The sequence below is a fragment of the Alteromonas sp. ABH4_456 genome (assembly GCF_056160645.1).
In genome coordinates this window covers 1-57671 of record NZ_JBSWXO010000013.1, presented here as the reverse complement: position 1 = coordinate 57671, position 57671 = coordinate 1, and the positions used below count along the sequence as shown (strand labels likewise).

The 57671-nt window shown below is 48.8% G+C and carries 61 protein-coding genes, 1 rRNA gene and 1 other annotated feature (1 of these 63 running past the window's edge); of the genes, 26 read left to right on the top strand and 36 right to left on the bottom strand.

The genetic code is table 11. The features are described from left to right. Positions 1–185 carry the beginning of a DUF445 domain-containing protein gene (locus tag ACXAG2_RS17595; protein WP_474852758.1) on the bottom strand. It extends 1024 nt beyond the left edge of the window, so only the first 185 of its 1209 coding nucleotides appear in the window; the start codon lies at positions 183–185; its stop codon lies beyond the left edge, outside the window. Positions 186–380: 195 nt separating this feature from the next. Between ACXAG2_RS17595 and ACXAG2_RS17590 the strand changes: the two genes are divergently transcribed. Then, entirely contained in the window at positions 381–1832 is a 1452-nt protein-coding gene (locus ACXAG2_RS17590) for a DUF3336 domain-containing protein (protein WP_474869228.1), read from the top strand. A 49-nt stretch (positions 1833–1881) separates the two neighbouring features. Beyond that, a complete protein-coding gene (locus tag ACXAG2_RS17585; RefSeq protein WP_474869128.1) occupies positions 1882–3267 on the top strand; it encodes a hypothetical protein in 1386 nt (461 codons plus the stop codon). A 95-nt stretch (positions 3268–3362) separates the two neighbouring features. Here ACXAG2_RS17585 and ACXAG2_RS17580 read toward each other — a convergent pair whose 3' ends face one another. The 4 genes from ACXAG2_RS17580 to fadR form a co-directional block, all read right to left on the bottom strand. Further along, positions 3363–3944: a hypothetical protein gene (locus ACXAG2_RS17580; RefSeq protein WP_474869126.1), complete on the bottom strand. Its 582-nt coding sequence runs from the start codon at positions 3942–3944 to the stop codon at positions 3363–3365. A gap of 79 nt (positions 3945–4023) precedes the next feature. Further along, positions 4024–4383, bottom strand: coding sequence for a phasin-related domain-containing protein (locus ACXAG2_RS17575; protein WP_119501850.1), 360 nt, complete (start codon positions 4381–4383; stop codon positions 4024–4026). 78 nt (positions 4384–4461) lie between these two features. Continuing rightward, on the bottom strand, positions 4462–4842 hold the full coding sequence (locus ACXAG2_RS17570; protein ID WP_474869124.1) for a VOC family protein: 381 nt from the start codon (positions 4840–4842) through the stop codon (positions 4462–4464). A 225-nt stretch (positions 4843–5067) separates the two neighbouring features. Beyond that, positions 5068–5778, bottom strand: a complete 711-nt coding sequence (gene fadR, locus ACXAG2_RS17565) for a fatty acid metabolism transcriptional regulator FadR (protein ID WP_474846489.1) — start codon at positions 5776–5778, stop codon at positions 5068–5070. 285 nt (positions 5779–6063) lie between these two features. Between fadR and nhaB the strand changes: the two genes are divergently transcribed. Genes nhaB through ACXAG2_RS17550 form a run of 3 tightly spaced genes read left to right on the top strand, consistent with a single transcriptional unit; the run spans position 6064 to position 8733 of the window. Further along, entirely contained in the window at positions 6064–7647 is a 1584-nt protein-coding gene (gene nhaB / locus ACXAG2_RS17560) for a sodium/proton antiporter NhaB (RefSeq protein WP_474869121.1), read from the top strand. A gap of 16 nt (positions 7648–7663) precedes the next feature. Continuing rightward, entirely contained in the window at positions 7664–8185 is a 522-nt protein-coding gene (gene dsbB / locus ACXAG2_RS17555; protein WP_119501854.1) for a disulfide bond formation protein DsbB, read from the top strand. Next, a complete protein-coding gene (locus tag ACXAG2_RS17550) occupies positions 8182–8733 on the top strand; it encodes a GNAT family N-acetyltransferase (RefSeq protein WP_474869118.1) in 552 nt (183 codons plus the stop codon). Before dsbB ends, ACXAG2_RS17550 begins: the two co-directional genes overlap by 4 nt. A 7-nt stretch (positions 8734–8740) precedes the next feature. Here the strand turns inward: ACXAG2_RS17550 and ACXAG2_RS17545 are convergent, their stop codons facing one another. The 13 genes from ACXAG2_RS17545 to ACXAG2_RS17485 all read right to left on the bottom strand — a co-directional run bounded on the left by ACXAG2_RS17545 (position 8741) and on the right by ACXAG2_RS17485 (position 21403). Beyond that, entirely contained in the window at positions 8741–9232 is a 492-nt protein-coding gene (locus ACXAG2_RS17545; protein WP_474869227.1) for a YcgN family cysteine cluster protein, read from the bottom strand. Continuing rightward, positions 9232–9894, bottom strand: coding sequence for a fumarylacetoacetate hydrolase family protein (locus tag ACXAG2_RS17540; protein WP_474869116.1), 663 nt, complete (start codon positions 9892–9894; stop codon positions 9232–9234). Before ACXAG2_RS17540 ends, ACXAG2_RS17545 begins: the two co-directional genes overlap by 1 nt. A gap of 1 nt (position 9895) precedes the next feature. Further along, complete coding sequence (locus tag ACXAG2_RS17535; protein WP_474869114.1) at positions 9896–10894, bottom strand: lytic murein transglycosylase; 999 nt, start codon at positions 10892–10894, stop codon at positions 9896–9898. Further along, positions 10894–11190, bottom strand: coding sequence for a YcgL domain-containing protein (locus ACXAG2_RS17530; protein WP_474869112.1), 297 nt, complete (start codon positions 11188–11190; stop codon positions 10894–10896). The genes ACXAG2_RS17535 and ACXAG2_RS17530 overlap by 1 nt, the downstream gene beginning before the upstream one ends. A 20-nt stretch (positions 11191–11210) precedes the next feature. Further along, positions 11211–12371: a ribonuclease D gene (gene rnd / locus ACXAG2_RS17525; RefSeq protein ID WP_474869224.1), complete on the bottom strand. Its 1161-nt coding sequence runs from the start codon at positions 12369–12371 to the stop codon at positions 11211–11213. Positions 12372–12434: 63 nt separating this feature from the next. After that, complete coding sequence (gene fadD / locus ACXAG2_RS17520; protein WP_119501860.1) at positions 12435–14087, bottom strand: long-chain-fatty-acid--CoA ligase FadD; 1653 nt, start codon at positions 14085–14087, stop codon at positions 12435–12437. Between the two features lie 123 nt (positions 14088–14210). Further along, complete coding sequence (locus tag ACXAG2_RS17515) at positions 14211–15050, bottom strand: alpha/beta fold hydrolase (protein ID WP_474869110.1); 840 nt, start codon at positions 15048–15050, stop codon at positions 14211–14213. An 82-nt stretch (positions 15051–15132) separates the two neighbouring features. Next, complete coding sequence (locus ACXAG2_RS17510; RefSeq protein WP_474869108.1) at positions 15133–15861, bottom strand: Slp family lipoprotein; 729 nt, start codon at positions 15859–15861, stop codon at positions 15133–15135. 126 nt (positions 15862–15987) lie between these two features. Next, positions 15988–16293, bottom strand: coding sequence for a hypothetical protein (locus ACXAG2_RS17505; protein WP_474869106.1), 306 nt, complete (start codon positions 16291–16293; stop codon positions 15988–15990). Positions 16294–16431: 138 nt separating this feature from the next. Next, positions 16432–17106, bottom strand: coding sequence for a tRNA (adenosine(37)-N6)-threonylcarbamoyltransferase complex dimerization subunit type 1 TsaB (gene tsaB / locus ACXAG2_RS17500; protein ID WP_474869103.1), 675 nt, complete (start codon positions 17104–17106; stop codon positions 16432–16434). 11 nt (positions 17107–17117) lie between these two features. Then, entirely contained in the window at positions 17118–19031 is a 1914-nt protein-coding gene (locus ACXAG2_RS17495) for a DNA repair helicase YoaA (RefSeq protein ID WP_303575410.1), read from the bottom strand. A 95-nt stretch (positions 19032–19126) separates the two neighbouring features. Next, positions 19127–20434, bottom strand: coding sequence for an alpha-amylase family glycosyl hydrolase (locus ACXAG2_RS17490; RefSeq protein WP_474869100.1), 1308 nt, complete (start codon positions 20432–20434; stop codon positions 19127–19129). Positions 20435–20503: 69 nt separating this feature from the next. Further along, on the bottom strand, positions 20504–21403 hold the full coding sequence (locus tag ACXAG2_RS17485; protein ID WP_474869097.1) for a sulfite exporter TauE/SafE family protein: 900 nt from the start codon (positions 21401–21403) through the stop codon (positions 20504–20506). 139 nt (positions 21404–21542) lie between these two features. Here ACXAG2_RS17485 and ACXAG2_RS17480 point away from each other — a divergent pair, with 139 nt between their 5' ends. The 8 genes from ACXAG2_RS17480 (at position 21543) to arsB (ending at position 27887) form a co-directional block, all read left to right on the top strand. Next, positions 21543–22433 carry a TraB/GumN family protein gene (locus ACXAG2_RS17480; protein WP_474869096.1) on the top strand — a complete coding sequence of 297 codons (891 nt, stop codon included), beginning with the start codon at positions 21543–21545 and terminating at the stop codon, positions 22431–22433. 185 nt (positions 22434–22618) lie between these two features. Next, a complete protein-coding gene (locus tag ACXAG2_RS17475) occupies positions 22619–23809 on the top strand; it encodes a methyl-accepting chemotaxis protein (RefSeq protein WP_474869094.1) in 1191 nt (396 codons plus the stop codon). 227 nt (positions 23810–24036) lie between these two features. Further along, entirely contained in the window at positions 24037–24603 is a 567-nt protein-coding gene (locus ACXAG2_RS17470) for a lipid-binding SYLF domain-containing protein (protein ID WP_303575479.1), read from the top strand. Between the two features lie 50 nt (positions 24604–24653). Beyond that, positions 24654–25166 (top strand): nucleotidyltransferase family protein, encoded by a 513-nt coding sequence (locus ACXAG2_RS17465; protein ID WP_474869092.1) that lies wholly within the window; start codon positions 24654–24656, stop codon positions 25164–25166. 125 nt (positions 25167–25291) lie between these two features. Then, positions 25292–25630 carry a metalloregulator ArsR/SmtB family transcription factor gene (locus tag ACXAG2_RS17460; protein ID WP_474869089.1) on the top strand — a complete coding sequence of 113 codons (339 nt, stop codon included), beginning with the start codon at positions 25292–25294 and terminating at the stop codon, positions 25628–25630. Positions 25631–25651: 21 nt separating this feature from the next. Next, entirely contained in the window at positions 25652–26125 is a 474-nt protein-coding gene (locus ACXAG2_RS17455) for an arsenate reductase ArsC (protein ID WP_474869087.1), read from the top strand. Continuing rightward, a complete protein-coding gene (gene arsH, locus ACXAG2_RS17450; protein ID WP_474846520.1) occupies positions 26125–26859 on the top strand; it encodes an arsenical resistance protein ArsH in 735 nt (244 codons plus the stop codon). Before ACXAG2_RS17455 ends, arsH begins: the two co-directional genes overlap by 1 nt. Positions 26860–26870: 11 nt before the next feature. After that, on the top strand, positions 26871–27887 hold the full coding sequence (arsB, locus tag ACXAG2_RS17445; protein ID WP_474869084.1) for an ACR3 family arsenite efflux transporter: 1017 nt from the start codon (positions 26871–26873) through the stop codon (positions 27885–27887). 166 nt (positions 27888–28053) lie between these two features. On the opposite strand, the gene ACXAG2_RS17440 is transcribed toward arsB, so the two are convergent. Both ACXAG2_RS17440 and ACXAG2_RS17435 read right to left on the bottom strand, forming a co-directional pair. Further along, positions 28054–30771, bottom strand: a complete 2718-nt coding sequence (locus ACXAG2_RS17440) for a M16 family metallopeptidase (RefSeq protein WP_474869083.1) — start codon at positions 30769–30771, stop codon at positions 28054–28056. A 109-nt stretch (positions 30772–30880) separates the two neighbouring features. After that, positions 30881–31204 (bottom strand): hypothetical protein, encoded by a 324-nt coding sequence (locus tag ACXAG2_RS17435; protein ID WP_474869080.1) that lies wholly within the window; start codon positions 31202–31204, stop codon positions 30881–30883. 234 nt (positions 31205–31438) lie between these two features. After that, positions 31439–31555: a sequence feature (His leader region), on the top strand. Positions 31556–31601: 46 nt separating this feature from the next. On the opposite strand from ACXAG2_RS17435, the gene hisG reads away from it, so the two are divergent. Genes hisG through hisIE form a run of 8 tightly spaced genes read left to right on the top strand, consistent with a single transcriptional unit; the run spans position 31602 to position 38702 of the window. Then, positions 31602–32504: an ATP phosphoribosyltransferase gene (gene hisG / locus ACXAG2_RS17430; protein WP_119501875.1), complete on the top strand. Its 903-nt coding sequence runs from the start codon at positions 31602–31604 to the stop codon at positions 32502–32504. 6 nt (positions 32505–32510) lie between these two features. After that, positions 32511–33818, top strand: coding sequence for a histidinol dehydrogenase (gene hisD, locus ACXAG2_RS17425; protein ID WP_474869078.1), 1308 nt, complete (start codon positions 32511–32513; stop codon positions 33816–33818). Further along, a complete protein-coding gene (gene hisC, locus ACXAG2_RS17420) occupies positions 33815–34897 on the top strand; it encodes a histidinol-phosphate transaminase (protein ID WP_474869076.1) in 1083 nt (360 codons plus the stop codon). The genes hisD and hisC overlap by 4 nt, the downstream gene beginning before the upstream one ends. Further along, positions 34894–35964 carry a bifunctional histidinol-phosphatase/imidazoleglycerol-phosphate dehydratase HisB gene (gene hisB / locus ACXAG2_RS17415; protein WP_474869073.1) on the top strand — a complete coding sequence of 357 codons (1071 nt, stop codon included), beginning with the start codon at positions 34894–34896 and terminating at the stop codon, positions 35962–35964. Before hisC ends, hisB begins: the two co-directional genes overlap by 4 nt. Beyond that, positions 35964–36566, top strand: a complete 603-nt coding sequence (gene hisH, locus ACXAG2_RS17410; protein WP_474846535.1) for an imidazole glycerol phosphate synthase subunit HisH — start codon at positions 35964–35966, stop codon at positions 36564–36566. Before hisB ends, hisH begins: the two co-directional genes overlap by 1 nt. Continuing rightward, positions 36566–37303, top strand: a complete 738-nt coding sequence (gene hisA / locus ACXAG2_RS17405) for a 1-(5-phosphoribosyl)-5-[(5-phosphoribosylamino)methylideneamino]imidazole-4-carboxamide isomerase (protein ID WP_474869070.1) — start codon at positions 36566–36568, stop codon at positions 37301–37303. The genes hisH and hisA overlap by 1 nt, the downstream gene beginning before the upstream one ends. Further along, positions 37285–38070: an imidazole glycerol phosphate synthase subunit HisF gene (gene hisF, locus ACXAG2_RS17400; RefSeq protein WP_474869067.1), complete on the top strand. Its 786-nt coding sequence runs from the start codon at positions 37285–37287 to the stop codon at positions 38068–38070. The genes hisA and hisF overlap by 19 nt, the downstream gene beginning before the upstream one ends. Before the next feature lie 11 nt (positions 38071–38081). Continuing rightward, a complete protein-coding gene (hisIE, locus tag ACXAG2_RS17395; RefSeq protein WP_474869065.1) occupies positions 38082–38702 on the top strand; it encodes a bifunctional phosphoribosyl-AMP cyclohydrolase/phosphoribosyl-ATP diphosphatase HisIE in 621 nt (206 codons plus the stop codon). Here hisIE and ACXAG2_RS17390 read toward each other — a convergent pair. Beyond that, positions 38668–39414 carry a substrate-binding periplasmic protein gene (locus ACXAG2_RS17390; RefSeq protein ID WP_474869062.1) on the bottom strand — a complete coding sequence of 249 codons (747 nt, stop codon included), beginning with the start codon at positions 39412–39414 and terminating at the stop codon, positions 38668–38670. The two genes, hisIE and ACXAG2_RS17390, sit on opposite strands and share 35 nt — an antisense overlap. Positions 39415–39594: 180 nt before the next feature. Here ACXAG2_RS17390 and lepB point away from each other — a divergent pair, with 180 nt between their 5' ends. The 3 genes from lepB to ACXAG2_RS17375 all read left to right on the top strand — a co-directional run bounded on the left by lepB (position 39595) and on the right by ACXAG2_RS17375 (position 41441). Next, the gene (lepB, locus tag ACXAG2_RS17385; RefSeq protein ID WP_474869060.1) at positions 39595–40242 is read left to right on the top strand and encodes a signal peptidase I; all 648 of its coding nucleotides are present in this window, start codon (positions 39595–39597) and stop codon (positions 40240–40242) included. A 152-nt stretch (positions 40243–40394) separates the two neighbouring features. Next, complete coding sequence (locus ACXAG2_RS17380) at positions 40395–40844, top strand: Hsp20 family protein (RefSeq protein WP_474869057.1); 450 nt, start codon at positions 40395–40397, stop codon at positions 40842–40844. A 141-nt stretch (positions 40845–40985) separates the two neighbouring features. After that, on the top strand, positions 40986–41441 hold the full coding sequence (locus tag ACXAG2_RS17375) for an Hsp20 family protein (protein ID WP_474846547.1): 456 nt from the start codon (positions 40986–40988) through the stop codon (positions 41439–41441). Between the two features lie 61 nt (positions 41442–41502). Here the strand turns inward: ACXAG2_RS17375 and ACXAG2_RS17370 are convergent, their stop codons facing one another. Beyond that, complete coding sequence (locus ACXAG2_RS17370; protein WP_474869055.1) at positions 41503–42399, bottom strand: LysR family transcriptional regulator; 897 nt, start codon at positions 42397–42399, stop codon at positions 41503–41505. 113 nt (positions 42400–42512) lie between these two features. Here ACXAG2_RS17370 and ACXAG2_RS17365 point away from each other — a divergent pair, with 113 nt between their 5' ends. After that, positions 42513–43364, top strand: a complete 852-nt coding sequence (locus ACXAG2_RS17365; protein ID WP_474869052.1) for an SDR family oxidoreductase — start codon at positions 42513–42515, stop codon at positions 43362–43364. 4 nt (positions 43365–43368) lie between these two features. Here the strand turns inward: ACXAG2_RS17365 and ACXAG2_RS17360 are convergent, their stop codons facing one another. The 13 genes from ACXAG2_RS17360 to ACXAG2_RS17300 all read right to left on the bottom strand — a co-directional run bounded on the left by ACXAG2_RS17360 (position 43369) and on the right by ACXAG2_RS17300 (position 56244). Next, positions 43369–44502 carry an alanine racemase gene (locus tag ACXAG2_RS17360; protein WP_474869050.1) on the bottom strand — a complete coding sequence of 378 codons (1134 nt, stop codon included), beginning with the start codon at positions 44500–44502 and terminating at the stop codon, positions 43369–43371. A gap of 3 nt (positions 44503–44505) precedes the next feature. Further along, complete coding sequence (locus ACXAG2_RS17355; protein WP_474869048.1) at positions 44506–44964, bottom strand: MAPEG family protein; 459 nt, start codon at positions 44962–44964, stop codon at positions 44506–44508. A gap of 68 nt (positions 44965–45032) precedes the next feature. Continuing rightward, positions 45033–45677, bottom strand: a complete 645-nt coding sequence (adk, locus tag ACXAG2_RS17350) for an adenylate kinase (RefSeq protein WP_303575456.1) — start codon at positions 45675–45677, stop codon at positions 45033–45035. A 310-nt stretch (positions 45678–45987) separates the two neighbouring features. Next, positions 45988–47910, bottom strand: a complete 1923-nt coding sequence (gene htpG, locus ACXAG2_RS17345) for a molecular chaperone HtpG (protein WP_474846557.1) — start codon at positions 47908–47910, stop codon at positions 45988–45990. Positions 47911–48070: 160 nt separating this feature from the next. Then, positions 48071–48670 (bottom strand): recombination mediator RecR, encoded by a 600-nt coding sequence (gene recR, locus ACXAG2_RS17340; RefSeq protein WP_474869045.1) that lies wholly within the window; start codon positions 48668–48670, stop codon positions 48071–48073. A 3-nt stretch (positions 48671–48673) separates the two neighbouring features. Further along, the gene (locus ACXAG2_RS17335; RefSeq protein ID WP_119501895.1) at positions 48674–49000 is read right to left on the bottom strand and encodes a YbaB/EbfC family nucleoid-associated protein; all 327 of its coding nucleotides are present in this window, start codon (positions 48998–49000) and stop codon (positions 48674–48676) included. A 35-nt stretch (positions 49001–49035) separates the two neighbouring features. Next, positions 49036–51675, bottom strand: coding sequence for a DNA polymerase III subunit gamma/tau (gene dnaX / locus ACXAG2_RS17330; protein ID WP_474869043.1), 2640 nt, complete (start codon positions 51673–51675; stop codon positions 49036–49038). A gap of 15 nt (positions 51676–51690) precedes the next feature. Further along, on the bottom strand, positions 51691–52227 hold the full coding sequence (gene apt, locus ACXAG2_RS17325; protein ID WP_119501897.1) for an adenine phosphoribosyltransferase: 537 nt from the start codon (positions 52225–52227) through the stop codon (positions 51691–51693). A gap of 15 nt (positions 52228–52242) precedes the next feature. Further along, the gene (locus tag ACXAG2_RS17320) at positions 52243–52365 is read right to left on the bottom strand and encodes a hypothetical protein (RefSeq protein WP_269748644.1); all 123 of its coding nucleotides are present in this window, start codon (positions 52363–52365) and stop codon (positions 52243–52245) included. Positions 52366–52482: 117 nt separating this feature from the next. Further along, complete coding sequence (locus tag ACXAG2_RS17315; protein ID WP_474869041.1) at positions 52483–53223, bottom strand: HvfC family RiPP maturation protein; 741 nt, start codon at positions 53221–53223, stop codon at positions 52483–52485. After that, positions 53220–54077, bottom strand: coding sequence for an HvfB family MNIO-type RiPP peptide maturase (locus ACXAG2_RS17310; protein ID WP_474869038.1), 858 nt, complete (start codon positions 54075–54077; stop codon positions 53220–53222). Before ACXAG2_RS17310 ends, ACXAG2_RS17315 begins: the two co-directional genes overlap by 4 nt. Positions 54078–54146: 69 nt before the next feature. Further along, a complete protein-coding gene (locus ACXAG2_RS17305) occupies positions 54147–54590 on the bottom strand; it encodes an HvfA family oxazolone/thioamide-modified RiPP metallophore (RefSeq protein WP_474852675.1) in 444 nt (147 codons plus the stop codon). A 109-nt stretch (positions 54591–54699) separates the two neighbouring features. Next, positions 54700–56244, bottom strand: a complete 1545-nt coding sequence (locus tag ACXAG2_RS17300; RefSeq protein WP_474869036.1) for a methyl-accepting chemotaxis protein — start codon at positions 56242–56244, stop codon at positions 54700–54702. Positions 56245–56563: 319 nt separating this feature from the next. On the opposite strand from ACXAG2_RS17300, the gene ACXAG2_RS17295 reads away from it, so the two are divergent. Next, a complete protein-coding gene (locus ACXAG2_RS17295) occupies positions 56564–57166 on the top strand; it encodes a hypothetical protein (protein WP_474869033.1) in 603 nt (200 codons plus the stop codon). A 192-nt stretch (positions 57167–57358) separates the two neighbouring features. Here the strand turns inward: ACXAG2_RS17295 and rrf are convergent. Beyond that, positions 57359–57474, bottom strand: a 5S ribosomal RNA gene (gene rrf / locus ACXAG2_RS17290). Between the last annotated feature and the right edge of the window lie 197 nt (positions 57475–57671).

Genomic DNA, 57671 nt, shown 5'->3' with positions numbered 1-57671 from the left:
TCAATTTCAGCCATTTCCCGCCGTTTTGCCGGGATCAGCCCCTGCCAGCCAAAAAATGGTCTGATCCCCTTAAATTCAATGGGATAAAACATCATTTTGACCGCCAGATAATTGGTCACCCAACCCACAATCGCGCTGATAAACGGGATAGACAGCAGGCTAAGCAGTTCCGGGTTCCATTCCATGCAAGCTATTGTTTTTGGCTATTTTACCGACATAGCTTCAGGCTAAAGGGAGATTGCATATTTAGCAAACCTTTTGCGGTGAAAGCTTGATCTGCGCCATACGTTCAAAATTAGGTAGAGCATTCAAATTATTCCTGCCAGGCTGGTTAATATCACTGCAAGTGATGCGTTTCCAAAGATCAGTAAGAGGCCGGTATTATGGTATTTTTCTCAAAATCGAATGCAATAGAGCAGGATATTGAACTGGCTTCTGATTATGCTGAATACCGTGAAGCCTGCCTGGCTCACGACGCCCTTACCGGCGCAGACGACTGGAAGCGAAAAGAAGCCAGCAGAGATTACGACTACCGGTTGATACGAAAACGTGTTCAACGCATGCAGTCAGCCAGAAAGTTACAGGATGTGACCGGCCTGATGTCGGTACTCCATGAAGGATTGCATGGTAATCTGGGTAATATCGCCAACCCTGCCCTGCTTACACACAGTAAAACGGGCACCAAGCAGCTTATCGAAACCTTTATCAGCGAAGTGGTCATGGCACTGGATGCCATTTACCGGGCTGATGAATCTGTGGTGGATTTTTTCCATAAAAAGCAGTTTTTTGAAGAGACGGCTCATGCATTCGGCCGTTCCTGTCTGATGCTGTCCGGTGGTGCCGGTCTGGGATTTTTTCACGCCGGTGTAGTGAAATCCCTCAATGAACACAACCTGTTGCCCACCGTGATATCAGGGGCCAGTGCCGGTGCTATTATCGCCGCTATGATTGGCACAAAAAACCAGCAGGAACTGCAGGAAGCCCTGTCTCCTGAGTTTATTCTGAGTAAGTTTCGTTACTGGAGAAAATGGTCAGGGTTTGGCAGGAAGTCGCTGCTGGATGCCACAGCGCTGGAAAATACCCTCATTGAACTGTTTGATCTGATGACTTTTGAAGAGGCTTTCAGTAAGACCGGGCGTCATATCAACATTTCCGTATCACCGATGGATTTACATCAACAATCACGGGTACTCAACGCCAAAACATCTCCGAATGCTATTATTACTCAGGCTGTGCGGGCCTCCACCGCCGTCCCGTTATTTTTCAGCCCCGTGCAACTACGCGCTAAAAATACTGCCGGCGATATCTTACCGTACATCCCTAACCGCCGGTTCGTGGACGGCTCACTCATGGCGGATTTGCCTTTCAGACAATTGTCACGGTTATACGGTGTTAACCACAGCATCGTCAGCCAGACAAATCCCCTGGCTGTGCCTTTTTTATCCTCAAACCGCGCCGGTGCTAATACACTGACCGGACTGACATTCCGCCACATCAGTCAACTGGCGAAGTCTAACAGCATTTTTGCGTTCGACATGCTTGAGAACCTCACCGGTAACAAGGCTGCCCGCCTCGCAATTCATAAAGTACGGTCGGTCATTGACCAGCAGTACGTAGGCAATATTAATATTCTTCCTCATAACCAGCTCAGGAGTCTCAGTCAGATCCTCGCCAACCCGACTTCAGAAAGTATTACATCGCTGATACGCAGCGGCGAGAAGGCTACCTGGGAGCACATTGATGTTATTGAAAGAAATACTAAAATTAGCGAGACGTTACGCTTATATTTAGCTAAGCTAAAAGAACGGGAAGCCAGGGAATCAGGGCACTGATAAAAAAACGGAAAGGAAGACCCGGAGTATTTTAACGCTCAGGAATGCCGTGAACCGCAATGCCACTCAGGCTGACAGCCAGTATGTCAGCAAAGTCAAAAAACTCATTGAACTTGTCGATCCTGTGGATACGGCACAGCCCTCGGTGGTGACATATGCCAGACACTTTTATGCGGTTACCGCAGACCTGAAAAAGCGCATTCATAGCCTGGCGCAGGAAGTCAAAGTTGTCAGCGAAACCAGGGCCAACATTGCCGTGCTGGAAGATCTGAAGAAGCAACATAAATCCGCGGTGCAGCAACTTGAGAAAGAACAGGCAGATCGCCAGCGCCTGATAATCACTATTGTGTCGCAGATAATTTCCCTGAGTGAAGGGGAAACTTATTATGAGACCCAGACCGCCAGCTCCCGCTTTCTGGGCACATTGCTTCTGCTCACGCGGGGTAAAGATGGCAATTACGCCCGCTATCATCAACGGCTTAAACCGCTTTACAAAGCAGTACTAGCTCTCAGATTAAGTGACAAAGTGCTGGCAGACAGCAGCGTAAAACATAGCTATTTATCAAAATATGCCGGCGTACTTGAACGGTTTACCGATGAAGTAAAAATGCGGGAATGGGCAAACTTCATCGCCAGCCCTGTCATCGCAGCGGCTATTTTTCAGGACATCGGACTTTATCACGAAGAGGCTGTGCGCATTCTGTACGGGGAAGACGGCGAAGATGATCCGTTCAGAGAACTGGATGAATCTTTCCGCAAGCAACTGTTAAAGATTAACTATCAGCAAACACTGACCTTTATCAGAGACGGTGTTTCTTTTATCGGTTGTGAACAGAACAAAGGCCCCCACGGCTTTCTTATGGAACTGATGCAGGACACATTCACCGGTAAATCCGGCATTGGCGATATTTTAAAAATCCCGCAGGTCTATTCCTCCATCGTCCTGTCTACCAAACCCGGCTATAACCGCTCTATGCTGCCGAAGGGCTATATGCTGATTGAACAAATGGCGAAACAAAAAAGTGTTAACAGCAGACTCGCTGAGCACTTCATCAATATTGTGGGCTATTTCCCTCAGGGATTCGGTGTGTGCTTCATTCCGGTGAATGAAAAAGGTCAGGAAAAAGACCAGTATGAATATGCCATTGTGTCCCGGTTAAACCCGGAGCATCCTGCTGAACCGGTTTGCAAAATTGTGTCCAGAAACCTGACCTTTTTTGCTGCCGGCAAAGAAGAACGGGTAGCGAAAGACAGAAATCTGTTCTTTAACGCCACCAAACAAAAACTTATGAAAATTGACCGCGCACGCATGACAGAAATCATGAGTCAGCTGAAAAAGAACTTCACCATCGCCGATGTGGACGAACACATTCCGGCATTCTGGGAACCCCACGACTTCTTTGCCGACCGCAAAAACCAATCTATCTGGCGGTGATAGTCATAAACCAATGCTGCTATCACCTCTTTACCCGTTAAAAACCGGAGCCTGCCATTACCCGGCAAACTCTGATAACAGACAAACTCTGAGCGTTACCTTGCTTTAGGACGAACTGAAGATACAGAGCGGGGTCTCGCTCCGGGAGTGGAAGTCACCGTTTTCTTCCGGGTTGAAGGTCTCCGTGAAGGCTTCTCGGGCGTCTCTGCACTGGCAGATGTTGCAGCTGTAACAGCGGAATCAACTTTTTCAACTACATCTTTCGATTTCACTTTGGCAGAAGCTTCAGCTTCCTGTTTTGCCTGAGCTTTTTCCTGTGCCTGCTTTGCCGCCAGTAACGCGACCTGTTCTACCAGTACATCCACTTTCGCCGACAACACATCAAATTGTTGCTCACGTTTATCACGCTTTGCCGTGAAAGACGGCACAAATGACCAGAGCGGACTGGTTTTGACTAACTGTTCCATATTGGCAAAAACAGCCGAAGGCGATAAAGATGACCGGAGATGTGCATCCATCCTGGCACCCCGTTGCTGCAGCTCATCAAAGGATTTTTTTTGCGCATCAAGCTGACGGTTTATCTGTTCAGTCACACCGGACAACTGCTCAGCGATAAGTTCGGAGCCGGCTTCAATCCAGCCGGTCAAAGGGCCGTTTGGTTTATTTTTCTGTACCATCACTTTTCCTTATTACTGAAGAAATCGTAGCGGCGAAAACACCGTATGCCCGTCGTGCCGGACACACGGCAATCTGACATTATTTATTCGCTGCCAGCTTGGCAACCGCTTCTGTCAATGCGTCAATTTTGGCTGAAAGCTCTTCGATACGATGATCTGTATTATCCGTATCAAGTCCCAGCTTCTGACGTACATCACTTACACGGCTTTCAACATCGTCAGTGGTTTCTTTGAATTTAGTACGGGCGTCATCTTCTAAAGTTTCACCCTTTTTCACTAATTCATCGAACATTTTAGATGCTTCAGTGCTCAGCTTTTCGTAACGGCCCTGTGCTTCTTCAACACTTTTACCGTAAGCACCCAGACCGGCAAGCCAGACTTTGCGGGCAAAATCTTCAGCATCGTTCAATTTGCTTTTAATGGTATCTGATTTGGTCATTTTCGGATCTCCTAGTGGAATTCGCTTCATCTGACACAACCATAAAATGAAAAGTTAGAAAGCGCATACTAATCCCGTTTATTTTTGGGAATGCAGACCAATCATATTGCCTTCACTATCCTGCAGCAGTGCGACAAAGCCATATTCGCCAATCGGAAATTTTTCCTTAATGACCGTGCCGCCCGCTTTGGGTACGCGGGCACATTCAATGGCACAGTCATCGCAGGAGAAGTAGACCAGTGTGCCCGTACCGCCAGGTGTCATTCCTTCCATTCTGACCAGCGCACCGCTGGCTCCGTAAGCCGTCATGTCAGAGCCAAATCCTTTCATGACCAGCGATTCATCCGCAGGTACAGAGATTGTCTCTAACTCACACATAAAAACAGATTCATAGAAGGTTTGTGCCCGGGACATATCACTGACGTAAATTTCAAACCAGCCAACGGGATTGAGGTTCATTGTGTTTCCTTACTGTCTGAGAGGTTGATTCAGGGCCGGCTGACCCGTTCTGAACACCACCGGCATTGACTTCACCGGTGTGCGGCGACAGCAAGAAAACAACATGACGGGTAAAACGGATCCCAGCATAAAGGAAGTAAAGGCTTTACCGCAAGCCCGGGAGATGCGAAAGGCAAATAGCAAAAAGCCCGGCGGATACCGGGCTTTCAGGATAAAACAGAATGATTAGTCGACGAGATCTTTAGGCATATCTTCGCGGATTTGTGCCCATACTTTACCAGACGCGATACCATACTGACGGATCAGGCCGGGTACACTCTCGTGGTCTCCGGACTTCGCTGCCGCTAACAATTTACCGTAGAAATCTTTCGCTACATCACGGGCGGATTGCTGGGCAAAAAAGTAACCTCCGATGCGGGAATACAATCCGCGGAAACCGTTCATCATCAGAACAAACACTTTATTGCCGGATGCCAGCGCAAGATCATGGTTTAACTGATAATCAAAATGCGCAAATTCTTTGCCGTCTTCTTCAATATTCAGATACCGGGCGATAATTTCCGCAGAGTCTTCAGGGTTATTCCGGATTGCCATACGAATAAACACTGCGCTTAAATTCGTACGGGCGGCCAGCAGGTTATCCACCAGCTCGGGAATACCGTCCTGATCGAGACGGGCCAGGGTTTCCAGAATATTCAGACCACAAGTTTCCCAAAAGTTGTTCACTTTTGTGGGTTTACCGTGCTGAATCGTCAACCAGCCGTCTCTGGCGAGTCGTTGTAATACTTCGCGTAACGTGGTGCGTGTTACACCAATAAGCTCGGACAGCTCCCGTTCTGCCGGAAGAATGGTCCCGGGAGGGAAACGACCACTCCAGATAGACTCAACAATATACTCTTCAGCAAAACCTGCCGGGCTCTGGGCTTTATAAATCATAGGTGACTCGCCTGAATCTCTTTTTATTGTCAAACTCATTGTACCAGAGGAATTTTCTTTAACACAATCAATTAATCAGTCATAAAACTGATATAAGTTATACTAACTGAGGCCTGCGGCAGCTTTCTCAAGCTGTTTTTTTCAGGTAGAGTTTGGTTATGAGTGTACCAGATGTGATAAAAGCCACTAAAAACCATAACTTGGCTAATGTCCAACATTCGCTGGACAAGATTTACGATAATAATTACATTCACATCGCAACAAGTTGTTAAAGGAAAATTAACTATGCAAACATCGCTACCTATGGCGCTTTATAAGAACTTTCTCGGGCATGCGCCGGATTGGTACAAAAAAACAATTGTAGCGTTCCTTATTCTTAATCCTTTCCTTTTCATGGTAGATCCATACCTCGCGGGTTGGACACTGGTCATCGAGTTTATCTTCACGCTGGCGATGGCACTGAAATGTTATCCTTTGCAACCTGGTGGTCTTTTGCTGATTGAAGCGATGTTCATTGGCATGACCTCGCCCGAACACATGATGCATGAAATTGAGGTGAACCTTGAGGTACTGCTGTTACTGGTCTTCATGGTTGCCGGTATTCACTTCATGAAAGATCTGCTGCTGTTCCTGTTTACCAAGCTGGTCATACGGGTGAGAAACAAGATGATATTGTCGTTGTCTTTTATTGCAGCGTCCGCGTTTTTATCTGCTTTCCTTGACGCATTAACGGTTGTCGCGGTCATTATTGCGGTAGGTCTGGGTTTCTACACGATTTACCACAAGGTCGCCTCCGGCAAAGAATTTCATCATGACCATGATCATACAGACGATGACGGTGTGTCGAATCTGGGGCGTGATGATCTGGAGAACTTCCGTGCGTTCCTGCGCAACCTGATGATGCACTCAGCGGTTGGTACTGCGCTGGGTGGCGTAATGACCATGGTAGGTGAACCGCAAAACCTGATTATTGCTGATAAAGCGAGTTGGGACTTCGTTGAGTTCTTTACCCGAATGGCACCGATTACCTTACCCGTATTCGTATGCGGTCTGGCCACTACAATAATACTTGAGAAAACGAAACTGTTCAGCTATGGCGCCCAGCTACCGGCGGCAGTAAGAGACATTCTTGTATCCTACGACAAACATATGGATGAAGGCCGTACTAACCGCGATAAAGCCCGTCTGGCCGTTCAGGCGTTAATTGGTGTCTGGCTGGTTGTGGGACTTGCTGGTCACTTTGCTTCTGTTGGTCTTATCGGTTTGTCAGTCATTGTTCTGGCAACATCTGCCAGCGGTATTATTGAAGAGCATGCGTTAGGTAAAGCGTTTGAAGAAGCCCTGCCGTTCACAGCATTGCTATGTGTTTTCTTCGGTGTGGTTGCGGTAATTATCGACCAGGGCCTGTTCCAGCCGGTTATCCACTGGGTACTGTCTTTCGAAGGCGAAACTCAGCTGGTGATGTTCTATCTTGCCAACGGTGTGTTGTCGATGGTCAGTGATAACGTGTTTGTAGGCTCTGTGTACATTACGGAAGTGATGGCAGCGCTGCAGGAAGGCCAGATCACCCGTGACCAGTTCGACTTACTGGCTGTTGCTATCAATACAGGTACGAACCTGCCTTCTGTAGCGACACCTAACGGACAGGCAGCATTTTTATTCCTGTTAACGTCGGCCATTGCCCCGCTGTTGCGCTTGTCCTACGGAAAAATGGTAGTGATGGCGCTGCCTTACACCGTGGTACTCACCTTAGTAGGACTGGCAGCCACCTATTTTGGCTTGGCAGATGCCACACAAGCGCTATACGATATGCACCTTATTGAGCACCATTCAGCTACGATGCCAGTATCAGGCGCTGAACCGCACTAAGGTTTTTATTGCAACAATGAATCTCATTCAATGGATTAGTCGCCAGGCGGAGTATAAACCCGCCTGGCTTCTTTTATTTTTATCTGCCGCAGGACTGTTGTCTGCAGCATTGTATTTTCAGCATGTTAATGGCCTGCAACCCTGTGTAATGTGTATTTATCAGCGTACAGCGGTTATCGGTATTTTGTTGTCCGGTTTACTGGTTGTTATTGTGAATCATGGCCTGACGCGGATGCTGGCTTTCGCCGGCTGGGCGGTTTCCTCGGTATGGGGCTTCATGATCGCCCGTGAACAATACGACATCATTCACAGTACTTCTCTGTTTGCCAGTTGCGAAATAGTGCCAAACTTCCCTTCATTTATGCCCCTTTATGACTGGTTACCGGCCATATTTGAAGCAAAAGGGGATTGCCTGGATGACGGCTGGCGAGTTGCCGGACTGGGCATGCCTGAGTGGATGATGGTGATCTTCGGGATTTACGCTGCCGTATTCGTTATCGTGTTTGGCTGTCGTTTACTGGACAAGAAACCCTTTTGATTGACTTAAGTACCCTGCCATCGCGGCTTCCTGCTATTGCAACCACAACCAGCCCCATCAGTATTGAACGGGCCGGGCAAAAACATGCCGATATGTTATGCGAAGCGTCCCAGCAATCAGTCAGTCATGTGCGGCCATGGATGGGTACAGATCTGTGCCCTGTCACCCCCGCGCAGGCCCGTCAGTGTCTGGCCACCCTGGAAAATCAGCGTGAGCAGGGTTACGGTATCACCTACCTGCTGGTGATGGACAACCGTTGCCTCGGCATGGGACTGATAAACTATATCCATCCTTTGCACCGTAACGCCAACCTGGGTTTCTGGATCCGGCCTGAGGCATGCGGACAAGGTCTGGCTGTTCAACTTTGTCAGGCTATGAAAAAACTGGCTTTTAATCAGATGGATTTATTTCGTCTGGAGTTGTTTATTGAACCCAATAACAAAGCCAGTTTGCGTGTTGCAGAAAAGTTGGGGGCAGAAAAGGAAGGTTACTGCCGCAAACGTATTTGCGGCAGACATGCATTGCTTTACGCGTTAACGAACGAATAGCCGGATATCAGTCTGCGTCGTGCAAGGGCCAACTGGCGATATAATCTTCAAACGCGTCTAAATCCACATCCGTTTCAAATATAATCTTCCCTCTTACAGACATACCGGCCTGATGCATTTTGGCTTTCTTACCTTTATTCAGCAGCGGATGCCAGGACGGCAGCCCGCGACCTTCATGCAACCGCCGGTAGCTGCAACTTGGCGGCATAAAGAAAATATCCTTGAGATTCTCTTTAGTCAGCTTTACACAATCAGGAACCAGCTTTGTGCGATCTGCATAGCGGGTACAGCCACAAGTTTTGGTATTCAGAAGCGAACAGGCAATGTTGGTATAGTGAATTTCCTCTCCCTGATTCAGGGTATCCGTTGGTGCGGCCTCTTCAGCATCGTCATCTTCAATGAACTTATGCAGACAACATTTTGCACAACCGTCACACAGTGATTCCCACTCAGCAACAGTCATTTCATCAAGCGTCTTTGTTTCCCAGAACGGTGTCATCACATCACCACATTCGTTTCGACAGACATTAATTCGCCCAGCTCTGCGCGGATCCTGTCACCGGCATTTAGCGGGCCTACGCCTTTTGGCGTTCCGGTGAGAATAATATCGCCGGGTTGCAGGGTGAAGATGTGAGACATTTCTGCGATAAGCTCCGCTACCGGCCGTATCATCATTGCTGTATGGCCCTGCTGACGCACGGTATCATTCACAGTCAGGGTGAAATGAATGTCAGTAAGATCTCCGGTTTGCGTCAACGGAGCAAAAGCCGAAACCGGGCAACTGCGATCAAAGGCTTTGGCACGCTCCCAGGGATAGCCCTGCGCTTTGAGTTCACTTTGTACATCACGTAAGGTCAGGTCAAGAGCGAGCCCTGCACCCCAAATAGCAGCCAGCGCGTCATCAGGCGCCGCTTTGCACAGTGACTGACTGAGTAATATTGCCACTTCAAGTTCGTTATGGCATTCGCCTTTGTCTGAAGGAATCACCACCGGTTCAGACAAATGACAAAGTGCCGGAGCCGGCTTCATAAACAACAAGGCTTCATCCGGCACAGTGTTGTTCAGCTCCTGAATATGATCAAGATAGTTGCGGCCGATACACAGGGCACGTGTCACAGGCAAAGGAACAGGCTGGCCCTGAATATTGAGATGTTGATACATGTTATTCCCCTTTGCGGATCCGGTCTGCCAGATAACTGACCGAGACGCCAAAATATGATGAACGGTTCCACTTCATCAGCGTATGAAAATTATTATAGACAAGGTATAAACGGCCATCGATGCCGTCCGGCATGATAAGAGAGGCTTTGATGCCGGCAGCAGGTAAGTCTGTTAAATCAAATTTACGCACTCCCCTTTCCTGCCATACCGTTAACGGCACGAAATCATCTTTTGCAAAGCCTGCATGTGCACCGTCATAACCATCAACGAACTTAACCTGGCGGCCCCAGGTGTAGTCATCATTCCACCCCTCGCTGGACAGAAAGTTAGCGATAGAGGCAAACACATCTGCCGGCGTGGTCCAGATGTCTTTTCTGCCGTCACCGTCATAATCCACGGCATAATTTAAAAAAGAAACGGGCATAAACTGACTCTGGCCCATCGCACCGGCCCAGGAACCTTTCAGCGCTTCAATATCAATATGACCATCACGGATGATATCCAGTGCAGCATAGAACTGCTTTTTAAACATCGCTTCACGACGCCCTTCATAGGCTAAAGACAGCACTGCAGAGAACACCGGATAGTTGCCCTGGATTTTACCGAAGTTAGACTCATTACCCCATAAAGCGACAATAAAGCGAGGCTGAACACCATATTTGCTGCCGATTTCATCCAGCAGAGACTGATGCTCACGATACAGGGTAATTGCCTGCCTGACCTTCCAGTCCGGCACGCGGGTCGCCAGATAATCATCCAGCGTGATTTTTTTCTCCGGCTGATTTTTATCTGCCTTTACAACGGTGGGACGAAATGTGGCAGTATCCAGCGCTTTGTCCACCAGTTCTGCCGTATAACCTTCTTCCAATGCTTCCTGCTTCAGAGACTGTAACCAGACTTTAAATCCTGCTTCGTTTTTTTCTTCTGCTGAAACCGGCAAAGCCAGCATTAAAAAAACGGTGAGCAATACAACAGGGCTGACTGAAAACAATGCCTTCATCACCGTTTTTCATCCACATGGGGCGTCAGACCAAGCTCTGTGCGGTGAGCAGCCAGCATGTCTTCCGCTTTTGGCGGCATTTGCAGATAAAAGCCTTTTTCTTTCAGCGCTACTTCCAGATCAGCTTTGCTGACACCGGCAAGCTGAGGCCGTTTATCCAGGGAAATCAACATCACCAGTTCCGGCGTGCCAAATTTCTCCATCAGTATTTCCGGTACATCATCGAAAGCATTTTTGCCGGGCACGTATAAGTACATGCCTTCTTTCCGGCGGGTTTTATAAATTGCACACAGCATATTCAGTCCTGCATTATTTCTTAACGGGTGAAAGCCAGCGGCCCTAATAATGAGGCCAGCCCCTTTTCCAGCAGAGGACGGCGCCAGCCACTCAGCAGATCAGGCAGAAGCCCCTGCACGCGGGTTTCATCCAGTTCAAACCATTGCCATTTTAACAGCTGATTGATTTGTTTTTTAGAGGCTACAACTTCCTCTGACACGCCCTGCTCTGCGGCAACCATTGCACAGAGACGCTTAATAGCCGCCAGATGCTTTTTATATTCGGGATAGTCAATCAGCCGGCGCATACGGGGTAATTGTTTGTCTGCGGGGGTATCTTCATAAAGGGATTTCGCTTCAGCCACCAGGGCGGTAAGGGTTTCACCGTAACGACGGAGGGTTTGTGGCTGCAATCCCTCGATACGACTCAGCGCAGTGCGGCTTAACGGCATTTTTACTGCCATATCGAACAGCTGACTTTCTCTCACCACAAAGTTGAGAGCCAGATTTTTTCCACGGGCAACCTTAAGCCGCCAGCCTGCAAGATGACGAAACACCGTGAGCTGTTCAGGATTAAGCCGCCAGGTATTTTTCAGCACAAGGTAAGCCTGCTCCAGAGGAATTTGTGCGGCCTTCTTTTCTCCCAGTGCAGCAATTTCCTGCGTTACCCAATCAAATTTACCGGCATCTTCGATTTGTTCTTTCAGTTGTAAGTACACAGGTAAAAGATACAGCACATCATTGGCGGCATACACCAGCTGACTTTCCCGTAGCGGTCTGGCCAGCCAGTCAGTGCGGGACTCCCCTTTATCCAGCACCACGTCACTCATCAGTTCCACCAGCCGTGCATAACCCAGGGTCGCGCCCATGCCGAGCACACTTGCTGCAAATTGAGTATCGAATACCGGCGCAGGTATTACACCGAATGCTGCCAGAAATGTTTCCAGATCTTCTGAGCAGGAATGCAGCACTTTGATCACATCCGGATTCGTCATTAATGCCACAAACGGGCTTAAATCATTAATCGCCAGCGGATCGATAAGTGCCAGTTGCTCACCGTCGAACAACTGCAATAGTCCCAGCTGCGGCGTCAGGGTACGGGTACGTACGAATTCAGTATCAATGGCAACTGCTTCAGCGGCAGAGGCCTTCTCACAGACAGCTTTCAGCGCAATTTCGTCGGTTATTAAGGTATATTTCATCATAAAAAAACAGCCGGCAATGATGCCGGCTGTCCCAATTAGTTGCGTAAAGTCACGGTGAACTCAGTCCCTCAGTTCTCTACGCAGAATTTTGCCTACATTGGTTTTTGGCAGTTCGTCTTTAAAGACAACGTGTTTCGGCACTTTATAGCCGGTGAGGTGCTTACGACAATGTGCAATAACCGTTTCAGCGGTCAGGCTCTTGTCCTTAGCAACTACAAATAACTTCACGACTTCACCACTGACTTCGTGAGGCACACCGATAGCAGCCGCTTCCACCACATCATCATGCATGGCAGCCACTTCTTCAATCTCATTCGGGAACACATTGAAGCCGGAGACCAGGATCATATCTTTTTTACGGTCAACAATATAGAAGTAACCTTCATTGTCTGACTTCGCAATATCGCCAGTTGCCAGCCAGCCATCTTTAAGAATTTCTTCTGTAGCTTCGGGACGGTTCAGATACCCCTTCATGACCTGCGGCCCTTTCACCCACATTTCACCGGCTTCACCTAAGGGCACATCATTGCCGTTATCATCCAGCAGACGGATTTCTGTGGAAGGTACCGGCATACCGATAGCACCTTTGTAAGCCTTAATGGTAGGAGAATTAACCGCTACCACCGGCGAACACTCAGTCAGGCCGTAACCCTCAAGCAGTACCGTGCCGGTGACTTTTTGCCAGCGTTCAGCCACAGGGCGCTGCACGGCCATACCGCCGCCCAGACCGAACTTAAATCCGGAGAAATCAAGTTCGCTGAATCCCGGCGTATTAAGCAGACCGTTAAACAGGGTGTTCACCCCGGGCAAAATGGCAAATTTGTGTTTCGACAGCTCTTTCACAAAACCCGGCATGTCTCTCGGGTTGGTAATAAGCAGGTTCGGACAACCAAATTTAAGGAACAACAGGCAGTTCGCCAGTAATGCAAAGATGTGATAAAGCGGTAGCGCAGTGACAACGACATCTTCACCGGGCTCAATGACAATTTCGAGAATACCCGATACCTGTTCCAGGTTTGCAATCATATTGCGGTGTGTCAGCATCGCCCCTTTCGATACGCCGGTTGTACCACCGGTATATTGTAAAAATGCCAGGTCGTCCCCTGTTATCTCAGGACGCTGATAAGTGTAATTCGCGCCGGCTTTCACTGCTGACATGAACGACTCAGCTTGTGGCAGAGAAAACTCCGGAACCATCTTTTTCACGTGCTTCACCGCCAGGTTTACTATCCAGCGCTTAGGAGCCGGTAACATATCCCCTAACGCCGTGCGCAGTACTTTTTTCACCGGTGTATCAGCAATCACACTTTCCAGCGTGGCGGCAAAGTTATCGACAATAACAATGGCTTTGGCATTGGCATCGTTTAACTGGTGCTTTAATTCGCGGGCGGTATAGAGCGGGTTCACGTTAATGACGGTGAGTCCGGCCCGTAATACGCCGAACATAGCAACAGGGTATTGCAACAAATTTGGCATCATGATGGCGACAGCATCGCCACGCTCTAAACCACTATTTTGCAGATAAGCCGCAAACTGAGCAGACAACACGTCCAGCTCATTGAAAGTCATGCTGTGACCCATATTCATGTAAGCGGTTTTATCGCCCCAGGTCGTCACAGACTGTTCAAAAATATCTACGATAGAGGCATAACGATCAGGGTTAATTTCTGCCGAAACACTTGGGTCGTAATGCTCAAGCCAAATTTTTTCCACACACCCTCCGGTAACTTTTATTTTTATATTTGCAAAAAAGCACAAACTTTAACCAATATTTCACAACTGGTCTGATTTCTTCCGTATATTATAGGATGATAAAGAAAAGATAAACGCCACTATTTACAATTGCTCAACAAATTGACGAATTTCGCAGCCAATTTCGTCTGTTTTTTCCATATGAATGTGGTGGCCGCCTGTAAAAGTTTTACACTGACTGTAACTAAACCAGTTGTGCCTTTTCGCATAAACCTGCTCAACCTTTTTAAAGCTGCTGTCCGCTGCCAGAAACAATACCGGACACTCAATGCTTCGCATGAACGCCTCTGCCTGTGGCTCAGTCAGCCGCAGGGTAGATTTTGTACGCACGCGGGGGTCGCTCGCCCAGAAACAATGGCCGGATGCATCCTGCGTCAGATTACGCGATAGAATTGCCAGGGCATGCTCAGGCCGGATATCAGCAACAGCGCAACGGGCTTTCACCGCAGCATCCAAATCCACCATATTCAGTTTGTTCCGCCGCTTCTTATCACGACTGATGACAGACTCCCTGACCTGTTCAGCGCTTGTTTGCGGATCCAGAGTAAGCGGTCCGCAGGCATCTATGGAAATCACTGCTTTCACCTGTTCAGGAAACACAGCAGCATAAAGTGTCGCCAGAATACCGCCCAGTGAGTGACCCAGCAGGACCACATTTTCAAACTGATTCTCTTTGATGAGCGCGTATAAATCCTGCAGGAAATCAAATTGGTGGTAATGGGCACCGGCCGGCCGGTGGGCTGACTGACCGTGTCCCGGTAAATCCAGTGCAATGAAGCGGCAGGATTGCAGATAAGGCGCCAGCGGCGCCAGTGATGCAGCATTATCGAGATAGCCGTGCAAACCGATAACAACAGTACCGGCTCCCTGATTGTCCAGTGCAGCCAGTTTGAGTTCACCGGCCTGAAATTCGGTTTCTAACATGTTTACGCCCTCCGGATGCGGCAAAAATAAGAAAAAAGCGGCAATGAATTGCCGCTTTATAAGGAATAAACCTGCCGCCGGATTACTTCAGATTTTGACTTGCGCCGCCATTAGCCGGCGTGGAAGTTCTGGTAACCGGTCTGCTTACGCTGCTGCGGGTCGATGTTGAAGGCCGGCTGATCGTACCCTTGTTGCCGCTGCGGGTAACGGAAACCCGTACCGGCGAGACATTGGGATAAGCACTTCTGTAATACCCGCGGGAGAAACCGACGCCGAACGTATAGGGCGAATAATACGGACGGTAAAATGAATAGTAGAACGGTGAGTACCAGCCCATACGGTAGTCAAAAAACATGGGGTGTACGTAGTTCAGTGAATCCTGACGCCACATATGAAAGTTTTCACCCTTGATGCGCGGATACATGTAAGGCTGTTCACCGACCATACCGGCAACAGGTCGTTCCACAGCACCGATGAAGGTGACGGAGCGGCCTTCTTCGAAATTAATCGGATCAACAAAACCATCAAGTTCCACTTTGAAGCGGCCGATGGTTTCTTCAAACGTATTCGGACGCCCGTAGTGATTCAGAGGAAAATTGACCACTTCAACCCAGGTCTTGTTTTCCTTGTTCTCCACGCCAACGATCACACCGCCCCAACGGGCCATTTTGCCCTTCACGCCGTCACCGCCGGTAACCGCTTTGTTGTAGGAGACCAGATTGGTGTCGTCCGGTACGCGGATATCTTCAGGAATAATGGTACAACCGGTTGCTAAGACTACCGCCACCAGCAGAAAAATTTTACGCAACATAAACGCCCCGGAATGCTAAAAGATAAACTTTATTAATTATGACGTTGCAAACTGAATGCAACCTGAACAATGGCCTGAAAAACGAAACTAATCGGGGTGAGCAGACCAGATTCAAGAATAAGGAGATCAGGCGTAAATGTCTACACCGAGGAGCTGACGGATAGAATCCCGCTGTGCTTCCCGTTCAAGGCTCTGGTAGGCAGCAGTGGCCTGCTGACCTTTGCCTTCCGGCTGGTCGTAACCGGTTTGCTGCTGAAATTTCTTTGCAGAGTTCAGTACATCATCAGACTGGCTGCTGCGCACCGGTTCAGGTACAACGATACCTTCAACACTTTGAACAGGTTCTTTCTGTCTGGCATCCACTTTCTCAGGCTGCTCCCGGCTGGGCGCCTGATCAGGTCTGATAATACTGAAGCCGGACTGAATTTCCACGCTGTATGAGTTCCTGTTTTTGTAATTGACGGTTAGCTGACAACGGGTTTAAGTAAGCTGTAAGCAACGCTGAGTGGCGTTTACTGAATATTTAAGCTTATTTTAGCCCGAATACAATGTCACGCAAAAAACGCACCACTATTCCCTGCCGGGAAGCTTTTTCCACGTCACTTTATCCCGCAGATAAACAGGTTCAATGGTATCCACACCGGTGGCCATGCCTCCGGCAAACATCCCTTCGCCGGGTTTCAGCATGTGCAATGCGTCGGGATACAGTACTTGCGGTGGCTCATCACCAAACTGCTTAAGTTCATCATAGGCCATCCAGCCGGTTCCGGCACGGGCAAAATCTCCGGAGAGCAGCGTTGCAGCGTGTTCGGGCGGACATACCAGCTCTTCACCGGTTAACTCAGCCTGACCGTTTACATTAGAAAATTGTGCAAAGTACACTTCACCCATGCGCGCATCAATGGCGCAGGCAATACGGCCGGCACCCTGCGTATCTATCACCTGCTGCGCCATCGCTGTAAGGGTGCTGACACCTGCCACTTCCAGGCCCGTGCCAAGAGCCAGTCCCTGTATCATGCCGGTGGCAATGCGAACGCCGGTGAAACTGCCGGGCCCGCGACCGTAAACCAGCCCGCCGGTGTCTTTTAAGCTCACACCGGCTTCTTTCATTACCTCATCAACCATAGGTAACAATCGCTGACTATGTTGCTGCGGACAAATTTCGAAACGGTGAAAAATACCGTTTTCGGTTTTCACCGCAACAGAGCAGGCTTCAGTAGCGGTATCAATGGCAAGTAAAATCATAAAACTCCGGGCTATTTAATCGCTTGCAGAAACGATTCAACTTTGTCCAGCGAACGTGTTCTCTGCATATCAGGTAAACTTGATACAAATGTTTGTGCATAGGGTTTGGTCACCAGACGGTTATCACAAATAACCAGTACGCCTTTGTCGGTGGGATCACGGATAAGCCGTCCCGCCCCCTGCTTTAACGTGATGACTGCCTGCGGGATCTGAATTGCAGCGAAAGGATTCGCTCCCCGCTTTTTCACATCTTCCATGCGCGCCTGTAACAGCGGATCATCCGGTGAAGCAAATGGCAGTTTATCAATCATCACGCATATAAGGTCATTACCGCGAACATCAACCCCTTCCCAGAACGCACCGGTCCCGAGCAACACCGCACTTTCATCTGCCAGATAAGCATCCAGCAGTGCCTGCTTTGTCGTCGTTCCCTGCACCAGCAGCTTGTTAGGTACCTCAAACTCCAGCCTTTTGGCGATTTCACGGAGCATGGCGTGGCTGGTGAAAAGCAAGAAACAGCGGCCTTTACTGGCCTTAATCAGACGTTTTGCCGTTTCGAACAACGTGTCTTTCATGGCAAAGCTGTTCGGCTCCGGCAGGAACCTCGGCACACAGAGCATTGCCTGGTCTTTGTAGTTAAACGGACTTTCCAGTTCCAGAGTTTTGGCATCGTCCAGTCCCATCCGTTTCTGGAAATGGGTAAAGCCGCCATCGACAGTCAGGGTTGCAGACGTGAAAACCCATCCCCTTGGCACGGCATTGATAAACCGGCGGAACTTAGCAGCAATGGATAACGGCGTGAGATGCAGGATAAGGTGTCTTTGCGTGGTTTCATACCACAAGCTCACACCCTGCTGTTCAGCATCACATAACGCGTCAAGCTGTTCCCTTGTCTGCACTACCCGTTCGTAAATATTATCCAGATCTTTATCTCTGCCAAGGTGCAGTTTGATCACTTCATGAAGCACACCGATGCCGTCTTTTAATCTGGCGACCTGAGTTTGTATGTCATCTCTGTCCAGCGCTTCGGCCCAGTTGCCTCTTTCAGGATTTTCCGGAAACAGCAAGCGCAGATCGGCTGATGCAATCCGGCATTTTTCTGCGGCTTTATCCAGCTGTTCTGCGTCTTTCAGCACTGTGCGGTAAAGCACGTTAATATCTTTTGCCAGTTCCTGTAACTGACGGCTGGACAAGGATTCACCGAAATAATCGCTGGCGATATCAGGGATTTGGTGAGCCTCATCGAATATGATGGCATCCGCTTCAGGGATGAGTTCACCGAAGCCTGTGTCCTTAAGCGCCATGTCAGCAAAAAACAGGTGATGATTGACCACAATGATATCGGCCTCCAACGCTTTGCGTCGGGCTTTTACCAGATAACATTCTTCATATTCGGGACAATCACGTCCCAGGCAATTGTCTACTGTTGAGGTGATCAACGGCAGTACTTTGGCATCTTCCGGCAACGTTTTCAGTTCACCGGTATCACCGGTTTTGGTGGTCTCGGCCCAGCTTCTCACCGTTGAAAGCTGACCGAGTACTTCTTTTTCCACCAGCGTGGAATTACCGCCGTGCTGACCCATGCGGTGCAGACACAAATAATTCGAACGGCCCTTTAATAACGCTGTTTTTCTGCGGGAGCCCAGCGCTTTTTTAACCACCGGCAAATCACGGTGGTAAAGCTGCTCCTGCAGATTTTTCGTTCCGGTAGAAATGATTGCTTTACCTTCAGCCAGCAATGCCGGACCGAGATAAGCGAAGGTTTTGCCTGTTCCTGTGCCGGCTTCAACAATCAGCGAATGCTGATTGTCCAGCGCTGACTTCACAGCCAGCGCCATATCCGTCTGGGCGGCGCGGGGAGAAAACCCCGGAATGGCCTTAGCCAGTAAACCGTCAGCAGTAAACAGGGAAGATACAGAAGGCATAAACAAACACTAAAAATTCAAAGCGCGTAGTATGCCAGAATTATCAGCTAAATGGGGCAGGAATTCACTGACCGGCCGGCCAGTTTAATTCATGTTCAAATCGCCTCGTAAACACGATAGGCCCAGGGGGCCAAAATAGGCGGCTGAGCAGCATCAAGCACGATGTCCTGACGGTTCAGCACGTCGCGGTACTGGCCGTTATACAGACCGGCATCAAAGGTGGGTGAAACGGTATCCGGAGATAAGTTAAGCACCACCAGAATTTTCTCCTTTCCCTGCACGCGCACGTAACTGAAAACCCGTTTCAGATCATTGCTGTTCACCTGCAACATGGTTGCACCGGCTTTTCCGTTCCACAATGCCTTCACCCGCTTTTTCAAACTAATCAGTTCACGGTAAAGATCGCCGATGGCATGGTCCTGCCAGTCGATGGGATCCCGTTCAAAAAAGGCCAGACGTTTGTTTTCACCCGCTTCCTGACCATTGTGAATAAGCGGCATACCTTCGCCGGTGACAGACAACACAATAGCAGCCTCCAGAGCCTGTCCGAATTGTTCATGCTGCGTGCCATCCCAGGCATTTTTGTCATGATTGCTGACGAATGTCATCCGGTAGGCTGACTCCGGCCAGCTGCGCTCGTTCCAGGAATAGTATTTTCTCAATCTGTCCAGCGGTGCCCTGCCCTGAGCAATATCGTGCATAGCCTCGTTCCAGCTCCAGGCATAGGTCATATTGAATGCCTGTTCGTGAAGGTCGCGGTTCTCCCATTCAGCCAGCATGAAAACCGGTTTAATAGCATCCAGCGCGGCTCTGGCCTGAGCCCAGAAATCATTGGGTACGTAACCTGCAACATCGCAGCGAAAACCGTCAATATCAAACCGTTCTACCCAGTAACACATTGCCTCAGTCATGTAACGGCGCAACGCCGGCACACTGTAATCAAACTCAATAATATCGTCCCAGTCCCACCACGGTGACGGTCTGAAATTACCCTGATAATCTTTTGCATACCAGTCAGGATGTGACACGGTGAGGGGATTATCCCAGGCACTGTGATTAGGGATCCAGTCGAGAATCACCTTCATATCAAGCCGGTGAATTTCACTGACAAGTGCGGCGAAACTGTTCTCGTCTCCGAACTCGGGATTAATGGCAAAGTAATCTTTTACAGAATAGGGACTGCCCAGTGCCCCCTTGCGGTTTTTGATACCGATGGGCTGTACCGGCATGAGATAAATGATGTCTGCGCCCAGCGCTTTGATATGCTCAAGACCTTTAATTACGCCCTGAAAATTTCCTTCAGCACTGAACTGGCGGGTATTGACCTGATAGATGACCGCGTTTTCAGACCACGCGGGTTGCGCAACCTGATAACGGTTTTGCGGTAAAAAATCTGCAGCCATAATGTTCTCCGGGCGTTAAAAATCAATCTCATAGCATTGATACGTCATTCCCGATGAAAAGTTTTCCGTTCAGAATACCGGCAATCCGCTGATCCCCAGCAGTAATACCCACAAACCGAAAAACAATTTTAATTTCTGTACGGAAAATGCCAGCACAACATATTTAGCCAGTCTGCCGCCAATGATTGCACCTGCTCCGGCAAACAATACCACCGGCCAGACAATGGCTAAGGATTCAGTGACATGGTAAATCACCCCGCCCCATACTGAACACGCAGTCAGCATCACAGCGACAGCAATTGCCATGGTAACGTGAAAGCCTCTCAGAATAAGAAATACAGCAACAAGCTCACCGACGCCGACAGACAACCATGCGGTTACAGCTCCGCCAACAAACGCCACCACGGGCAACAGCGCAGTTTCAGCCATGGAGAGGCTACTTCTGAACCGGGTTTTCTTTAATAACGGGATACTGGCAAAAATGACCAGAGCCAGAAAAATAGAGAAAATACCGAAGCCCAGGTGCAAATCATTCACGTTACCCTGAATGAAAGACAACAACGGAATGCTGCCGGCAGCAAACTGTGCCATCAGGATACCGCACACCGAAGCCGGCACTGTAAGTGCCACCACCTGCGGTAACATTTGCCAGTTCTCGTTATGCTTTTCTTTGTTTCGAAAAAACGCCCACCAGCTCAATGCACCGGCCGTCATACCGCAGCACTGAATGGCAAAACTGGTTGCCACAATGTTCTGAGGGGAAAAATCCAGATGGTGGAACACCGGCACAAAAACAACGCCGCCACCGGCCCCGGTTGCATTCGCAAACACAGCACCGATAACACCGAGTAACGCAAAAGCACCATTTTCTGCCACGATGCCAGCCGGATCCGGTTGCATAAACAAAACAATAAACCAGAGGATGATCAGCGCAGAGGGAACGGAAAACTGACGGATGATACTTAACACAGACAGACTACTTATCCAGAAATTACACCGCGATGGCTTTCGCAGGTGAAAACAAACATTTGAGAATTGTACTTTTACAGCTTTAACAGTAAATTGCATAGCACATTATAAGAGGAATCGTAGCAAAGGACTCAGTATTATGCGAACAGCCTTCACCGGATTAAAAAAGGGTTTTATAGCCGCAGTGGCTTTATGGGGTATGGCCACGCCGCTTACTGCTTTCTCAGCATCCGTCTGGGAGGTGAGCAAGAACGGGAATACCGTCTATATCGGTGGCACACTGCATATCCTCAGCCCGCAGGACTATCCGCTACCGGCAGAATATGACATCGCTTATAAAGCATCCGGTAAAGTCATATTCGAAACCGATCTGGATGCCCTGGATACGCCGGATTTCACCCGTAAAACATTGCAACTGATGACTTATCAGGACGGACGCACAATCAAAGATGATTTATCTGAAGAAACTTTCAGTATGCTGTCTGACTGGCTCTCTGAAAGAGGTATTCCGGTAGCTCAGGTAAGCAAGATGAAGGCATCATTTCTTGGTATTTCGCTGTCTATGCTGGAAATGCAGCGGGCAGGTTTAACCAGTCAGGGGGTCGACAAATACTTTTTCGCCCGCGCGACGGAAGACCAGAAGTCTGTAGGCTGGTTTGAAACGCCTGAGCAGCAATTAATGATGCTGGCCGGACTGAGTGAAGGTGACGAAGATGCCTACATCCGCTACACCCTGGAAGAGTTAGAAACCATGAATGACTCACTGGAACCGATGAAGGAAAACTGGCTGACCGGTGACATGCAGGCTCTGTATAACGACAGCATGGAAAGCTTCAAAACAGACTATCCTGAGGTGTACGATGAAATGCTGACGAACAGAAATAAAGCGTGGCTCCCGCACATTGAAGAGTACCTGACCACGCCGGAAACAGAGTTTGTACTGGTTGGCACCATGCATATGGCCGGTGCCGAAGGCGTTATCGCCATGCTTGAAAGTGAAGGTTATTCAGTCATTAAAGTTAATAAATAAGTATTACCCGCCGATATATGTAAGCGTAAAGACGATTTCAGACAAAATAATCATTACTGTTCTGAAATTTTAAACTACGTTTAAATCAACAAAATATGCCAGTTAACCAGAGCGACTTGTATTCAGGTCGCCTCTGCTGCCGGTGCTGTCCGGAAAGTTTAAGCGTCTGACTGTTTTAACGGAGTTTGCATGTCCATAAAGCGAAGATTTCTCATCGCCATACCGTTGTGCCATTCAGCCACTGGGGCTACGACATCTTGCTGGTGGAATCGAACAGTGAGAAAACGTCCATGCTCAGCACAGCGCTTTTCGTTTTGCTGATTAAAGTACTGGTGGCGAGTAGCATTGTTCTCATCAGTCTGGTTATCCTGGTGAAACGTTATGTGAGTCAGCCTCTGGATGAGTTTAATCAGGTTGTCAACAGTTTGTCCGGCGGTGAAGGCGATCTGACTTTCCGCTTCGAAAACAAAAAGAATGATGAATTTGGCCGCATGGCACAGGCCTTCAATAAATTACTGGCACAACTGCAGTCCACGTTACAAAACGTCGACAGTGCCACTCAGGCTATGCAGTCTAAATCACAGGTGCTGAACAGAACAGCCACCAGCGCACAGAAAACCGTGAAATCCTTATCTGACGAAACCAGTGCGATCACCAGTGCCATCACTGAGCTGCAACAAAGCGCGGAAGCGGTCTCAGTAAATATTCATCATGCCAGCGATGCTGCAAATGCGGCCGACGCTGACACCCGTAACAGTGTTAATGTACTGAAAGCGACTATCAAAGACATAGAGAAACAGGCCCGGGAAGTGGATGCCTCAGTACAGGTAATTACCGATCTGGCCCGCTCCAGTGAGGAAATCAGTGGTGTCATGGATGTTATCCGCAATATTGCCGAACAAACCAATTTGCTGGCTCTGAATGCAGCCATTGAGGCCGCCCGTGCCGGAGAACAGGGCCGGGGCTTTGCGGTGGTCGCAGATGAAGTTCGCTCACTGGCAAGCCGTACCCAAAGCTCTACTGAAGAAATCCGCGTCATGATTGAACGCCTGCAACAAGGCAGCCGCGATGCGTCTGAGCGCATGCAGTCGAATAAAGACAATGCATTTGCAACCGTGGAAGTGACACAAAAAGCCGGAGAGACGTTGCAAAAAGCACTGTCCGCCGTCGCAACCATTACTTCCCTGAATCAGGAAACCGCATCAATGGCCACACAGCAGGCCGCAGTATCGCAAGATGTATCCAAAAGACTCAACAGCATTCAGCAGGTTGGTAGTGAAAATGAGCAACATGCCCGCGAGGTATCTGATAACTGTGAAGCGCTGGTTGAGCAGATTGAACAAATGCGGGAGCAACTGAGACGCTACCGCTTCTGATGATCAGGTTTGGCGCAATTTGCGGACGAGTGTCTGTAAATTGCGCCATCGCCCCCCTTCCTTTCCGGCTACATCCTTCCCGAATCACACATAACACATTGAATAAAAAGACTTTATAAAACTAAGCACGCTAATTGCTTTGTTCTGTCAGATCTGAAGTTGCTTATTGCCTCGTCTGCATTCAGACAGGTTCTTACAGGAGTAATAGCATGATAAATCTGATTAGAATGATAAAAACCAAACGTATTGTGTTCGCTGCCGGTGTACTGATGCTGGTATCAGGCTGCGCTTCCATGGGCAGTGGCACCGTTGCTGAAAAGCGGGACGCCATACTAACCATGCAGGATGTGGCGCTGGCGAAACTCTACAAAGAAAAACCCGATGTAAAAGCGCAAATAGAAACAGCGCCCGGCTATGCCGTTTTCAGCAATGCGAATGTGAATATTATCTTTGTTTCAGCCGGCACCGGTTACGGTGTAGTTAACAACAACACAACCGGCCACCAGACATACATGAATATGGCCGAGGGCGGCGTGGGACTGGGGATCGGAGCAAAAGATTACCGCATTGTGCTGGTGTTTCATTCTCAAAAAGCCATTAACTACTTTATTGAGAACGGCTGGACCGCAGGGGGTAACGCAGATGCCACTGCAAAGGCTGGTCAAAAAGGTATGTCGGTTGAAGGTGAAGGGTATTTAGGTGATATTACCGTTTACACAATGACGGAATCCGGTCTTGCTCTGCAGGCTTCGGTAAAAGGCACCAAATTCTGGCCAGACAAACAACTCAACTAAATGAAACAGCGCTGCGCGATTTAACCGTGCAACTTTTAAAGGATGATCCGTTGCGGTATGCAGCTCTGCAAGCCGTAGCGGCCTTATCGTTACCGGACTGCTGGATTGGCGCCGGATTCATCAGAAACCTCATCTGGGATCACACTCACCGGCGCAGCATTCCCACTCCCCTTAATGACGTGGATGTCGTGTACTTCGATAGTGACAACGTTTCTGTTGAAGCCGAAACTGTGCACACAGGCCGGTTGAACACCGTCATGCCGGCGCTGAACTGGGAAGTCCGTAACCAGGCACGTATGCATGATAAACATGAACGTCCGCCATTCAGCAGTACCCCGGATGCGGTTTCACACTGGATTGAAATTGAAACTACTGTCGCAGCCAGACTTCACAACGGAAATATCGAAGTATTCAGTGCTTATGGATTAAGTCACAACTACAACAATACCATCACCCGCAATCCGCTGGCAGCAAAGGCAACCTTTGATTCACGGGTAAAAAATAAATCGTGGTTGGCTGAGTGGCCGGAGCTGAAAGTGCAACACGGGCAGATTCAGCGGTAACATCTTTTCGCGCCCTTGCCCTTCCTTTCTTTCTTATCCCGGTGAAAACTTCACAAAACTATCATTGACTCTCACCCCTAAACATGTGAAATTTCACATATGTATTATTTCACATGTATCAACTTATGAATGCGCTGCAACTGTTTAAATGTCTGGCCGACGATACCCGGCTGAAATCCGTTGTGCTTATCCATACGTTTGGTGAAGCCTGCGTGTGCGAGCTGATGGAAACCCTGAAATTGGATCAGCCCAAGACATCCCGTCACCTGGCATCACTACGTAAATGCAACATTTTGCTGGATGAACGCCGTGGCAAATGGGTGTACTACCGCCTTCATCCCGAACTGCCGGCATGGGCAAAATCTGTGATTGCAAGCGCCAGCAAAAGTAACAGCGAAGACTTCGAAGCGTTATTGGCGACTTTTAAGCAATGCCAGCTTAACGGCAACGATTGTTGTAATTAAATTTTTAACCGGAACACACTTATGAAAATTCTGTTTATCTGCACCCACAACCGGTGCCGGAGTATCCTTAGCGAAGCCATCACCAACCAGATTGGCCGCGGCATCATTGAAGCTCGCAGCGCCGGCAGCCAGCCGGTGGGTGAAGTACACCCGCTGTCTGTGACATACCTGGAGGAATCCGGCTACAGTACAGCGGGCTTACAAAGCCAGTCATGGGACGAATTCGAAGACTTTAGCGCCGATGTTGTCATTACGGTATGTGACTCAGCAGCGGGTGAGACCTGCCCGGTCTGGTTCGGTAACAGTGTCAAAGTTCACTGGGGTCTGTCAGATCCATCGAAAGAAAGTGGTACCACTGAAGAGATCCGCGCAGCCTTTTTAAGCTGCATCCGCATTATTGAAGAAAGAGCAAAACAGTTGCTGACCATTGCTGAAAAAGCAGGTGATACTGAAGCTCTGCGCAAGGCTCTCACGGATTTAGGAGTGCAACACTGATGTCAAAAGAGTCCGGGACATCCCCAGCTTCTGATTTGCCCAATATCGATACTTCACACTGGCAAACACCGGTTTTTGATGCCTGTTTGCCGGGCGCCTCTGAACATAAGCCGCGAATACTACTTCTATACGGTTCTCTGCGTGAGCGCTCGTTCAGCCGCCTTGCTGTAGAAGAAGCCGCCCGTTTGCTTACCGCCATGGGGGCGGAAACACGTATTTTTAATCCGGAAGGTTTACCGCAAACCGACACCGGAGATGAACATCATCCGAAAGTGAAAGAACTTCGTGAATTAATGATGTGGTCAGAAGGTCAGGTGTGGTGCTCGCCGGAGCGTCACGGTGCCATGACCAGCATTTTCAAAAGTCAGATAGACTGGGTGCCGTTAAGTATCGGCGGCGTCCGCCCGACTCAGGGTAAAACGCTGGCGCTGATGCAGGTCTGCGGTGGTTCGCAGTCATTTAACACAGTCAATCAGATGCGAATTTTGGGTCGCTGGATGCGTATGGTTACCATACCTAATCAGTCGTCGGTACCCAAAGCCTTCCTCGAATTTGAAGAAGACGGCCGTATGAAACCTTCCCCGTTCTACAACCGCATCGTGGATGTGATGGAAGAGTTAATGAAATTCACCCTGCTGCTTCGTGGCAATAAAGACTTTTTTGTCGATCGCTATTCTGAGCGGGTGGAAAGTGCAGAGGCACTGAGCAAGCGCGTTAATCAAAAATCGATTTAGGATATTGAACCATGGGATTATTTGAACGCTTCCTCTCAGTCTGGGTTGCACTTGCGATTGTTACAGGCTTGCTTGCAGGCAGTTTGTTTCCGGACTTGTTTGCTACTGTAGCAGGGCTTGAATATGCACATGTGAATCTGGTAATCGCCGTACTCATCTGGCTGATGATTTACCCGATGATGGTGCAGGTAGATTTCACCTCGGTTAAAGATGTAGGGAAGAAACCCAAAGGCGTGGTTCTGACCCTTATCATCAACTGGTTGCTTAAGCCTTTTTCCATGGCTTTTCTGGGCTGGCTGTTCTTTAAAGGCATCTTTGCAGACTGGGTCGATCCGCAAACAGCGGGCGAATACGTAGCCGGTATGATCCTTCTTGGTGTGGCCCCCTGCACAGCTATGGTGTTTGTGTGGAGTCAGCTCACAAAGGGTGATGCCAACTATACCCTCGTGCAGGTTTCCGTGAACGATATCATCATGATTTTCGCCTTTGCGCCGTTAGCGGCCTTTCTGCTGGGCGTTACCGATATTACTGTTCCCTGGAACACGCTGCTATTATCTGTCGTGCTGTACGTTGTGATCCCTCTTGTAGCCGGTGTGAGTACACGGAAAGTACTGGACAGTAAGGACAACCACCAGCGCCTGACACAATTTCTTGACACCATGAAGCCCTGGTCAATTGTCGGGTTGCTGGCTACTGTCGTACTGCTATTCGGCTTTCAGTCTGAAACTATCATTGCAGATCCGCAGGCCATTGTATTAATTGCCATACCGCTGCTTATTCAGACCTACGGCATTTTCTTTCTGGCTTACTGGCTGGCTAAGCGAATGGGATTGCCCCACAATGTTGCCGCCCCGGCATGCATGATTGGCACGTCAAACTTCTTTGAACTGGCTGTTGCCGTGGCAATTTCATTGTTTGGTCTCCACTCGGGAGCCGCACTGGCTACTGTCGTCGGCGTGCTGGTAGAGGTGCCTGTGATGCTGTCGCTGGTAGGCTTCGCAAACAGAACGCGGCACTGGTTTAACTAACTAACACGTGGCGCCACCCGTGATTGTGAATAACAAATAGGCCCGCTCTATTTAGAGCGGGCCTTTCGTTTTTAATTCAGAGCGTTAACGTTCAAAGCATTTATGTTCATAACGCTGAATTTCAAAGCGCTTCCGGGGCACCACCCATTTGTTGCCGGACGGGAGCTTACTCTATTTCCAGCATCACCACTTTACCCATTGTCTCCAGTTCGTTCTTGTAAAGTGCAGCGTCACCCACAATCAGATAAATGACATTATCAGTAGTGAACAAACCGGACTGCGCCCTGACGTCTTCCAGGGTGAGCTTGTCATACTCCTGCTGTAATAACATAGGATAGTTGAGCGGCTTACCCTCTTTCAGACTGGACTCAATTTCTGACAGCACACTACCGTTTGTTTCAAATAAGCCCGGTAACTTACGGATTTCAGTCGTAACGGTTTCGGTCAGTTCCGTTTCCGTTGCCGGATTGTCACCATTGTATTCTTTCATCTCGCGGTCTATTTCGTTAACCGATTCGACGGTTTTGTCACTCTGTACCGGCGCGTACACAAACCACGGACGCTGCCCCAGTGTTGTCATCGCAAGGCTGCGTGCACCGTAAGCCCAGCCTTTATCTTCCCGCAAATTCATATTCAGGCGGGCGGTAAATTTACCGCCTACAATGGCATTAGCCGTTTCGATAGCCAGTGTGCTTTTATCTGATACAGGCGGGATGAGTTTACCGGCCAGTATAAGCGACTGGGGAGAATCAGGACGGTCGGCCAGGTAGAATGTACGGCCTTTCACCTGCGGCACATCAGCAATGCGCTTTTCTCCGGCTTTACCACTGACTTTCCAGTCACCCAGACTGTCATTCAACATGGATTGGAGTGCTGATTTTTCGATGTCACCCACAACAATGATTTTCGCATTGTCCGGGCGTATCCAGGTACTATGGAATTCCTTAAGTGTTTTGGTGGAAATTTCACTGACTGACTCATTGGTGCCGGAACCTGTCAGCGGCATACCGTATGGATGATCTTTTCCATACAGCAAGGGCGGCAATTCCCGGACCGCCAGTTGTACCGGCTGAGATTTTTCCTGAGCAATATCCGACAGCCAGATCGGCTTAAGCTTTTCCAGATCGCTTTCCCGCATGGCAGGATTTTTTACCACGCTGCTGAAAAGTGACAATGCAGGCTTTAAGTTCGCGGTAAGAGATTGTAAATGTGCATAAGAACTGTCCAGCGAGCCGCCAAAATAGCTGGCAGCGCCCAACATGTCCATCTTCGTTTTGTAAGCTTCACCATCAATTTTACCGGAGCCTTCTTCCAGCATGCGCATGGTCATTGATGATGAACCCAATGGATAGCCATACGCGTCGGCAGCATAACCACTGTCGAACACGATACGCAGAGAAACATCAGGCACGGCATCCCGCTTAACAAAATAGACCTGCAACCCGTTATCCAGGGTAAATTCCTCTGCCTCAGGGAACGACAGCGCGGGCATTTCTGTCACTTCCGGTAATGCAGAGCGGTCTGCCCCTTCTGTACTTGCTGCATAATTCGGAAACGGGCGGACAATCAACTGATGATAAGGAAGATCGAGCCATTTTTTAGCGACGTTATTGAGCTCCTTTGGTGTTGCCTCTGAATAGCGCTTCAGGCTTTTCATATAGTGGTCTGAATCGCCGGCATATAACTCGCCTTCTGCCAGAACATTAGCCTTTCCGCCGAAGCCACCAATCTTCTCCATACCGCGTATAGTGCGGGAAAGCGTGCGCATCCGCGCCCCTTCCAGTTCCTGCTTACTTACCGGTTTGGCAAGCAGAGCGGCAATTTCTTCATCAATAATCGCAGACACTTTATCTTCATCAGCATTTGCACCGAGCGTCACTTCGAGGGTAAAGATACTTGCCAGCGTATGCTCTTCTAAATAAGCGTCAATACCGGTTGCCAGCTTTTCTTCTTCCACCAGGCGCTGATACAAGCGTGAGGTTTTGCCTTCTCCCATCACTTTGGCCAGCAAATTCAGTGCTTCAGTATCATCATCTACCCGTCCGGCTACCGGCCAGACCCGGTAGATGCGCTCAGCCGCCACCTTGTCGAACAGTTCTTCATAGCTGTTGAAGTCTTTAACCGGCACGTAGGATTTCAGACGTTTTAAGGGCGGTCCCGGAGGAATATCACCAAAGTAATGCTCTACTTTCTCCCTTGCAACTTCCGGCGTGATATCGCCGGCGAGAACAATGACAGTATTGGCAGCACCGTAATATTGCTCGAACCAGACTTTTACGTCATCCAGACTGGCTGCATTCAAATCTTCCATGGAGCCGATAGTGCTCCAGCGGTACGGGTGGCCTTCAGGAAAAATGCCTTCCAGCAAACTGTATTCAGCTTTACGGTACGGCGTGTTGTCGCCCTGACGTTTTTCGTTCTGTACTACGCCGCGCTGGTTATCCAGCTTTTCCTGTGTGATGGCACCGAGCAGATGCCCCATGCGATCAGATTCCATCCACAACGCAAGGTCGACGGCGGTAGACGGAACATTCTGGAAGTAGTTGGTGCGGTCAAACCAGGTGGTACCGTTCATATCGGTGGCGCCTACCTGGTCAAAGGGCTTGAAGTATTCGCCGTCGTAGTTTTCCGAGCCGTTAAACATAAGGTGTTCAAACAGGTGAGCGAAGCCGGTTTTACCGGGTTTCTCATCTTTAGACCCCACGTTGTACCAAACAGAGACCGCGACAATGGGCGCTTTGTGATCTTCGTGGACCAGTAATGTGAGGCCGTTGTCCAATTGATAACGGGTATGAGGGATAGCCAGATCGTCAACGTTTAAAGTTGCAGCATTCAGGCAGGTATGTGTAATTGCCATCGCAATCAGCAGCAGTGATTTCTTCATAGTATCTGTCCGTAGTATTTATTGTTAGTTCTCCTGTATCACCGGCGCAAGCCCTACAGGTCAATTTTTATACTAGCGGATATTTACCGGAACACCAGACAAAATTGGATCAGATATAGATATCTAAATGCTTTATTTTACTGTCTTTATTGTCTGAAGAGGGCTCCTGACTGTTGTCAGCCTTGTGTCCGGAACTGACCGGCTGATTTTCTTTGGCATTTTCATCGTGTTGATCCGCTTTATCATCGTGATGATGCCCGTTGTCACGTTGTTGCTTTTCAGCCACACGACGCTCCTCGTCGTGCTCATAACGCTCATCTTCACCCAGGCCTTTGGTTTCCGCTTCCTTACTGACTTTCTTTACGCGGTCATCCGGTTTAACCGGCACCTTGCCCTCTCTCGGCAGAATAGGAAAAATAAGGTCGTTGCTCACCCTCACCTCCTCGTAAATAAGAACACGCCATTATTCGCATTTTTGATGACATTTATTTCACTGTCGCAAGTTTTAACCCGTTTCGAACAGTAAGATATAACTTATGACCAAACATTTAGTATAATAATTCCCTTATTATGGCTTTTTGGGGTTGATTTAGATCACTCAATTAGCTACTGTTTGCCGCGTCAAAAAGATTGGAAACGAATTTTACATGTTTAATTGCGCTGCTAACCATCACCACCATCATAAAGCATAACCTTTCAGGTTCGTGCTGGAAGGTCTATTGTTCCTTCCAGTGGCGCAGATAAAAAATTCTCGACCCCCGGAAGGAAACTTCCGGGGGTTTTTCGTTTAAGCAGCTTCAAATCAGGTTCACACAAAGAGGAATGTTCACATGGGTGACAGCAAACGTCTGCGTATTGCAGTTCAGAAATCAGGCCGTCTCAGCGATGACAGCATCGCGCTGCTAAAAGCGATTGGTATTAAATTATACATCCGTGACCGCCTTCTCATCGCCCATTCTACTAATGAGCCTATCGATTTACTGCGCGTACGTGACGACGATATTCCGGGTCTGGTCATGGACGGCATTGTCGACCTGGGTTTTATCGGCGAAAACGAATTAGAAGAGAAAATGCTGGAACGTCAGGCGGCCGGCAAAGCGTCTGATTTTGAAGTACTGCGTCGTCTGGATTACGGTGGTTGCCGTTTGTCCATCGCGGTACCGCAGGAAATGAAATACGAAGGCATTCAGTCCCTGGAAGGTAAAAAGGTAGCAACGACTTATCCTTACCTGCTTGAGCGTTATTTCAAAGAAAATAATATCAATGCCCGCGCGGTTATGCTGACCGGCTCAGTAGAAGTTGCTCCCCGCGCCGGTGTGGCCGATGCGATTTGTGACCTAGTTTCAACCGGTGCCACACTGGAAGCTAACGGACTTGTGGAAGAAGACGTTATTTTCCGTTCAAAAGCGGTGCTGATCCAACGTGCTGACGGTGCGCTTTCAGAGCAGAAACAAGCGCTGGTGAATCGTCTTGTGCCCCGTATTGATGGCGTCATTCAGGCCAAAGAAAGTAAGTACATCATGCTGCACGCGCCGAAAGCTTACCTGGAACAAGTAAAGAGTTTACTGCCAGGCGCTGAGAACCCTACTGTACTGCCTCTTGCCGGGTCTGACGATGCGGTAGCGGTACACGTGGTCAGCCCTGAAGACTTATTCTGGGAAACCATGGAGAAACTGAAATCCTTAGGTTGTCGTTCTATTCTGGTTATGCCAATTGAAAAAATGATGGGTTAATCTGCCATGATCAACTGGTCCTCACTTACACCTGCCGGGCAGACAGAAGCCCTCGCCCGGCCGGTAATGAAAAACTCAGACAGTCTGCGGGTGACCGTTGCAGACATACTCGCTGCGATACGCCAACAGGGCGATGCAGCGGTGCTGGAATACACCCGTAAATTCGACTGTACTTCACTGAACAGCCTGCCCCTTTCTATTGCAAAGCGGGACGAACTGGCAGCACGGGTATCTGCTGACGTTAAAGACGCCCTGCTGGTTGCGTTCAACAACGTGAAACAATTCCACGAAGCGCAGAAACCTCAGGATATCACCCTGACGACTACGCCGGGCGTAGTATGCGAGCAACGTTTTACCGCGCTGGATGCTGTCGGTCTTTATATTCCTGGCGGCAGTGCTCCGTTACCGTCAACCGTGATGATGCTGGGTGTACCGGCGCTTGTTGCCGGTTGCGAACGCAAAGTGCTGTGTACGCCACCTAATCAGGCCGGTGAAATCGCGCCTGAAATTGCCCTTGCCGCTTCATTGTGTGGCATTGAAGAAATTTACCTGTGTGGCGGAGCGCAGGCTATTGCCGCCATGGCATTCGGCACAGAAAGTATTGCTAAAGTGGACAAGATCTTTGGCCCCGGCAACAGCTTTGTGACAGAAGCCAAACAGCAGGTCAGTCAGCGCGCAGACGGTGCCGCTATCGATATGCCTGCCGGTCCTTCAGAAGTGCTGGTGCTGGCTGACGGCAATGCCAATGCCGCTTTTGTGGCCTCGGATTTATTGTCGCAGGCAGAACACGGTCCGGATTCCCAGGCCATTCTGGTTTCAGACAGTGAAGCGCTTATTGAAGCCACTAAAGCGCAGGTAGAAGTGCAATTGACAAAACTGTCCCGCAACAGCATTGCTTCTCAGGCCATGGAAAATGCCCGTTATATTCTGACTGGCTCGGTAGCCGAAGCGGTGCAGGTAAGCAACGCGTACGCGCCGGAGCACTTAATTGTGCAAACTGACAACGCCCGCGAATTGCTCACCGACATTAAATACGCCGGTTCTATTTTCGTTGGCCAGTGGTCACCGGAATCTGCAGGCGATTACGCTTCGGGTACCAACCACGTGCTGCCAACCTACGGCTATGCACGTAACTATTCCAGTTTAGGTCTGCTTGATTTTATGCGTCGTTTCACCGTGCAGGAACTGTCTGCCGACGGCATGCGTAATCTCGGGCCAGCCATTATGAAGCTTGCCAGTGCTGAAGGGCTCGATGCCCACGAGCAGGCCGTTGCACTGCGTATGGCAGAGCTTGAAAAGGGGAATGACCAATGAGCAGTCTGGTCGACCAACTGATTAATGATAACCTGATCCCGCTGAAACCGTATGAGTCGGCGCGCCGTCTTTACGCCGGTGGTCAGGACTGGCTTAATGCCAACGAATCACCATTTGCTAACCACTACGACGTGGACAGCAGCCACTTTAACCGTTATCCGTCCTGTCAGCCCGACGGCGTGATTAACGGTTATGCAGCTTACGCTGGTGTTGCGAAAAGCCAGTTGATGGTGACCCGTGGTGCTGACGAAGGCATAGAGCTGCTCATCCGCACCTTCTGTACGCCGGGTAAAGACAGTATTCTGATCTGTCCGCCAACCTATGGCATGTACGCCATCAGTGCAGAGACCTGCGATATTGGCGTGAAAAAAGTGCCACTGAAAGCCGACTTCAATCTGGATGTGGAAGGCATTTGCAGCAATGACGACGTCAATGTGGTGTTTATCTGTGCGCCGAATAATCCTACCGGTACACAAGTCGCCAAACAGGATTTAGACATCGTACTTCGCCACTTCACCGATAAAGCGCTGGTGGTTGTAGATGAAGCCTATATCGAGTTTGACGCAGAGAACACCTGGGCGAACAAGCTGGCAGATTACCCGAATCTGGTTATTCTGCGAACCCTGTCCAAAGCCTTTGCGCTGGCAGGTCTGCGCTGCGGTTTCACCATTGCCAATGACGACGTGATTGCCGCGCTGATGAAAGTAATTGCACCCTATCCTATTCCGGATCCGGTGGCGCAGATTGCTGCAGAGGCGTTAAGCGAAGAAAACATCGGTCGCCTGCATGCACAGGTGGACATTCTCAACGCAGAGAAAGCTCGTCTCACGGAAGCACTGAATGCGTTTGAAGAATTCGAAATGGTGGGTGACACCAAAGCCAATTACGTACTTTTCCGCTACGCGCGTTGCAAAGAACTGATGGCATATCTGGTTGAGCGCGGCATGCTTATTCGCGACCAATCCAAACAGCTGAATCTGGAAAACTGCCTGCGTGTGACCATCGGCAGCCCGGAGCAGGATGATCGCCTGATACAGTTGATTAATGACTATTTTTCCCAGACAGGAGCTTCCAAGTGAGTCAGCAAGCTATTTTATTTATCGATCGTGACGGAACCCTGGTTGAAGAGCCGCCGGTAGATAAGCAACTGGACAGCCTGGAAAAGCTGGTTTTTGAACCAAACGTTATTCCTGTTTTACTGAAACTTAAAGCTGCTGGTTTCTCGCTGGTGATGGTGTCGAATCAGGACGGCCTGGGCACCGACAGCTTCCCGCAGGAAGATTTCGACAAGCCGCACAATGCGATGATGGCTGTATTCGAATCGCAGGGCGTCACGTTTGATGATGTGCTGATTTGTCCGCACTTCGACCACGAAAATTGTGCTTGCCGCAAGCCTAACCTCGGGCTGGTTAAAGACTACCTGCAACAGGGCCGCATCGATTTCACACGCTCCTTCGTGATTGGCGATCGCATCACTGATGTGCAGCTGGCCGAAAACATGGGCATCAAATCGTTCCAGTACAATCCGGAAACCAACAACTGGAAAGACATTGAGAAAGCCCTGCTGGCGTCTTCCCGAATTGCCGAGGTAGTGCGTAAAACCTCAGAAACCGATATCCGTGTGCGGGTTGATTTAGACTCGACGGCAAAATCACAAATCCACACCGGGATGGGCTTCTTCGACCACATGCTGGATCAGATTGCCACCCACGGCGGTTTTGAAATGCAGGTGTCGGTGGACGGCGATCTGCACATCGACGATCACCACAGCGTAGAAGACACAGCACTGGCCCTTGGCGACGCGCTGAAAAAAGCGCTGGGTGATAAACGCGGCATTGGTCGCTTTGGCTTTGCACTGCCTATGGATGAGTGTCGTGCTGAGTGCATCATGGATATTTCCAACCGCCCTTACCTGAAAATGGATGCCGAGTTCAGCCGCGATCAGGTTGGCGAAATGGCCACCGAAATGGTACCGCACTTTTTCTATTCACTGGCGCAGAGCATGGGCCTGTCCCTGCACCTGTCCACCAGCGAAGGTAACGCGCACCACCAGGTAGAGAGCCTGTTCAAAGTATTTGGCCGTGCATTACGTCAGGCCATTACCCGTCAGGGCGATGCCTTGCCGAGCAGTAAAGGAGCTCTGTAATGGCGCAGAAGATTGTTATTGTTAACACCGGCTGTGCGAACATTTCATCGGTTAAATTTGCCCTTGAGCGCCTGGGCGTGACGGTGGATGTATCTGATGATTTCGACATTATTAAAGCCGCTGACAAAGTGTTTCTGCCCGGCGTTGGCAGTGCCTATGCCGCCATGCGCAGCATTAACGGCAAGAACCTTTCCGACACCATTCGTTCACTGGAACAACCGGTGCTCGGCGTGTGTTTAGGTATGCAGCTAATGGTGGGAACTTCGGATGAAACCAGCAGTGGGCAGATTGACTGTTTAGGCCTGATGCCAGGTCATGTTGCCCGCCTGCAAGCGGGTGATTTACGCCTGCCTCACATGGGCTGGAACACGGTAACGCCGCTTGAGGGCAACACGCTGTTCAAAGGCATTCCGGCTGACACCTATTTCTATTTTGTGCACAGCTTTGCGGTGCCGGTATACGATAAAACACTGGCCACCTGTGAATACGGCCAAACGTTTTCTGCCGCCCTGCACAGCAATAACTTCTTCGGCGTGCAGTTCCACCCCGAGCGAAGCGGCGAAGCCGGCGCACAACTACTGACTAATTTTGTGGAAATGTAATGATTATTCCAGCAATTGATTTAATCGACGGCGCCGTGGTGCGCCTGTTCCAGGGTGACTACAACCAGAAAACCCAGTACCAGAAAGATCCGGTAGACGTGGTGCATGACTATGCCGATCAGGGTGCGCAGTGGCTACACATCGTTGACCTTACCGGAGCCAAAGACACCAGCAAACGACAGCTTACGCTTATTCGTAAAATGGTCGATACCCAACGCATGAAGTTTCAGGCTGGCGGCGGTATTCGCAGCGAAGAAGACGTGGCCCAACTGTTAGATTCTGGTGTAAGCCGTGTAGTCATCGGTTCTCTGGCAGTAAAGCAGCCTGAACTGGTGAAATGCTGGATGCAGAAATACGGCGCAGAGAAAATTGTGCTGGCGCTGGATGTCAACATCAACGACGCCGGTGAACGAATGATTGCCACCCACGGCTGGCAGGAAGACTCCGGCGTGGCGCTGGAAGGCTTATTGAAAGATTTTCAGGAAGTGGGCGTGAAACACGTGCTGTGCACTGATATCAGCCGTGACGGCACCCTGCAGGGCAGCAACGTAGATTTATACACCGACGTATGTGCCCAATTCCCGCAAGTGAGCTGGCAAGCTTCCGGCGGCATTGGCGGCCTGGATGACATTCGTGCCCTGCGTCCTGCCAATGTAGGCGGCGTGATTTTAGGCCGCGCCCTGCTGGAAGGTAAATTTACCGTTGAGGAGGCTATTGCATGTTGGCAAAACGGATAATTCCCTGTCTCGACGTACGTGATGGTAAAGTGGTGAAAGGCGTTCAGTTCCGCAACCACGAAATCATTGGCGACATTGTGCCACTGGCAGAACAGTATGCCAAAGCCGGTGCCGACGAACTGGTGTTTTATGATATTACCGCGTCGTCTGATCAACGGGTTGTCGATAAAAGCTGGGTGAGCCGTATTGCTCAGGTCATCGACATTCCGTTCTGCGTTGCCGGTGGTATTAAATCGGTAGAAGACGCAGGACGCATTTTAGAAATGGGCGCGGACAAGATTTCTATTAACTCCCCTGCGCTTTCTAATCCGGACCTCATTAACGAACTGCACGACATTTATGGTCAGCAGTGCGTGGTCATTGGTATCGACAGCTTCTACAACGTAGCCAACGGTCGTTACGACGTGTACAAGTTTACCGGTGACGAAAGCCGCACTCAGCAAACTCAGTGGCACACCATCGACTGGATAAAAGAAGTGCAGTCACGTGGTGCCGGTGAAATCGTACTGAACTGTATGAATCAGGACGGTGTGCGTAAAGGTTATGACATCGAACAACTGAAAGCCGTGCGTGAAGTATGCAAGGTACCACTCATCGCCTCTGGCGGTGCCGGTGCCATTGAACACTTTACTGACGTATTCAAGCAGGCAGACGTCGACGGCGCGCTGGCAGCGTCGGTGTTTCACAAGGGCATCATTGATATGCACGAACTGAAAGACACGTTGGCTTCACAGGCTATTCCCATGTGTATCCGTCACGGCCGTTAAGGAACAATTTAATGATTATTACTAAAGACAATCTGACGCAGTTGGCGTGGGATAAAATGGATAACCTGCTTCCGGCTATCGTACAGGATGCAGTAACCGGCAAAGTACTGATGCAGGGTTATATGAACCCGGAAGCGCTGGAAGTCACACTGGACTCGAAAAAAGTCACCTTTTTCAGCCGCTCCAAACAGCGTTTGTGGATGAAAGGCGAAGAGTCTGGCAACGTATTAAACCTTATTGAAGTGGGCAGCGATTGCGATAGCGACAGCCTGCTTATTCTGGCCCGTCCGAAAGGCCCGACCTGCCACACCGGCACGGAAAGCTGCTGGTTCGATAATCAGGCGCCGGCTTATACGTTCCTGGGTGATTTGGAACGGGTTCTGGCAGAGCGTAAGTATGCGGACCCTGAGTCAAGTTACACCGCTTCACTGTACAGCAAAGGCATTAAACGCATCGCTCAGAAAGTGGGTGAAGAAGGCGTCGAAACTGCACTTGCTGCAACGGTGCAGGATAAAGAAGAGCTGAAGAACGAAGCAGCTGACTTGCTTTATCACCTGACAGTTCTGCTGCAGGCCAGCGACATGTCAATGAAAGATGTTATTGCGGTGCTACGCGCCCGTCACCAGAAGTAACCCCCATGCCCAGCTGTTGTGCCGCTTCCTTCAGTTGCGACACAACAGCGGGATCCGTGTCTTTACTGGCAGCCAGATAGCCGGTTACGGCAAGCTCGGGAATATCCATTATTGGATTGAGCTGCTCCCCGTCCACGTTTAATTTCTTCGCCGTTGCAGGAATCAGGGCAGGATCTTCGATGATAAAATCGACCATCCCCCTCAACAGATACTCCCACGAGCACTGAATATCTGCACATACCAGCATGTTCTGACCTTCCCTGAACCCCTGTTGCTGTAGCCAGTGATAGCTGATGTCGTCCCGTTGCACGGCAAATGTATAGTTGGTGAGATAACCCTGTTTAAGTTCCCCGTTTGCAACGGGCTGGCTTTTGAGGCCAACAACGGCAAGATGAAAAGCCGACACTTCAGCCAGCCAGTGAAACTGTTTTTCACGCTCCGGTGTCCGTGCAATGGAATAGATAAGTGTGCCAGCCTGACGTTCTGCCATTGTGATACTTCTGGCCCAGGGATATAACGCAAACTCTCCTTTTACCCCGGCGGCCTCAAGGATAGCCTTTACTTTGTGCGTAGTCTCGCCGTCTACCCTGCCATATTTATTGAGGTAGTGATAAGGAGGCGATGACTCTGTCACCACCTGCAGAACTGTACTTTGAGCAGGCAGAGGGTGGCTGATAATCAAAAACAAAAGTAATACAAAAGAGATACGCATCCCTGAACCGTACCAATAGTGATTATAAAACGTACGATATCATGCTTTATCATCAATAAAAATGACACCTGACTGATTCCTTCCGTTTTCATACCTTGTTACATCTGTGGATGAACTATTTCTCCGGACAACAGCTCTGACATTCAGACCTGCAATTTCTTCAACGATCAGAGGACGACTATGAAAGACAAGCCAACCGGACTGAAGCGAATTTGGAAAGACAATCAATCCTTTTTTATATTTATCGGCCTGATGTTGTTTGTGCGTGCCGGTGTGGCAGACTGGTATTACATCCCTTCCGGTTCTATGGAACCTACCATTCAGGTTGGCGATCGCATATTTGTGAATAAGCTGGCTTATGAAATCAAAGTGCCGTTCACTGACATCAGTCTGGCTGAAACAGGCTCCCCTGCCCGCGGAGATATTATCGTGTTCGACAGTAAGGCGGCAGATAATCGTCTGATTAAACGTGTTGTGGGCTTACCCGGTGACAGAATTGCCATGCGCAATAACATCTTGTATCTGAACAATCAGCCCTTATTGTATTCCGGCGATGATGAAGATCAGCAGGAGCTATTGGGTAAAGTGCTTCATCAGATCCATCTGGATAAGAATGGCTCACCACTGTCTTCTTTTAATACGGTGACTGTTCCGGAAAATCACGTGCTGGTGCTTGGCGACAACCGTAATAACTCGGCCGATTCCAGAGTGCATGGCTTTATTCCTGTAAATGAAATCATCGGTAAGGCGTCGCATATCGCTTATTCACTGGATAATGACAACGCTTATATGCCAAGGCTTGCTCGTACGTTTCAGGCACTTGAATAAAAAATTTAAATTTTTTTGCTTTGAGGTGTTGAAAAGGTTTTTTTAGCACCTACATAGTAATTGTCGGCGCTTGATAGCAAGGCCGACAGAACCGCCGCCGCAATGTCGGGGCAAACATTTTAAACATATTGCTTTATAAAAAGGATATGACTATGCGTACTATCGATCTATCTCCACTTTACCGTTCTTTCATTGGTTCTGACCGTTTGGCATCACTTGTAGATGCAGCTTCACGTTCTGAGAGCCAGACTGCTTATCCCCCTTATAATATTGAATTGCTTGGCGACGATAAATATCGCGTGTCCATGGCGATTGCCGGATTTACAACTGAAGAAGTTAACATTGTCTCCGAAAACAACACATTAACGGTAACGGGCAAAAAGGTCCCTGCTGAAAATGACGAAGCCGGCAAAAAACAATACCTGCACAAAGGAATTTCAGAACGCAGCTTTGAGCGTAAATTCCAGCTCGGTGATCATGTAAAAGTGACCGGCGCAGATATGCAGCACGGCCTGTTACATATTGACCTTGAGCGTGTTGTGCCTGAGGCGAAGAAACCCCGTCGTATTGAAATCGGCAGTACACCGGCCAGCCACGGGTAAGCCATTCCGGTCTGCATACACAGACCTCATTTAACTAACGATTTAATTTTTGTCGTGCCTGCAGGTGCAGGCACGGCGTAACCTGAGTCGCCGGATACGGGGCTCTGCATTTACATATTGCTTAATTGGAAGGATATGACTATGAGAACTATTGATTTATCACCACTTTACCGTTCATTTATCGGCTCAGACCGTCTGGCTTCATTCATTGACAATGCTACCCGGTTTGAAAATCAGAGCGCTTTTCCTCCGTATAACATTGAATTACTGGAGGAAAATAAATACCGCATCGCAATGGCAGTAGCCGGATTTGCGGAAAGCGAAATCAGTATTGAAGTACAGGAAAATACGCTGACCGTAACAGGCAGCAAGGCTGCTGATGACAAAGAGTCATCGCGTAAATTCCTTCACAAAGGTATTTCAGAGCGCAATTTTGAACGCAAATTTCAGCTTGGTGATCATGTAAACGTATTAAGCGCAAATCTCGAAAATGGTTTGCTGAGTGTCGATCTGGAAAGAGTTATCCCTGAAGCTAAAAAGCCTAAACAGATCGCTATCGGCTCTGCGGCCCTTGAGCACAAAAGCACCGGTGAATAATCCGGAGGGGTTTTACTGCAATTAAACATAAAAAACGGCACCAGCTCCCGGTGCCGTTTTTTTATTTGAATATATTGGCAGACACAAAGTAGTCAATCAGCACCCGTGTGCGCTGCGGTAAGTTTTTCCGCGACGGATACACCAGTGAGAAAGCCGTGCGCTCCCCATGCCACCCGGGCAATATCTGAACCAGCTCTCCCCGCTCTGTTTCTTCTTTCACCGTAGATGGCAACAGTAAGGCCACTCCCGTTCCCATAGCCGCCATATTGTGGATCAAATGGGGCGAGTTACTTCTGTAATATCTGGAAGGTGTTATGGTTCTGCTGCTGTCTTTACTTTGCAACCGCACATTATTGTGCCAGTGAGGTAAATCCAGCAACACCCAGGGCAATGCTTCCAATGCGTCGAGGCTCTCCGGTTCACCAAGTCTGTCCAGCATTGCAGGCTGCGCAAATATCGCAAATGTTTCCTCATGAAGTACCCTGGCAATCAGCGAGGCATCGCGGGGTAATCCAATCCTGATAGCCAGATCAATTTTCTCTGAGATTAAATCAACCCGCTCGTCATCCAGTACAAAATCAATCTGAACCTCAGGAAACTGCCGGATGAACCCATCCAATGCAGGCAGCACAAACTTGTGGGCAATATCATGATTCATGGTTATAGCGACGCGGCCGGCAGGAACAGGGATATTCGTAATGCTGTCTATATCTTCAAGTACTTCCTGCAGGATAGTTGCACGGCTGAAAACACGCTGGCCTTCCTCTGTCAGCATTAATTTTCTGGTTGAACGCTGAAGCAGCCTGCTGCCCAGAGCAGTTTCCAGATCTGCAACCTGCTCACTGACTCTCGAACGGCTGGTATGCAACACTCTGGCTGCAGCAGCAAAACTCCCCTGCTCTGCCACCACACAAAATATTGCCAGATGCCTGAGATAGGCAAAATCTATTGTACTCATTTCCCGAACACTACATTCACTTTTGTCCTACTTATCATAGCAACGACAAAGCACCATAATCTAGCCATCCGTCCAATACGGCACGGCAAAAAAGTATTAACAGGAGATTAATCATGATTGGAATTACCGGTGCAACAGGTCAGTTAGGTCAATTGACAATTAAACACCTGCTAACGAAAGAATCCGCAGACTCTTTGATCACGCTGGTCAGAGACCCCGGCAAGTCGCAAGCCATGTTTGCTGAGGTTGCCTCACGGCACTTCGACTACAGTAAACCTGACACGTTGACAGATGCGCTGACCGGTATCACGACACTGTTTCTTATTTCAGGCAGTGAAATCGGACAGCGTATTGAACAACATGCCAATGTAATTGATGCGGCTAAACGTGCCGGTGTGAAAACCCTGGTGTATTCAAGCTTGTTACGGGCAGACACTTCATCTCTGATGCTGGCAGAAGAGCACAAAGCCACAGAGCAACGCATTCAGGCTTCCGGCATGGACTATGTGATTTTACGGAACGGCTGGTACACAGAGAACTACACGCAGGGTCTTCAGGCTGTTCTTGACGCAGGCGTGCTGGCTGGCGCGGCCGGTTATGGCCGCATTGATTCAGCGACCCGCAATGATTACGCAGAGGCAGCAGCGAATGTGCTGACAGATGTCTCTGCGCACAAAGGAAACGTGTATGAGCTGGCCGGTGATGCATCGTTTACTCTGCAGGGATATGCAGACGCTGTCAGCGCTGTAACCGGTAAGCCCGTTCATTTTGAATCCATGAATTATGAAGGTTACAAACAATTCCTGCAGGATGTTGCCGGCCTGCCGGAAGGTTTTGCTCATGTGCTGGCAGATTCAGAACATCATGCAAAAAATGGCGACCTTTCCGGCTCAAGCGATGAATTACACCGTCTGCTGGGAAGAGCGACGCCCTCTCTTATTGAAGTAATAAAGCAGTCACTGTAACGTGTCACCAGCCGTCAGCACTATGCCAGATAGCGCTGACGGTGCGGTTGTCACGGGTAACGTGGTAGCGCCGGTACTGACCCGCGGTCGCGCAGGCATGGTTTGGCAGGATCCGGAGTTGACGGCCGAATCCGAAACCTTGATCCGGTACCGGTAAACCATCTTTATGCTCAATGATACCGTGTTCCTGGTTTGTCTGACTGACATACCAGCCATCCAGTATATAGCCCCCGGCATCAGCGACCAGACCATATCCGTGGGAGCCAGAGCCTTTATCTCTCGACAGTCCCATCCAGCCTGCGTCCACCAGTACCTGATTCTTCTTCATCTGATGACCAATGACTGTCGTCAACACACTCATTGCAATGTCAGATACTGAACAAACCCCCAGATCTGCCATAACCAGATCAAACGTTGCGTACACACCGGCGCGGATCTCGGTAACGCCTCCGGGCTTATAATCAGACAACGCTGTTGGCGTGGATCCCACAGAAATGATGTCAGCAGGTAATCCCGCAGCTTTGAGTCTGTTCGCCGCCAGTACCGTACGGCTGCATTCCTGTTCTGCCATGGCATATTGCGCCCCGGGCGTATTACACCCGTAAGATGCACCTGCATGGGCCATCACGCCGGAAAAACGGATATGCGCAGTGTTGTGCAACTGCTCAGCCATAGAGATCAATTGCATGCTCTCAGGCCCGGTACCGGCACGGTGATCATCAACATCCAGTTCTATCATCACCCGCAGCGGCACAATGAAAGTACGACGGGCTTTTACCAGCGCCTCCACTGCCGCTTCATTATCAACGACAACAATCAGATCAACACCACGTTCCAAAAGCTCATTAACCGCAGAGAATTTGTTCGGGGTTATACCCACCGCATAGAGAATATCTTTGTAACCGGCCTGCGCAAAATAGCGGGCTTCTTCCAGTGTGGAAACGGTGACAGGCCCGGGCCGCGGCGCATAAATTTCCGCAGCTTCACGGCTCTTCAGTGTTTTAACATGAGGCCGCAGTGTCACGCCGTCCCGGCGACATTTCTCCTGCATGCGTTCGCTGTTCGCCCGCAGCTTATTCTCGTCAATGAGGCAGACCGGGGTCACCAGAGCAGAAAAATCAGATAATAACTCAGACATAAACTAAATCAGGTAGTGGATCATAAACAGGTTCGAGCAGGCAAGAAACAGCATAGACAAGAACGTCAGGAGCATCCCTGATAAACGTTGCCAGCTTGTTCCTTCACTGTGACGCAAGCCGTAAGCATGGAGAATGCGGCCAAATAATATAGCGCAGCCACCCGCGTGCAATACCCAGTGCTGGGGATGCAAGCTTTCCAGGCACGCCAGCAGAATAAGAGTGATTGGCACATATTCGCTGAAATTGCCGTGTACACGAATGGCACGGGTAAGTTCATCATTGCCTCCGTCACCGACACCGATCCGGGCGCTGCGACGGACATTAATAACGGCGAATGAGAGGTAGATATAACACAAGGCTAACAGACTTGCGTAAAACGCAGTAATCGGGAAACTCATAATCGTCAGGTTTAATAATGGGTTATTGGTGTCTATTCTGGCAATTAAGCGGCACGCTGGCAAAGCCTTTTACCCGCTTTGACAGTGAAGTATAAAAAAAGGCCGCTTGATGCGGCCTTTAGTAAGAATTTTTAACCGAGCAGCTCAGCCAGCTCTTTGCTGACCTGCTCTACCGGTTTGGTGCCGTCCAGCTTGTGGTACTGGCAGTTTCCGGCTTCAGCTTCTGCAGAGTAGTAGTTGACCAGAGGCTTAGTTTGCTCGTGGTACACGCCCAAACGCTTACGTACTGTTTCTTCTTTGTCGTCATCACGGATGATCAGTTCTTCACCGGTTTCATCATCTTTACCTTCCACTTTCGGTGGATTGTAAACAACGTGATAAACACGACCTGAGGCAGGGTGTACACGACGGCCGCCCATACGCTCAACGATAACATCATCAGGTACATCAAACTCAATACAATGATCTACAGATACGCCTGCTTCTTTCATTGCATCAGCCTGAGGAATGGTACGGGGAAAACCGTCAAGCAGGAAACCTTGCTTGCAGTCGTCCTGGGCAATACGCTCTTTAACCAGACCAATAATGATGTCATCAGACACCAGTTTACCTTCGTCCATTACACGCTTGGCCGCAAGACCAAGTTCAGTGCCGGCCTTGATGGCCGAACGCAACATGTCACCAGTAGAGATTTGAGGAATACCGTATTTCCCCATCAGAAATTGTGCCTGAGTTCCCTTACCGGCGCCCGGTGCGCCCAGAAGAATGATTCGCATTTTGCGCTCTCCGCTTTATTTTCTCAACTGTTGGGCACTTTACACACTAAGCATCAGCGAAACAAGCCCATAGCAAGTACAGAGTCAGATTATACGACCTATGTCGCATGGTTTATGAACAATAGTCGTAAGGGCATTCGAAGGCGTGAAGACATACACTTCTTTAACAGCCAGTCGTTAAAGGTTAAGCAGCAGGAACAGTGTATTGATTTGTAAAGAAATATCTCACCTAAATAAATTTAAGTGATAGTTAAAATAAAAACGGGCCATAAAGACCCGTTTTCATATGTTTACAGTCGGTGAACCGGCTTTATTTTGCCATACTCATTAACAGACTGTTTAAATTGCGTACAAAGCTGGACGGGTCTTTCAGACTGCCCTGCTCAGACAATGCTGCCTGATCGTACAATACGCCTACCCACTGATTAAACAGGGCTTCATCCTGTACATCAGCCAGCTTTTTCACTAACTGGTGCTCAGGATTCAGTTCGAAGTGGTATTTCACATCAGGTACTGTCTGACCGGCAGCCTGCATCAGCTTCATCATCTGCGTGGTCATGCCGTTTTCATCAGCCGTGATCACTGCAGGTGATTCTGTCAGACGGTGAGTAAATTTCACGTCGACAACTTTGTCACCTAATGCAGTTTTGGCGCGCTCAAGCACACCTTCCACTTCTTTTTCTGCTTCTTCCTGCGCCTTTTTGGTTTCCTCGTCGTCAAGGTCACCTAAATCCAAATCACCTTTAGCAATAGACTGGAAAGACTTCTCATTGTACTCAGTCAGGTGAGACATTAACCATTCGTCAATGCGCTCGCCCATCAGCAACACTTCGATGCCTTTCTTGCGGAAGAACTCCAGGTGCGGGCTGGTTTTCGCAGCTTGCAGACTGTCAGCGGTGACAAAGTAAATTTTGTCCTGACCTTCTTTCATGCGAGCAATGTAATCATCCAGAGACACAGTTTGCGCATCGGAATCACCGTGGGTTGACGAGAAACGCAGCAGGCCGGCAATTTTATCTTTGTTGCTGAAGTCTTCGGCAGGGCCTTCTTTCAGCACGTTACCAAATTCGCCCCAGAACGACTGATACTTTTCACTGTCGTTTTTCGCCATTTTCTCCAGCATCTGCAATACGCGTTTAGTACAACCCTGACGCAATGTCTGGGTGACTTTGTTGTCCTGCAGAATTTCACGGGATACGTTCAGCGGCAGATCGTTAGAATCAAGCAGACCTTTTACGAAACGCAGGTACGTTGGCATGAACTGTTCAGCGTCATCCATAATGAATACACGCTGGACATAGAGCTTCAGGCCATGATTCTGATCACGGTTCCACATATCAAACGGCGCTTTAGAAGGAATGTAAAGTAAACTGGTGTACTCACTCTTACCTTCTACTTTGTTGTGCGCCCATGCCAATGGATCAGCAAAGTCATGAGAAATGTGCTTATAGAATTCTTTATATTCTTCTTCAGAGATATCTGACTTATCCCGTGTCCACAATGCCGTGGCTTTGTTGACACTCTCCCATTCGCCGGGAACAGCCGGTGTTTTTTCACCGTCAGGACCTTCACTTTCAGGGATCTCATCTTTCCACATTTGCACCGGAATGCTGATGTGGTCGGAATATTTGCTGATAATAGAGCGCAGACGCCAGTTATCAACAAACTCTTTTTCTTCTTCACGAATGTGCAGAACGATTTCAGTGCCGCGGGCAGGCTTGTTAATTTCTGCTACAGTGAATTCACCTTCACCGTCAGAAATCCACTCAACGCCCTGACTGGCGTCGGTGCCGGCAGCACGGGTTCTTACAGTCACTTTATCAGCCACGATGAATGCTGAGTAAAAGCCCACACCAAACTGACCTATCAGTTGTGAGTCTTTTGCCGCATCACCGGAAAGCTTACTGAAGAAATCTTTGGTACCGGATTTTGCAATGGTACCCAGATTCGCAATAACTTCTTCTTTCGTCATACCAATGCCGTTATCAGCAATGGTAATGGTACCTGCATCAGCATCGGTACTGATCTTCACGTTCAGTTCGCCGTCGCCTTCGTACAGACTGTTATTTTCCAGTGCACGGAAGCGTAACTTATCGGCGGCATCTGCTGCGTTCGATACCAGTTCACGAAGGAAGATTTCTTTGTTGGAATACAAAGAATGAATCATCAGTTGCAGAAGCTGTTTTACTTCAGTCTGAAAACCATGTTTTTCTTGTTGGGCTGCTTCAGCCATAAACCAGAGTCTCCTAGCTATTTGAATCAATTTCAGTCTAGGAAGTAGGGTCGGGCCAGAATAATTTCAACCTGAAAAGTGGGGTTTTTATCAGATTTGATAAAATTGAGTGAAATGATGCTCTGCCAACGGTAATGACAGAGCAGAAAAATGCTGAAGCTTAAAGCGTGCGGCGACCGGAGAACGCGTGGGTCAGCGTGCTGCCGTCGATATATTCTAATTCGCCACCTACCGGTACACCATGCGCTATCCGGCTTGCCGTGATATCAAGCCCGCTACACATTTGCGCAATAAAATGTGCCGTCGCTTCGCCCTCCACCGTAGGGTTCGTTGCCAGAATGACTTCAGATACCGGAGAGGCTTTAAGTCGCGTTTCCAGTTCAGTCAACCCGATATCAGCCGGCCCGATGCCGTCGATGGGCGACAAATGTCCCATCAAGACAAAGTATGTGCCGGTAAATGTCATGGTTTGCTCAATGGCCAGCACATCCTGCGGACTTTCGACAATGCACAATACACCCGCTTCCTGACGTTTCGGCGAACGGCAGATTTCGCACACATCATCTTCGGTAAACGTGCGGCATTGCTGGCAATGCTGAATGTGCTCCATGGCATTATGCAGCACGGTGCCCAACTTCATGGCACCATCCCTGTTTCGTTCGAGCAGGTGAAACGCCATACGCTGGGCACTTTTATTGCCCACACCGGGCAAACAGGTGAGCGCTTCGATTAGCTCACCCAGAAGCGGACTGAATTTCATTGATTAAAACGGCATTTTGAAGCCGGGTGGTAATGGCATACCACCGGTTACGTCTCCCATTTTCTCTTTACTGGTTTCCTGTACACGACGCACAGCGTCGTTGCAGGCTGCAGCCACCAGATCTTCTATCATGTCTTTGTCGTCGTCCATCAGCGACTCATCAATGTCGACACGGCGCACATTGTGATTGCACGTCATGGTAACTTTCACCATGCCCGCTCCGGCTTCACCGGTCACTTCAATTTTCGCCAGGTCTTCCTGTGCTTTTTGCATGCGCTCCTGCATCTGTTGCGCCTGCTTCATGATATTTCCCATTCCACCTTTAAACATGGTCGACTCTCTCACTATTTATTGATTGTGTGTCATTACCGGGGCTGAACAGTATCTTCGAGCACTGTTGCAGCAAAAAGCTCCCGTAATGTCGTAAATTTTTCATCGTTGCTTACCACCTGATGCGCATAAGCACGACGCATTTCATCGATACGTGCCTGTAACGTCAGTGGTGTTTGTGCTGGCTGTCCGTAAACAATGTTCACATTGACCGGATGCGCCAGCGCCTTAGATAACGCCTCATTCAGTTGTGCAACGGCATTGTCATTTATGAGATGGCTCTGACTCTCATCTAATTCAAGCGTCACATCCTGATCTTTTATCGAAAAAGCAGCATTTAATACGATTTGTTTGGTTAAACCGGCCAGTCCCAGTTCTGCAACCCGTTCACTCCAGCTATCTATCTGACGGCCGAGTAATAATTTTGAGCCATCAGGTAAATAAGCGGGTAAAGCATTGCTATCGACACGTTGAACACGGTTTGCGGGTGCAGTGGCAACGGCATTATCAGAAGGTATGTCAGCTTGTTGATAGCCTTGAGCCTCATTTTCATTCTGTTGCGGGGTAACATTGCCGGTATAATCCTGTTCCTCAACAAAAGAAGCCACTCCGGCATCAGCCTGTACTTCAATTTCCTGAGCAAATGCATCCTGCCCGGATGAAGGTTGTAAAGCCGCAGCATCACCAACTTCAAACTGACCATTATCAGCAAAGTCGTCAGTTTCAGGGGCCATTGTTGTTGAATGGTTTTCCCAGGGCGGAGACGAAGCATCATCCTCTGACGGTGCAGATGCCGCCGTTTCAGCAGGTTCATTGTCTGCTACCGGCGGGGCTGCCGTTATACCCCGTTGACTCAGCTTGCGGACACGCTCACTGGTATCACTCTGGTTTTCAGACTTTTTTGCGGGTGCTTCTGCAGCCTCCTTACGTCCAGTTTTTAATTGCTGGCGCAGGGCTAACATTTCTTCGATAGACGTCAATGAATCGGTACTACCGGCCTGAGTCACATTATTTGACTGATGCCCGGGCGCGGCGTGTTCTGCCGGTACATCATAATGCTCATCTTCGTAAGCCGGAGGCGGCATATCATCATAATCCGCAGGAGGAATATCATCCCACTGAGGCGGACCATTCTGTGCTGAAGGCTCAGCCTGTTGCCCGGATTCAAGCAGTCGCGAAGATTCCGGCTGTACAGGTTCATCTTTTACAGGCTCCGGCTCAACAACAGGCGGTTCAGCGGGCACACGCTCAGAAATAGCAGGCTGGCGATATTCTGCCGCTGCTTTTTCAATTTCAGCCTGTTCAGCATTGAGCGCATGTAAATCTTCTGAAGTATCTGTGTCTGCCGGCCCGGTAGTTGTTCCGGTACCTTCAGTTACAATTTTGTGCTCCGCCGGTTGAGGGGCATGAGCGGCTTCGGGTTCCGGCGATTCTGTTTCTTGCGCCGGCTGAAGAACCGGTGCAGCTTGCGTCTCTGGCGCTGAGGCCACAGACGGAGCAGAAGAGACAGGTTGTGCAGACGCTTGTGACACCGGCGTTTCTGTACTGCCCTGCGCATCCACGATCAACTCAAGGTTGTCGTCACCGGACGGAACCGGTGCAAAAGACATCATTCGTAACAGTGTCATTTCCAGCGCTGAGCGACCATCTGCAGCATGGGGCAAATCTTTTCTGCCCTGCAAGGCAATCTGATAAAAAAGCTGCACCTGCTCTGCCGGTATCGCTTTTGCTAACTGATATATGGCTTTGGCAGAAGTCGTTTCCAGTTTACAGGTTTCAGGCACCCACTGGGTTAAAGCTACCTGGTGTAACAAACTGGACAGTTCAGCAAGTACCTGACCGAAATCCGGCGCTTGCTCAGCCATTGATGCAACAATATCAAGCAGACCCGGAGCATCCTTTTTCACCAGTGCGAAAAGCAGCTTCAGAATTTGATGTCTGTCCATCAAACCGAGCATGTCGGTGACGATGGCAGCCGCTACCTGATTGTCGCCCTGTGCAATAGCCTGATCAGTCAGACTGAGCGCATCCCGCATACTGCCCTGGGCTGCACGGGCCAGTAACGCCAGTGCCGGTGCCTCAAAAGGAATGGATTCCTGCTGCAGTATGTGTGTCAGTTGCCCTGAAATTTGCTCACGGGACAGCGCTTTTAAATTAAATTGCAGGCAGCGCGACAGAATTGTAATGGGCAGCTTTTGCGGATCAGTGGTTGCCAGCAGAAACTTCACATGAGGTGGTGGCTCTTCAAGGGTTTTTAACAGCGCATTAAAACTGTGCTTAGACAGCATGTGCACTTCATCGATGAGGTACACTTTGTAGCGGCCTCGGGTGGGCTTGTACTGTACGTTATCCAGCAGTTCGCGGGTATCTTCCACTTTGGTACGTGACGCCGCATCGATTTCGAGCAAGTCAACATAATTGCCCTGCTCGATTTCACGACAGGTATCACAAACACCACATGGATTAGCGCCCTGACCTTCTTCGCAGTTTAAACTCTTTGAAAAGATACGTGCGATTGTGGTTTTACCGACCCCACGGGTACCGGTAAATAAATAAGCGTGATGTAAGCGGTCGTTATCTAATGCATTGGCGATGGCGGTAACAACATGTTCCTGACCAACGAGTTCACTAAACTTTCGTGGTCGCCACTTCCTTGCCAGAACCTGATAACTCATAAAACCGCTTGTTCCTTATTCACCATCAAAATCACAAATTGAATAGCATTCAATGTTCAGCGCCGCTAATTTCTCATAGCCGCCAAGGTCCGGCAGGCCGATAACAAAACCGGCATGTTCAACAATACCACCTAATGAACGGATCAATTTTGCTGATGCGCCGATGGTACCGCCGGTTGCCAACAGATCGTCAATTAACAGCACCCGCTCACCTTCTTTGATGGCATCTTTGTGGATCTCAAGTGTATCCATACCATACTCAAGTTCGTAGGATTCACTTACCACTTCTCTGGGTAATTTATTGGGTTTTCTCACCGGTACGAAACCCACACCCATTTCAAGGGCCAGCGGAGCACCAAACAAGAAACCACGGGCTTCAGTGCCGGCTACTTTATCAAACTGCATGCCCTGAAATTTCTCAAGCAACAACGTGATACACGCAGTAAATGCTTTGTGATCTTCCAGCACGCTGGTGACATCACGGAACATGATGCCGGGTTTAGGGTAGTCGGGTACGGTTTTTATTACGGATTTTATATATTCAGCAGTCACTTCTTTGCCTTTTGATTACAGCCAGAAAGTGAACCAGCCAGCTATGATATGCAACAGAGGAAAAGCTACTAACGTGGCAACGATTGCCAGAAAGTACCACCAGTTAAACACTTCTTTAAACTCGCCGTTATCAGCCATAATCAATACCTGAAAGTTCTAAGTCAAAAATGGTCGTAAATGTTAATCGAAACACAGTCTGAATGACAGTGCTATTCTCCATTATAGCGAATATTGTTAATAAGGTGAGGCAAGCGGTCAGGCTTTAACCACAATCCCCATTTCTGTAAGTGCGGAGAGTGTTTGCGGCAGATAATGTTCAACCGCTGCAACTTGTGTGGGGGGAATGACAGCTTTAAGCTGACTGATGATATCGCGAACGGGCAAAGCCTCTTCGCTGATAATCGTCAGCAATAAAGCCGTTAATGGCTCGGTAACCATGAACTGAACGTCATCACTTTTGTCACGGTACACCACATAGTTATGCCGTTGCTCTGATATTTCTTCTGGCAGACATTCGCTGCTGATTTGATGTACCGGATAATAGTAACTGGCAATGGTGGCCAGACCGGACAATGCATAACGTTCTGATAAATCGCCTGAACGGGATTTATAAGGCAGGTCTTCGTCGCGTACGCTGACATCAATTTCCAGCCATTCATAATGCGCGAGCTCGTATAAAAAAGCCGGATAACCACGGGCTGTACAATCAAAGTGACTCAGAAAACGGACAAACTCGCGGCTGATTTCAACAAAGTAAGGGGTCTCACAAACATGCTCAAGCATGAATTCCCGCACGAGAGTAAGCCACTGCTCTTCGCCCAAGACTTCTTTGACCACAGGAAACCCGCCGGCGATAAAATTCTTTATATTATTAAAAAATAGTGAGCGATAGACAGACAGCCTTTCTTCGCCATCCTCTTCATGGGTAACAAAGCCGGATTGAGGATCCCGCATGGCTTGTGCAAGTTCAGCCTGCCTTGCGCGGAAATCTGTCATCCGGCACATCCGGCTAGCTGATTATCCTTAATTTCCTGCTCATTGCATACCCGTCGCTGAATGGATTTAATCCGGCCAACCTCTTCCAGCAATTCACCTAACGGAGGAATATTGAAATCCCGTTCAAGCAACGTAGGGAAAACACCGTGCTTGCGGTAGGCTTTTTCCAGTAATGCCCACACAGGTTCAATGACACTACTGCCATGGGTATCGACTTTAAGGTTATCACTCTCGTCGTAATGACCGGCAATATGGCCATAAACAATACGCTTTGATGGCAGTGCATTGAGGAAATCAACGGCATCATACTGGTGATTTATACTGTTTACGTAGAGGTTGTTTACATCAAGCAGCATCTGACAGTCAGACTCTTCCAGTATATAAAGCAGGAATTCCAGCTCTGTCATGTCCTGCTCTGGTGCGAGGTAATAAGAGACATTCTCCAGCACCAGCGGACGCTCTAAAATGTCCTGTACAATTTTGATTCTTTCCACAACATGTTTTGCAGCCTGCTCACAAAAAGGTATTGGCAGCAAATCATAGAGGTGTCCGTTACCGGAACAAAAACTCAGATGTTCGCTGTACAAGCTGATGCTATGTTCCTGCAGGAACGATTTGATTTGTTTAATAAACGGGATATCAAGAGGATCCGTACTGCCTACAGACAATGACAGTCCGTGAGTCGAAAAGGCGGCCTGCGATGTACAGGCCTGCAATTGCTTTTTGAACTTTCCGCCCATTGGGATCCAGTTCTCCGGCGCAACTTCCCAGAAATCGACACTGTCAGGAAGCTGTGGCAATAAGTCAGTCAACATTTCACGCCGCAGACCCAACCCGGCACCGGATACAGACATCAGAACTCCAAATTACTAGTGACTTCGAACAAAGGTGTTACTTCAAAAACGAGTTAAGCACATGCCGGTTTACATACTCCCGCATTTGCCCTCACCACATTTACCTTCTTCAGCCGCTTTCTCTTTAACCTTGTCCTTCATTTTGTCAGCGCCGCACTTTCCTTCACCACACTTACCTTCAGTCGCAGCTTTGGCTTTGTCCTTCATTTTATCGGCACCACACTTACCTTCGCCGCATTTGCCCTCTGCTGCTTTCGCCTTGTCTTTCATCTTGTCGGCGCCACACTTGCCCTCACCGCACTTACCTTCTGCTGCCGCTTTGGCTTTATCTTTCATTTTATCGGCACCACATTTGCCTTCACCGCATTTTCCTTCTGCCGCGATTTGCTTATATCCGGATTCCAGTGCATCCATACCGAACGGATTTGCCATTGCAGACGATGTAAATGCGCCGGCACTTAACACTGCAGCACCGATAGTACCAGCAACCAGATTACGTTTAGCTTCTTTCATAAATTCACTCCAGCACGATAATTTTTTAATTTACGTTCATACGACCTCAGTGCATAAAGACCTGACGATGAGATGAAAAATTTCTTTTTAATGCATTTTTTCATTATGTTCATACATCTTCTGCTTTATAGCCTATCCGAAAGCCGCCCCAGTGTTTTCCGTTAACGTAAATCGGTGCAGACAAATCGTGCATCACTTCTCCGGTATCACGTTTGTAGGTTTGCAGCAGAAAACTCTCTGTATTCTTTCCGCAACGTGAACCGGTAGGATCATCGAAAATGCGTTTCGTCCGGCTGTTCGCCAGGTCAGTGCCGTAATCACCGGTCATAGGTTTGCTGAATTTTTTATTGTGGGTCGGAAAGTATCCGTTAATGTCCACCGCCCCTGCATAAATAATAAAGTTATTTTCCTCAAGGACAGGTTCCTGGACCGGAGGAAGCAAAACATCAGTAAATGAATCAAACCTTGTAGTGAATTTTTGAGGATTGGTCCCCTTCACCGGTTCATAGTGAAAGTTGAACAAATCTGATTCAGAGATTTTTCCACTGGTAATAGCCTCTTCGAACATTTGACCAATCTTTTGGGCGGTCCTGGTGGCGATCCGTTGGACTTTTCCGTTACGGTCATTCACCCGCAATGCCTGTAATTGCCGAAAAATACCCTCGGTGTGGTAACTAAGTGCCAGTACTTTCTCTGAAACATCCGTCAGATCGCCTTCAAGATGCTTCGTATTCTGATGTAACCTTTCAGCATTTACACTTATTCCTCTGTTGGTATTGCCGTGCACTTCTACTGTACTGGCGACCTGCCCCATTGAGTTTGCCGCTTCTGTAGAAATAATGCTGGTTTCTTCTATCAGGGACGACATATGGTTCACAACGTCAGACATGGCGCCGTTGGCTGCTGAAACTTTTTCAATGGCATCTACGGAAGTTTGACTATAGCGATTGATTTCATTGAGTACATCGTCAATGCCCTGGGTAGCATTTGTTGTCTTTTGAGCGAGATCACGTACTTCATCGGCAACAACGGCAAATCCCCGCCCCTGCTCTCCGGCCCTTGCAGCTTCGATAGCAGCATTTAAAGCGAGCATATTAGTCTGGTCAGCCAGTTGATTAATGGTAGTGGTGATGCCGCTGATGGAATCGGCCTTGCTCTTTAACGTGGCGAGCATATCTGCTGAGGCTTCAATTTCACTTCGAAGCTGACTTTGTTGTTCAACCAACTGACTGAGAGCTTGCTTACAATCCTGAGATTTTTCATCTGCTGCCTGAATTTTTTGTTGAGCATCTGTGGAGAATCCCACAAGTTGAAGATTACCTTCTTCAAGGTGCTTAATACTGCCGGCGATTTCCTGAACACTATCGGCTTGCTCTTTAAATACTTCGGCAAGCTTATCCAGAAAGTGGGAAACCGTTGCTCCACCTATAGCAATCCGACTGGCAGACTGGCTGATTGACTCACCTAATTTCGAGTCAACATCGTCTTGCCCGTCAGTTACGGCAACAACATTGTTCTGCTGAGGAAATAACAGAGCAGGTATAAGTGCTACAAAGAACACGGCAACAGCCACCCACCAGAAGGCAATATCAAATAGACCACACACCGACACGGTTACCAGGGCCAGTAACCCGGAGATAATTGCATTTTTCACGCCTGCTTACTTCCTCATTGTTGTTATGGTTAAACTATAGCCTATTAAAACAATTTGTTAACATCAAAATGGATAAGACAATAGTCGTTTTGAATTCAAGAAATGGGACTAATCAGAGATCTGTATTCCGCCAGCGGGATTTAATTACATTTGCTGAATATAAGAGATTTAAATGAAAACTATACTGGTGTATAAAAGTTTATGCTGAACCGGGCCGACCCGATTAGATAGTGTTTACGCAGTCACACCTGAAGGTCATTAACCTCTTATCTCCGTCGCAAATAGACGCCACAAATATGGAATACCTATAAGGAAATTTATGAAAATTAAATCTCTTGTTGCTGCTTCTCTGTTTTCTGCCTTATGCCTTTCGACACCTGTACTGGCTAAACATGATAAAGACAGCTCTGACAGCCGTGTAGTAAAAGGAACTTACACAATTACCAAAGGTACTGTTGAGACTTTTGATGTTTCTACAGACCTGGTAAAACTTGAACAACTTGGACAATTTGAGATAGTGCTGACAAGCACTGACTGGAAATCCTTTTCAAAAGAAGAACGCAAGTCCATTAAAAAACGGGAAAAAGTTAAAGGTGTACTGAAAGGCACTATCGATCTGACAAACTTCTTTACTGCCGGACCTGTAATTTCTCATGTCATGATTGACGATGACAGAACATTCTCACTTCATTCAGCATACGATGTGTTTATTCCACTTCAGGGGGATTTATTCTGCTCGGGCGGAGAGCCGATGATCATAAAAGAATATGTGAATCTGGTGGGTGCAACCGGTGTATATGAGAACCTTCAGTCAGGAACGATTGTACTTGAGGGTACCGTATATAATTGCCCTGGTTTTGCTGATTACGGAAAATATGATTTCAATATCGTGCCTGATGAAAGTGTACTCATATTTGAATAGTCATACATTCAATGAGACAAGCCCGCATCTGCGGGCTTTTTACTGCCCGCTTTACAGTGAATACAGGCATCTATGAGTGCATATTCTATGTTTGAACTGAGCACTTTAATAAAAAGAAGCATAGTAAAACTCTAAGCAGAGAACAGAAACAAAAAAAGCCCGCTCAGATGAGCGGGCTTCTTCGAATTGGGAGCCTGACGGTGTGCTACTCTCACATGGGGAGACCCCACACTACCATCGCCGCTAACGCGTTTCACTTCTGAGTTCGGAATGGATTCAGGTGGTACCACGTCGCTATTGCCGTCAGGCATAAACTTTTTATAACAATCTTGGAAAGCTTGATATCTTCATCAATCAGAGTAACGCTACTCTAACTGTTTAATTAGTCAGTCTTTAACTTACAACTTCTAAGTAAAAGCTACTTAGGCGTTGTATGGTTAAGCCTCACGGGCAATTAGTACAGGTTAGCTTAATGCCTTGCAACACTTCCACATCCTGCCTATCA

Excerpts from the sequence above, each read along its gene's own strand:
- hisA (WP_474869070.1), top strand. The coding sequence starts at position 36,566 with ATGATTATTCCAGCAATTGATTTAATCGACGGCGCCGTGGTGCGCCTG.
- hisC (WP_474869076.1), top strand. The coding sequence starts at position 33,815 with ATGAGCAGTCTGGTCGACCAACTGATTAATGATAACCTGATCCCGCTG.
- ACXAG2_RS17570 (WP_474869124.1), bottom strand. The coding sequence starts at position 4,842 with ATGAACCTCAATCCCGTTGGCTGGTTTGAAATTTACGTCAGTGATATG.
- adk (WP_303575456.1), bottom strand. The coding sequence starts at position 45,677 with ATGCGAATCATTCTTCTGGGCGCACCGGGCGCCGGTAAGGGAACTCAG.
- ACXAG2_RS17365 (WP_474869052.1), top strand. The coding sequence starts at position 42,513 with ATGATTGGAATTACCGGTGCAACAGGTCAGTTAGGTCAATTGACAATT.
- ACXAG2_RS17480 (WP_474869096.1), top strand. The coding sequence starts at position 21,543 with ATGCGAACAGCCTTCACCGGATTAAAAAAGGGTTTTATAGCCGCAGTG.
- ACXAG2_RS17490 (WP_474869100.1), bottom strand. The coding sequence starts at position 20,434 with ATGGCTGCAGATTTTTTACCGCAAAACCGTTATCAGGTTGCGCAACCC.
- ACXAG2_RS17580 (WP_474869126.1), bottom strand. The coding sequence starts at position 3,944 with ATGGTACAGAAAAATAAACCAAACGGCCCTTTGACCGGCTGGATTGAA.
- ACXAG2_RS17295 (WP_474869033.1), top strand. The coding sequence starts at position 56,564 with ATGAAAATTAAATCTCTTGTTGCTGCTTCTCTGTTTTCTGCCTTATGC.
- arsH (WP_474846520.1), top strand. The coding sequence starts at position 26,125 with ATGTCAAAAGAGTCCGGGACATCCCCAGCTTCTGATTTGCCCAATATC.
- ACXAG2_RS17460 (WP_474869089.1), top strand. The coding sequence starts at position 25,292 with ATGAATGCGCTGCAACTGTTTAAATGTCTGGCCGACGATACCCGGCTG.
- dsbB (WP_119501854.1), top strand. The coding sequence starts at position 7,664 with ATGAATCTCATTCAATGGATTAGTCGCCAGGCGGAGTATAAACCCGCC.
- ACXAG2_RS17575 (WP_119501850.1), bottom strand. The coding sequence starts at position 4,383 with ATGACCAAATCAGATACCATTAAAAGCAAATTGAACGATGCTGAAGAT.
- ACXAG2_RS17535 (WP_474869114.1), bottom strand. The coding sequence starts at position 10,894 with ATGAAGGCATTGTTTTCAGTCAGCCCTGTTGTATTGCTCACCGTTTTT.
- arsB (WP_474869084.1), top strand. The coding sequence starts at position 26,871 with ATGGGATTATTTGAACGCTTCCTCTCAGTCTGGGTTGCACTTGCGATT.
- hisG (WP_119501875.1), top strand. The coding sequence starts at position 31,602 with ATGGGTGACAGCAAACGTCTGCGTATTGCAGTTCAGAAATCAGGCCGT.
- tsaB (WP_474869103.1), bottom strand. The coding sequence starts at position 17,106 with ATGATTTTACTTGCCATTGATACCGCTACTGAAGCCTGCTCTGTTGCG.
- ACXAG2_RS17530 (WP_474869112.1), bottom strand. The coding sequence starts at position 11,190 with ATGCTGTGTGCAATTTATAAAACCCGCCGGAAAGAAGGCATGTACTTA.
- ACXAG2_RS17320 (WP_269748644.1), bottom strand. The coding sequence starts at position 52,365 with ATGGCTGATAACGGCGAGTTTAAAGAAGTGTTTAACTGGTGGTACTTT.
- ACXAG2_RS17375 (WP_474846547.1), top strand. The coding sequence starts at position 40,986 with ATGAGAACTATTGATTTATCACCACTTTACCGTTCATTTATCGGCTCA.
- ACXAG2_RS17440 (WP_474869083.1), bottom strand. The coding sequence starts at position 30,771 with ATGAAGAAATCACTGCTGCTGATTGCGATGGCAATTACACATACCTGC.
- hisIE (WP_474869065.1), top strand. The coding sequence starts at position 38,082 with ATGATTATTACTAAAGACAATCTGACGCAGTTGGCGTGGGATAAAATG.
- ACXAG2_RS17540 (WP_474869116.1), bottom strand. The coding sequence starts at position 9,894 with ATGTATCAACATCTCAATATTCAGGGCCAGCCTGTTCCTTTGCCTGTG.
- hisD (WP_474869078.1), top strand. The coding sequence starts at position 32,511 with ATGATCAACTGGTCCTCACTTACACCTGCCGGGCAGACAGAAGCCCTC.
- ACXAG2_RS17305 (WP_474852675.1), bottom strand. The coding sequence starts at position 54,590 with ATGAAAGAAGCTAAACGTAATCTGGTTGCTGGTACTATCGGTGCTGCA.
- ACXAG2_RS17310 (WP_474869038.1), bottom strand. The coding sequence starts at position 54,077 with ATGTCTGTATCCGGTGCCGGGTTGGGTCTGCGGCGTGAAATGTTGACT.
- hisH (WP_474846535.1), top strand. The coding sequence starts at position 35,964 with ATGGCGCAGAAGATTGTTATTGTTAACACCGGCTGTGCGAACATTTCA.
- ACXAG2_RS17510 (WP_474869108.1), bottom strand. The coding sequence starts at position 15,861 with ATGTTGCGTAAAATTTTTCTGCTGGTGGCGGTAGTCTTAGCAACCGGT.
- ACXAG2_RS17455 (WP_474869087.1), top strand. The coding sequence starts at position 25,652 with ATGAAAATTCTGTTTATCTGCACCCACAACCGGTGCCGGAGTATCCTT.
- lepB (WP_474869060.1), top strand. The coding sequence starts at position 39,595 with ATGAAAGACAAGCCAACCGGACTGAAGCGAATTTGGAAAGACAATCAA.
- hisF (WP_474869067.1), top strand. The coding sequence starts at position 37,285 with ATGTTGGCAAAACGGATAATTCCCTGTCTCGACGTACGTGATGGTAAA.
- ACXAG2_RS17390 (WP_474869062.1), bottom strand. The coding sequence starts at position 39,414 with ATGCGTATCTCTTTTGTATTACTTTTGTTTTTGATTATCAGCCACCCT.
- recR (WP_474869045.1), bottom strand. The coding sequence starts at position 48,670 with ATGAAATTCAGTCCGCTTCTGGGTGAGCTAATCGAAGCGCTCACCTGT.
- htpG (WP_474846557.1), bottom strand. The coding sequence starts at position 47,910 with ATGGCTGAAGCAGCCCAACAAGAAAAACATGGTTTTCAGACTGAAGTA.
- rnd (WP_474869224.1), bottom strand. The coding sequence starts at position 12,371 with ATGAAATATACCTTAATAACCGACGAAATTGCGCTGAAAGCTGTCTGT.
- ACXAG2_RS17360 (WP_474869050.1), bottom strand. The coding sequence starts at position 44,502 with ATGTCTGAGTTATTATCTGATTTTTCTGCTCTGGTGACCCCGGTCTGC.
- ACXAG2_RS17545 (WP_474869227.1), bottom strand. The coding sequence starts at position 9,232 with ATGACACCGTTCTGGGAAACAAAGACGCTTGATGAAATGACTGTTGCT.
- dnaX (WP_474869043.1), bottom strand. The coding sequence starts at position 51,675 with ATGAGTTATCAGGTTCTGGCAAGGAAGTGGCGACCACGAAAGTTTAGT.
- ACXAG2_RS17335 (WP_119501895.1), bottom strand. The coding sequence starts at position 49,000 with ATGTTTAAAGGTGGAATGGGAAATATCATGAAGCAGGCGCAACAGATG.
- ACXAG2_RS17315 (WP_474869041.1), bottom strand. The coding sequence starts at position 53,223 with ATGACAGATTTCCGCGCAAGGCAGGCTGAACTTGCACAAGCCATGCGG.
- ACXAG2_RS17515 (WP_474869110.1), bottom strand. The coding sequence starts at position 15,050 with ATGTTAGAAACCGAATTTCAGGCCGGTGAACTCAAACTGGCTGCACTG.
- ACXAG2_RS17380 (WP_474869057.1), top strand. The coding sequence starts at position 40,395 with ATGCGTACTATCGATCTATCTCCACTTTACCGTTCTTTCATTGGTTCT.
- ACXAG2_RS17495 (WP_303575410.1), bottom strand. The coding sequence starts at position 19,031 with ATGCCTTCTGTATCTTCCCTGTTTACTGCTGACGGTTTACTGGCTAAG.
- fadR (WP_474846489.1), bottom strand. The coding sequence starts at position 5,778 with ATGATTTATAAAGCCCAGAGCCCGGCAGGTTTTGCTGAAGAGTATATT.
- ACXAG2_RS17470 (WP_303575479.1), top strand. The coding sequence starts at position 24,037 with ATGATAAAAACCAAACGTATTGTGTTCGCTGCCGGTGTACTGATGCTG.
- ACXAG2_RS17370 (WP_474869055.1), bottom strand. The coding sequence starts at position 42,399 with ATGAGTACAATAGATTTTGCCTATCTCAGGCATCTGGCAATATTTTGT.
- nhaB (WP_474869121.1), top strand. The coding sequence starts at position 6,064 with ATGCAAACATCGCTACCTATGGCGCTTTATAAGAACTTTCTCGGGCAT.